The organism is Chloroflexota bacterium, from assembly GCA_020850535.1.
Lineage (GTDB): Bacteria > Chloroflexota > UBA6077 > UBA6077 > JACCZL01 > JADZEM01.
The window spans coordinates 1-57671 of sequence record JADZEM010000086.1; the positions used below are offsets into that span (position 1 = coordinate 1).

General features: G+C 69.1%; 47 protein-coding genes and 1 riboswitch. Of the genes, 23 read left to right on the top strand and 24 right to left on the bottom strand.

All coding sequences use genetic code 11. The features are described from left to right. Positions 1-564 precede the first annotated feature (564 nt). Entirely contained in the window at positions 565-2157 is a 1593-nt protein-coding gene (locus IT306_12395; protein MCC7369219.1) for an FAD-dependent thymidylate synthase, read from the top strand. A gap of 376 nt (positions 2158-2533) precedes the next feature. Here IT306_12395 and ilvD read toward each other — a convergent pair whose 3' ends face one another. From ilvD to IT306_12410, 3 genes are all read right to left on the bottom strand, one after another. After that, positions 2534-4357, bottom strand: a complete 1824-nt coding sequence (ilvD, locus tag IT306_12400) for a dihydroxy-acid dehydratase (protein MCC7369220.1) — start codon at positions 4355-4357, stop codon at positions 2534-2536. Positions 4358-4440: 83 nt separating this feature from the next. After that, positions 4441-6978 (bottom strand): PBP1A family penicillin-binding protein, encoded by a 2538-nt coding sequence (locus IT306_12405; protein ID MCC7369221.1) that lies wholly within the window; start codon positions 6976-6978, stop codon positions 4441-4443. A 74-nt stretch (positions 6979-7052) separates the two neighbouring features. After that, positions 7053-8825: an NFACT family protein gene (locus IT306_12410; protein MCC7369222.1), complete on the bottom strand. Its 1773-nt coding sequence runs from the start codon at positions 8823-8825 to the stop codon at positions 7053-7055. 56 nt (positions 8826-8881) lie between these two features. Between IT306_12410 and gmk the strand changes: the two genes are divergently transcribed. The 6 genes from gmk to dgoD all read left to right on the top strand — a co-directional run bounded on the left by gmk (position 8882) and on the right by dgoD (position 15840). Further along, positions 8882-9556: a guanylate kinase gene (gmk, locus tag IT306_12415; GenBank protein ID MCC7369223.1), complete on the top strand. Its 675-nt coding sequence runs from the start codon at positions 8882-8884 to the stop codon at positions 9554-9556. 311 nt (positions 9557-9867) lie between these two features. Beyond that, positions 9868-11007: a hypothetical protein gene (locus IT306_12420; protein MCC7369224.1), complete on the top strand. Its 1140-nt coding sequence runs from the start codon at positions 9868-9870 to the stop codon at positions 11005-11007. Positions 11008-11165: 158 nt separating this feature from the next. Then, positions 11166-13196: a primosomal protein N' gene (gene priA, locus IT306_12425; protein MCC7369225.1), complete on the top strand. Its 2031-nt coding sequence runs from the start codon at positions 11166-11168 to the stop codon at positions 13194-13196. Beyond that, on the top strand, positions 13193-13822 hold the full coding sequence (locus IT306_12430) for a bifunctional adenosylcobinamide kinase/adenosylcobinamide-phosphate guanylyltransferase (GenBank protein ID MCC7369226.1): 630 nt from the start codon (positions 13193-13195) through the stop codon (positions 13820-13822). The genes priA and IT306_12430 overlap by 4 nt, the downstream gene beginning before the upstream one ends. A 129-nt stretch (positions 13823-13951) precedes the next feature. Further along, positions 13952-14512 carry an HNH endonuclease gene (locus IT306_12435; protein MCC7369227.1) on the top strand — a complete coding sequence of 187 codons (561 nt, stop codon included), beginning with the start codon at positions 13952-13954 and terminating at the stop codon, positions 14510-14512. Between the two features lie 194 nt (positions 14513-14706). Continuing rightward, complete coding sequence (dgoD, locus tag IT306_12440) at positions 14707-15840, top strand: galactonate dehydratase (GenBank protein MCC7369228.1); 1134 nt, start codon at positions 14707-14709, stop codon at positions 15838-15840. A 7-nt stretch (positions 15841-15847) separates the two neighbouring features. Here dgoD and IT306_12445 read toward each other — a convergent pair whose 3' ends face one another. After that, positions 15848-16897 (bottom strand): flippase-like domain-containing protein, encoded by a 1050-nt coding sequence (locus tag IT306_12445; protein ID MCC7369229.1) that lies wholly within the window; start codon positions 16895-16897, stop codon positions 15848-15850. Positions 16898-17065: 168 nt separating this feature from the next. Between IT306_12445 and IT306_12450 the strand changes: the two genes are divergently transcribed. From IT306_12450 to IT306_12485, 8 genes are all read left to right on the top strand, one after another. Further along, positions 17066-17614 (top strand): cyclic nucleotide-binding domain-containing protein, encoded by a 549-nt coding sequence (locus IT306_12450; protein MCC7369230.1) that lies wholly within the window; start codon positions 17066-17068, stop codon positions 17612-17614. A gap of 193 nt (positions 17615-17807) precedes the next feature. Further along, a complete protein-coding gene (locus tag IT306_12455; GenBank protein ID MCC7369231.1) occupies positions 17808-18608 on the top strand; it encodes an SGNH/GDSL hydrolase family protein in 801 nt (266 codons plus the stop codon). 133 nt (positions 18609-18741) lie between these two features. Next, complete coding sequence (locus tag IT306_12460; protein ID MCC7369232.1) at positions 18742-20124, top strand: hypothetical protein; 1383 nt, start codon at positions 18742-18744, stop codon at positions 20122-20124. 169 nt (positions 20125-20293) lie between these two features. Next, on the top strand, positions 20294-22150 hold the full coding sequence (gene cadA / locus IT306_12465; GenBank protein ID MCC7369233.1) for a cadmium-translocating P-type ATPase: 1857 nt from the start codon (positions 20294-20296) through the stop codon (positions 22148-22150). A 160-nt stretch (positions 22151-22310) separates the two neighbouring features. Further along, entirely contained in the window at positions 22311-23228 is a 918-nt protein-coding gene (locus tag IT306_12470; GenBank protein ID MCC7369234.1) for a hypothetical protein, read from the top strand. A gap of 55 nt (positions 23229-23283) precedes the next feature. Then, complete coding sequence (locus IT306_12475) at positions 23284-23904, top strand: hypothetical protein (GenBank protein ID MCC7369235.1); 621 nt, start codon at positions 23284-23286, stop codon at positions 23902-23904. A 7-nt stretch (positions 23905-23911) separates the two neighbouring features. Next, positions 23912-25030 (top strand): FAD:protein FMN transferase, encoded by a 1119-nt coding sequence (locus IT306_12480; protein MCC7369236.1) that lies wholly within the window; start codon positions 23912-23914, stop codon positions 25028-25030. Positions 25031-25112: 82 nt separating this feature from the next. Beyond that, positions 25113-25847, top strand: a complete 735-nt coding sequence (locus IT306_12485; GenBank protein ID MCC7369237.1) for a ferric reductase-like transmembrane domain-containing protein — start codon at positions 25113-25115, stop codon at positions 25845-25847. On the opposite strand, the gene IT306_12490 is transcribed toward IT306_12485, so the two are convergent. Continuing rightward, positions 25844-26281 (bottom strand): heme-binding domain-containing protein, encoded by a 438-nt coding sequence (locus IT306_12490; GenBank protein ID MCC7369238.1) that lies wholly within the window; start codon positions 26279-26281, stop codon positions 25844-25846. The two genes, IT306_12485 and IT306_12490, sit on opposite strands and share 4 nt — an antisense overlap. 184 nt (positions 26282-26465) lie before the next feature. Here IT306_12490 and IT306_12495 point away from each other — a divergent pair, with 184 nt between their 5' ends. Beyond that, the gene (locus IT306_12495; protein MCC7369239.1) at positions 26466-27134 is read left to right on the top strand and encodes a response regulator transcription factor; all 669 of its coding nucleotides are present in this window, start codon (positions 26466-26468) and stop codon (positions 27132-27134) included. Next, positions 27131-28690, top strand: a complete 1560-nt coding sequence (locus tag IT306_12500; protein MCC7369240.1) for a HAMP domain-containing protein — start codon at positions 27131-27133, stop codon at positions 28688-28690. The genes IT306_12495 and IT306_12500 overlap by 4 nt, the downstream gene beginning before the upstream one ends. Here IT306_12500 and IT306_12505 read toward each other — a convergent pair. The 12 genes from IT306_12505 to IT306_12560 all read right to left on the bottom strand — a co-directional run bounded on the left by IT306_12505 (position 28585) and on the right by IT306_12560 (position 45953). Continuing rightward, positions 28585-30825, bottom strand: a complete 2241-nt coding sequence (locus IT306_12505; GenBank protein ID MCC7369241.1) for a carbohydrate binding domain-containing protein — start codon at positions 30823-30825, stop codon at positions 28585-28587. The two genes, IT306_12500 and IT306_12505, sit on opposite strands and share 106 nt — an antisense overlap. 72 nt (positions 30826-30897) lie before the next feature. After that, a riboswitch (cyclic di-GMP riboswitch) is annotated at positions 30898-30982 on the bottom strand. A gap of 475 nt (positions 30983-31457) precedes the next feature. Then, positions 31458-31610 (bottom strand): hypothetical protein, encoded by a 153-nt coding sequence (locus IT306_12510; GenBank protein ID MCC7369242.1) that lies wholly within the window; start codon positions 31608-31610, stop codon positions 31458-31460. Positions 31611-32285: 675 nt separating this feature from the next. Continuing rightward, the gene (locus IT306_12515) at positions 32286-34622 is read right to left on the bottom strand and encodes a xanthine dehydrogenase family protein molybdopterin-binding subunit (protein ID MCC7369243.1); all 2337 of its coding nucleotides are present in this window, start codon (positions 34620-34622) and stop codon (positions 32286-32288) included. 398 nt (positions 34623-35020) lie between these two features. After that, on the bottom strand, positions 35021-36007 hold the full coding sequence (locus IT306_12520; protein MCC7369244.1) for a hypothetical protein: 987 nt from the start codon (positions 36005-36007) through the stop codon (positions 35021-35023). A gap of 143 nt (positions 36008-36150) precedes the next feature. Further along, on the bottom strand, positions 36151-37101 hold the full coding sequence (locus tag IT306_12525) for a universal stress protein (GenBank protein MCC7369245.1): 951 nt from the start codon (positions 37099-37101) through the stop codon (positions 36151-36153). Between the two features lie 34 nt (positions 37102-37135). Continuing rightward, positions 37136-37621 (bottom strand): DNA starvation/stationary phase protection protein Dps, encoded by a 486-nt coding sequence (dps, locus tag IT306_12530; GenBank protein ID MCC7369246.1) that lies wholly within the window; start codon positions 37619-37621, stop codon positions 37136-37138. A gap of 26 nt (positions 37622-37647) precedes the next feature. Continuing rightward, entirely contained in the window at positions 37648-38808 is a 1161-nt protein-coding gene (locus IT306_12535) for a universal stress protein (protein MCC7369247.1), read from the bottom strand. A 97-nt stretch (positions 38809-38905) separates the two neighbouring features. Further along, positions 38906-39613, bottom strand: coding sequence for a response regulator transcription factor (locus IT306_12540; protein ID MCC7369248.1), 708 nt, complete (start codon positions 39611-39613; stop codon positions 38906-38908). Further along, on the bottom strand, positions 39610-42279 hold the full coding sequence (locus IT306_12545) for a PAS domain S-box protein (GenBank protein ID MCC7369249.1): 2670 nt from the start codon (positions 42277-42279) through the stop codon (positions 39610-39612). Before IT306_12545 ends, IT306_12540 begins: the two co-directional genes overlap by 4 nt. A gap of 149 nt (positions 42280-42428) precedes the next feature. Further along, positions 42429-43298: a universal stress protein gene (locus IT306_12550; GenBank protein MCC7369250.1), complete on the bottom strand. Its 870-nt coding sequence runs from the start codon at positions 43296-43298 to the stop codon at positions 42429-42431. 1100 nt (positions 43299-44398) lie between these two features. Further along, a complete protein-coding gene (locus IT306_12555) occupies positions 44399-45334 on the bottom strand; it encodes an adenylate/guanylate cyclase domain-containing protein (GenBank protein MCC7369251.1) in 936 nt (311 codons plus the stop codon). Then, the gene (locus IT306_12560) at positions 45312-45953 is read right to left on the bottom strand and encodes a helix-turn-helix domain-containing protein (protein MCC7369252.1); all 642 of its coding nucleotides are present in this window, start codon (positions 45951-45953) and stop codon (positions 45312-45314) included. The genes IT306_12555 and IT306_12560 overlap by 23 nt, the downstream gene beginning before the upstream one ends. Before the next feature lie 238 nt (positions 45954-46191). On the opposite strand from IT306_12560, the gene IT306_12565 reads away from it, so the two are divergent. Next, positions 46192-46629: a hypothetical protein gene (locus tag IT306_12565; GenBank protein MCC7369253.1), complete on the top strand. Its 438-nt coding sequence runs from the start codon at positions 46192-46194 to the stop codon at positions 46627-46629. A gap of 106 nt (positions 46630-46735) precedes the next feature. Here the strand turns inward: IT306_12565 and IT306_12570 are convergent, their stop codons facing one another. From IT306_12570 to IT306_12580, 3 genes are all read right to left on the bottom strand, one after another. Further along, complete coding sequence (locus tag IT306_12570) at positions 46736-47476, bottom strand: response regulator transcription factor (protein MCC7369254.1); 741 nt, start codon at positions 47474-47476, stop codon at positions 46736-46738. After that, positions 47473-48477 (bottom strand): HAMP domain-containing histidine kinase, encoded by a 1005-nt coding sequence (locus IT306_12575; GenBank protein ID MCC7369255.1) that lies wholly within the window; start codon positions 48475-48477, stop codon positions 47473-47475. The genes IT306_12570 and IT306_12575 overlap by 4 nt, the downstream gene beginning before the upstream one ends. A gap of 212 nt (positions 48478-48689) precedes the next feature. Continuing rightward, complete coding sequence (locus tag IT306_12580) at positions 48690-49175, bottom strand: GreA/GreB family elongation factor (GenBank protein ID MCC7369256.1); 486 nt, start codon at positions 49173-49175, stop codon at positions 48690-48692. A gap of 525 nt (positions 49176-49700) precedes the next feature. Here IT306_12580 and IT306_12585 point away from each other — a divergent pair. The 3 genes from IT306_12585 (at position 49701) to IT306_12595 (ending at position 52960) form a co-directional block, all read left to right on the top strand. Then, positions 49701-50954: a Glu/Leu/Phe/Val dehydrogenase gene (locus IT306_12585; protein ID MCC7369257.1), complete on the top strand. Its 1254-nt coding sequence runs from the start codon at positions 49701-49703 to the stop codon at positions 50952-50954. Positions 50955-51035: 81 nt separating this feature from the next. After that, positions 51036-51482 carry a hypothetical protein gene (locus tag IT306_12590; GenBank protein MCC7369258.1) on the top strand — a complete coding sequence of 149 codons (447 nt, stop codon included), beginning with the start codon at positions 51036-51038 and terminating at the stop codon, positions 51480-51482. A 14-nt stretch (positions 51483-51496) separates the two neighbouring features. Further along, complete coding sequence (locus IT306_12595; GenBank protein MCC7369259.1) at positions 51497-52960, top strand: NnrS family protein; 1464 nt, start codon at positions 51497-51499, stop codon at positions 52958-52960. 159 nt (positions 52961-53119) lie between these two features. On the opposite strand, the gene IT306_12600 is transcribed toward IT306_12595, so the two are convergent. Continuing rightward, on the bottom strand, positions 53120-53617 hold the full coding sequence (locus IT306_12600; GenBank protein ID MCC7369260.1) for a molybdopterin-dependent oxidoreductase: 498 nt from the start codon (positions 53615-53617) through the stop codon (positions 53120-53122). 272 nt (positions 53618-53889) lie between these two features. On the opposite strand from IT306_12600, the gene IT306_12605 reads away from it, so the two are divergent. Further along, complete coding sequence (locus IT306_12605; protein ID MCC7369261.1) at positions 53890-54576, top strand: Crp/Fnr family transcriptional regulator; 687 nt, start codon at positions 53890-53892, stop codon at positions 54574-54576. Positions 54577-54691: 115 nt separating this feature from the next. Continuing rightward, entirely contained in the window at positions 54692-54961 is a 270-nt protein-coding gene (locus IT306_12610) for a hypothetical protein (GenBank protein ID MCC7369262.1), read from the top strand. 379 nt (positions 54962-55340) lie between these two features. Here the strand turns inward: IT306_12610 and IT306_12615 are convergent, their stop codons facing one another. The 3 genes from IT306_12615 to IT306_12625 all read right to left on the bottom strand — a co-directional run bounded on the left by IT306_12615 (position 55341) and on the right by IT306_12625 (position 57603). Then, complete coding sequence (locus IT306_12615) at positions 55341-55898, bottom strand: SET domain-containing protein (GenBank protein MCC7369263.1); 558 nt, start codon at positions 55896-55898, stop codon at positions 55341-55343. 877 nt (positions 55899-56775) lie between these two features. Further along, the gene (locus IT306_12620) at positions 56776-57009 is read right to left on the bottom strand and encodes a hypothetical protein (protein MCC7369264.1); all 234 of its coding nucleotides are present in this window, start codon (positions 57007-57009) and stop codon (positions 56776-56778) included. A gap of 144 nt (positions 57010-57153) precedes the next feature. Further along, entirely contained in the window at positions 57154-57603 is a 450-nt protein-coding gene (locus IT306_12625; GenBank protein MCC7369265.1) for a hypothetical protein, read from the bottom strand. Positions 57604-57671 lie beyond the last annotated feature (68 nt).

The window sequence follows — 57671 nt, forward strand, 5'->3', positions numbered from 1 at the left end:
CCCGGCACCCGCGAGCCAGCGCGCCACCGTGCGCTCGTCGGGCCCGAACGCCGCCACAATCGCTTGCGTTGGGCAGCCATGACTCAGCAGCGTCAGCACCAGCACCGCCAGCTCGGCCGGCGTCTGCCGCCGAGAGAACGGCGTCCCGACCGTCTCAGCGAAAGGTCCGCCTGCACCGCCGACACTGATACCGTCGCGCTGCCCGACTGTGGATCCGGATGTTCCCACCCCCGACGACACCCCGCTCCGGACAATCGACGTTGTGGCAGACTTGCGCTCGCGGGTCCATCGGTGCCTCGAGGTGATGGGATGTAGGAGTTGCATCACCTGCAATGCCCGATGGACCCGCTTTTTGTCAAGCCCGCCCCCGTCCAGCGCGCGGTTCCACGGTTGACTGGGGTGCTACCATCTGTTGCAAATTCACGCCAAAATGCTCTTGAGGAGCCGTTCGCAGATCGGCGTTCCTCATGAAGCGTCGGTCCTGCCGCCGTCATGTATTGCAGACGTAGCGAAAAACCACCTCCCTGTGCGCCGCTCCGGGGGATCATGGTCTGAGCACGTTTCATGCGCCTGGGAGGTTCCGTGAAGGTCTATGCGGTCATCGGCGTGCCGCCAGAGGTCCAGGCGTACGCCATGGCGAAGTACAGCCGCTCGTCGCAGTCGATGCTGGAGAGCATCGGCGAGCTGTCGCTGCAGCGCGCCGAGCAGTTCCTGAACACGTTCTACTTTCAGTACGGGCACCGCTCGATTGCCGACCTTGCCCACCTGGTCATGGGCGTGGAGCACGTCTCGATCCTGGCCGCCATCAAGGTGGTTGACGAGCAGCTGTGGGACGGCCAGGAGCGCTCGACCCGGTACCAGCCCTTCAAGAAGACGGGGTACTACACGCCGCCTGGCCTGACCGGGGCGGCCCGCGAGACGTACACCCGCGCCGCCGACGCGCTCTTCGCCGCCTACGATGACCTGACGACGCGGCTCCTGGCGCTGCTGGTGCAGGAGGTCGAGCGGCCGGCCGACCTCGACCCGAAGGCGTTCGAGCGGACGCTGCGGGCGCGGGCGTTCGACGTGTCGCGCAGCGTCCTGCCGCTGGCGACGATCACCAGCCTGGGGCAGGTGGTCAGCGCCCGGGTGCTCGAACGGCAGATCAGCCGCCTGCTCTCCGATCCTCTGGCCGAGGTCCGCGAGATCGGGGAGGAGCTGCGCGCAGCCTGCCTGCGGCCTGCCGAGCAGCCGCTGTCGGCCGAGGCGCGGGCGCTGGCCGGCACCCGCGCACATGGCAACGGGAACGGCAGCGGGGCTGCCAACGGCTCGGCCGGGCACGATCCTCATCAGACCGCCGATCTGGAGGTGCGGGCTGCGCCGACGCTCGTCAAATACACCGCGCCGAGCAGCTACCAGATCGAGACGGCGCGGCTGATGGCCTCGCTGGCGCGCGATCTGCTGGCCCCACTCGGGGAGCCTGACCGCTCGATGGCCGTCGAGCTTGGCGACGCGGTGTCGGCCGAAGACGAGATCGTGGCGACGCTGCTGTACCGCTACGACGAGGCCGGCCACAGCTACCGGCAGATTCAGGCCCGCGTGCGGGAGTTGTCCCCCGAGCAGAAGTCGCTGGCCATAGCGGCTTCCGCCGAGCACCGGGGTCGGCACGACGACCTGCCGCGCGAGCTGCAGTCTGGCTACGGGTACGCCTTCGACCTGCTGATGGACGTCGGGTCGTTCAGAGACCTGCACCGGCACCGTCGGTGCGTCCAGATCGTGCAGGAGCCGACGGCGGCCCACGGCGCTGAGCCGGCCGCCGAGGTCTTTCCGCGCGCGTTCGGGTCGAAGATCGGGGCGGCGGCGCTGGCGGCCGGCCTCGGGGCCGCCTACGACCGCGCCCTGGATATCGGCCTGCAAGCCGCGCGGGATCTGGAGGCCGATGAGCTGCTGGCGGCTCCCTACCTGCTCCCAATGGCGACGCGCATCCGCGCTCTGTTCAAGATGGACGCCGCGCAGGCGGTCTACATCAGTGAGCTGCGGACCGGCGAGGGTGGCCACTTCTCGTACCGGCGCATCGCCTGGGAGATGTACGAGGTGTTGCAGGCGCACAGCCCGGCCGTCGCCGCGCTCGCCCGCCCGACCCCGATCCTCGATCCGCCGGACCTCCTGCGCCGCTAGGAGGCGAGCCGGGAAGTGTCGAACCCGCCCCCACCCCCAATCGGGGTGGGGTGCAGGCTGCCAATGCTGCGCCCACTGGTCCGCGCCAACGAGAGTGGCTCGGCAGGCGTCAATCTCAGGGGCGCTCAGTGCCCGTCGTCATCCCGACTGGAGCGAGGAACGAGCGGAATAGAGGGATCTTCCTCGTGTAGCCACCAAGGGGAAGATCCCTTGACTGCGTTCGCAAGCTCACTCCGCTCGGGATGACGGCGTGGGGAGTCGCAAGGCCTGCCCTGCGCCCGCCGAATGGACCTGCCCTGCGCCTGCCGAATGGGTCGCTTCGGTCGGGATGACAAACCCGTCATATCCAGCATGGCGCGTTCTGGCCTGTGGTACGTCAGTCGGTGACGGCCCCGAGGCTCGCGTTGGACACGGTCTTCGCGTACTTTGCGAGCGCGCCAGACGTGTACCTTGGCGGGGGCGGCGTCCAGGCGGCCAGCCGCCGCTGGATCTCCTCGCCCGGCAGGTTCACGTTGATCTCGCGCTTGTTGATGTCCACCGTGATCGTGTCGCCGTCTTCGAGGATCGCGATGGCGCCGCCCTCCAGCGCTTCGGGGACGACGTGTCCGATGCTGAACCCGCGGCTCGCGCCGCTGAAGCGCCCGTCGGTGATGAGTACGACGTCCTCGCTGTGGCCCTGCCCGGCCAGGGCGCTGGTCACGCCGAGCATCTCGCGCATGCCAGGGCCGCCCTTCGGACCCTCGTAGCGGATCACCACCACGTCGCCGGAGTTGATCTCGCCGCGCATCACCGCCTGCATGGCTGGCTCTTCCTGGTCGAAGACCTTGACCGGGCCGGTGAACGTCTCGGACTTGACGCCCGCCACCTTGACGACCGCGCCGCCCGGCGCGAGGTTCCCGCGCAGGATCGCCAATCCACCCTGCTGGTAGCGCGGATTCGAGATCTCGCGGACCACATCCTGTCCCTCGGACTCGGGGAAGCGGTCGAGGTGGTGGGCCCAGATCCCGCCCGCGATGGTCTTCTGGTTGGTGTCGAACATGCCGGCCTCGGCCAGCCGCTTGATGACGATGGGCAGGCCGCCCGCTTCGCCGAGGTCGGGCATCGAGTAGCGGCCACCGGGCAGCATGTCGCCGATGACGGGCGTGCGCCGGCTCAGCACGTCGAAATCGTCGATGCTCAGCTCGATCTTCGCATCGTGGGCGATGGCCAGGAAGTGGAGCACGGCGTTCGTCGAGCCGCCCGTCGCCAGCACCACGGCGATGGCGTTCAGGAACGCCTCGCGGGTCATGATGTCGCGCGGGCGGATGTTCTGCGCCAGCAGCTCAACGACGCGCTTGCCGGCCTCGTGGGCCTCCTGCATCTTGCGGCCGTCGACGGCCGGCAGCGTCGAGCCGCCAGGCAGCATCATGCCGAGCGCCTCGATGGACGAGGACATCGTGTTGGCCGTGAAAAGGCCGCCGCACGCGCCCGCGCCCGGGCTGGCGACGTTCTCGATGTCGCGGACCTCGTCAAACGTCATGTCGCCCTTCGAGTACTGGCCGACCGCCTCGAAGACTGCCTGAATGGTGACCTTCTTGCCGCGATAGGTGCCCGGCAGGATGCTGCCGCCGTAGATGAAGACGGACGGCAGGTTCAGGCGAGCAATCGCCATCAGGCAGCCGGGCAGGGTCTTGTCGCAGCCGGCCAGCGTGACCAGCCCGTCCAGGCGATGCCCGAACACGGCCAGCTCGATGGAGTCGGCGATGATGTCGCGGCTGATCAGCGAGGCCTTCATGCCCTCGGTGCCCATCGCGATGCCGTCCGTCACCGAGATCGTGGTGAACTCGATGGGGACGCCGCCGGCCTCGCGGATGCCCTGCTTGACGTGGTCGGCCACCTGTTTGAGGTTCGCCTGACACGGCGAGAATTCGTTCCAGGTGCTGGCGATGCCGATCAGCGGTTTGTTGTCAAGGTCGTCGTTGGTGATACCGACGGCGTGAAGGTAGGAGCGGGCGGGCGCGCGCGATGCGCCCTCGGTCAGCTCGCGGCTGACGATCTTCAAGTCGACGCGCTTGCCAGCGCCATTGCTGCCAGCGCCATTGCTGCCAGCGCCATTGCTGCCTGAGCCGTTGCCCGACTGCGTCACGTGCGCGGTCCCCTTTCCCGATGCAAAGCCAGCCGCACGCGACGCGCAGGAGCGCGCGCCGCGCCTCGCAAGCATAGCGGGCAACAGCAGACCGAGGGAAGGCAGCGGCGACGCGGCGTCGGGGCGGCCTGCGGCCTGGGGGCCGCGCTTCAGGGCCGTCAGCGGCGACGTGGCGTCGGGGTGGCCTGCGGCTTGGGGGCCGGGGTCGGCTGCGGACGCGTGTTCGGCTGCTGCGGCTTCGAGGCGGCCGTCGGCTGCGCTGGCGCCGCGGTCGGTTGGAACCGGTTGGCCGGCGCGGTGTCGGCCGGGCGTGGCGTCGCCTGGGGCGGCGGCCCGGGCGTGCGCCGCGGCTGGAGGATCGGCAGCCCGGGGATCAGGCCCGGCGCTGTGGGTGTGGGCTGGGCGCCCTCGCCCGGCTCGCCCTCGGCGGCCTCAGCGGCCTCTGGAGTCGTCGTCGTGGATGGCGCCACCGTGACCGTCACCGCTGGAGCGGGCGCGGCCGGTGCGGGCGCCGGCGCGGCGGTCGAGGATGGCGTTGCGCCCGGCTGCACGACCCGGCCGCCGCGCGGCACCGACTCGGCGGGGTAGAGGTCGGTCACGCAGGCCGTGTTGTTGGTGCAGATCTGGACGTCGACCAGCCCCGGCGGGCGGGTGAACTCGTCCGGTGGTAGCTGCAAGTAGTCCAGCGACGTATCCATCGCCTCGCGCCAGATCTTGCCCGCGCTCATCGAGCTGAGGACTTCCTTCATCGGGCGGTTGTCGGTGTTGCCGACCCACACGCCCACCGTCAGATTCGGGGTATAGCCCATCGTCCAGGTGTCGCGGTAGCTGTCGGTGGTGCCCGTCTTGGCCGCGCCCGGACGGGTCAGCTTCAGCATGCTGTTCGGGCCGTAGGTGATGAGGCGGGCGTTGTTGTCCGAGAGAATGCTGGTGACCATGTAGGCGTAACGCGGATCGACGATCTGCTCGCCCTGGGGCACCTTGTACTCTTCGAGCGTGTTCCCCTCCGCGTCCACGATCTTGGTGATCGAGACCTGGGGAATCCGCAGCCCGTTGTTGGCGAGGACGGTGTACGCCGCCGTCATGTCGAGCGGCCGGACCTCCGCGCCGCCCAGCGACATCGCCAGCCCGAGGCGGCGATTGTCCGTCCAGGTCGTGATGCCCATGCGCCGCGCCAGCTCGGCCACGCTCTCGACGCCCGCGAACTGGATCGTCTTGACGGCCGGGATGTTCAGCGAGTTGCCCAGGGCGATGCGGGCCGTCACGTTGCCGTGGAACCGCTTGTCGTAATTCTCAGGCTCCCAGGTCCGGCCCAGCTCGTCCTTGATGGACAGCTTCTCGTCCACGATCATCTGGCCTGGCGTCCAGCCCTTGGTGAACGCCGAGAGGTAGACCAGCGGCTTGATGGTGGACCCCGGCTGCCGCTCGGAGACGGCGACGTTCACCTGCCCCTCGATGTCGGTGTTCCAGTAGTCCATGCTGCCGACCATCGCCAGGACTTCGCCGGTCTTCGGGTTCATCACCACGATGGACGTGTTCTCGGCGTCACGCTGGTCGAGGTTCGGCTTGTTCGCCAGGGCGACCTCTTCCATCCTGGTCTGCAGGTCGAAGTCGAGCGATGTGTAGATCTTCAAGCCGCCCTGGTAGAGCATCCGCGTGCCGTACTTCTCCTCGATCTGGCTTCGGATGTAGACGGCCCAATGGGGGGCCAGGAACGGCTGCTTCTGCGGCTGGTACCGCAGCTCGGCCTGGCTGGCGGCGTTCGCCTCGGCCTCGGTGATGAAGCCGTGGCGGACCATCTGTTCCAGCACGTAGGCCTGCCGGGCCTTGGCCGCCACCGCGTTCCGAAGCGGGTTGTAGACGGCAGGCGACTGCGGCAGGCCCGCCAGCATCGACGCCTCGGCCAGCGTCAGGTCGCGAGCGTGCTTCCCGAAATACCCCTGGCTGGCGGCCTCGATGCCGTAGGTCTGGTTTCCGTAGAAGATCTCGTTCAGGTAGAGCGTCAGGATCTGGGACTTCGAGACCTTCTGGGTGAGCTGATACGCCAACAGCGCCTCGCGGATCTTCCGCATCGGCGTCTGCTGGTAGCGCTCGTCCTCGGGGATCAGCACGTTCTTGACCAGCTGCTGGGTGATCGTGCTGGCCCCTGAGACGATGTCCTGCTCGGCCAGGTTCTGGTAGAAGGCGCGCGCGATGCCCTTCGGCTCGATGCCCGGGTTCGAGTAGAAGTTGGCGTCCTCGGCGGCGAGCGTCGCGTCGATCAGGTACTGCGAGATCTCGCTGATCGGGACCACGGTCCGGCGGCCGGCGTCAGGGTCGAAGAACTCCCACAGCAGCCGGCCCTTGCGATCGTACAACTGGGCCGTCTTGAAGGTCTCGCGGCCGGCGATCTGGTTCAGCGACGGCAGATCGCGGTTGATGCTGGCGTAGGCCGACGACGCCATGTGCATGCCGCCGAGGATCGCCATGACGCCCAGGCCTGCGAACCCCAAGCCGATGACGATCATCGTCAGGAAAGCGGCGCGGAGTGCGCTGCGCGGCTTCTGGCGCTGGCGGCGGCTGCGCGAACGAGCGCGCTGCTGAAGGGCCTTCAACTCCTCGCGCCAGGAGTCGGAGCCGTTGACCGGCTGCGTGAAACGCTGAGCCGCCCGTGAGGAGCGCCCATTCCGACCGTTGCCGCCAGATCCGTAGGCCATGCCGAAGGCATTGTGCCAGACCGGGCAGGCGGGCGGGCATTACGTCACCGTCGCAGTCCGTGGAGGCGTGCGCCTCACCCGGGTCCGCGCGGGGGCACGTCCACCGTCTGCTCGTTGATGTACGAGACCAGCCCGGGCGGGCCGCCCCTGATCCGCCGCACGAACTTGCGAGGCGTCCAGTCCACCGCGACCCGGCTGTCCGTCCGACCCTGGCTGTAGAACGCTGCCAGCTCGGCAGCGCGCTGGAGGACCCGCTCGGGCACCTTCTGCCCGGAGGTCCGCACGATCACGTGCGAGCCGGGGCGCTGCCGGGCGTGCAGCCAGAGATCGTCCTGGCCGGCCACGTCAAAGGTGATGTGCTCGTTGGCCTTCGCGCTGGTGCCGACGTACGCCAGGAAACCGTCTGGCAGCGGCACGGTGATCGGGCGGGGGCCGTCATCGGCCGGCTTCGGCGCGAACTTCCCGCGCTTGCGGGCGGCCTGCGGCTCGCGGTCGCGCAGGATACCGGCCACCCGCAGCTCTTCGCGCAGCGCGCGGATGCGGCTCGGATCGTCCGCGATCCGTACCAGGGTGTCCATCTCGGCGAGGTGGCTCAGCTCGCGGTCGGCCTGGGCCACCAGCAGCGGCACGCGGCGGCTGGCGTCACGCGCCCGCTTGTAGTCGCGGAAGTAGCGCTGGGCGTTCTCGCTGGCCGACTCGCGCGGCTCGAGCTTGATCTCCAGCCCGTCGACGGCCAGAAGCTCCTGGCCCGGCCGGATCGCGTGGGCGTAGGCGAGAATGGTCTGCCCGATCTGGCGCAGGGCGTCAGGGTCGCCGGCCGCCTCCTGCGAGCGTGCCAGGGCGTTCCGCCGCCGCAGCACCACCTTCTCGCGGGCCGCGATGGCATCCAGGAGCGGGCGCGACATCTGGTTTGCCGTCTCGGGCTTGCTGCCGTTGGCCTCTGCCGCCTCGCGCCCAGCGTACGCCTCCTCGACCGCCTCGCCGATCGAGTCCACGCTGACGATCTCGCACTGATCCGCAAGGTGCGTCAGGTGGTACGGCGCGAACGCGACGATGTGGCCCTCGAAGCGGGCCACGCAGGGCGACCATCCGCCCTCGCCCCGGATTGGCCCGAGTAGCTCGACAACCGCATCATGCACCCGATCCAGGTCGGCGTCGCCGGCCGGACTGGCGATGCTGCCCGTCGCCCGGTAGGCGGCCTCGCGGGCAACCAGCCGCGAGAACCCGGCCAGCTCGCTCCCGAGCAGCTCCGCAACGTGACCCTGCGGATGCTGGCGGGCCAGCGTCCGCAGGTGATCCCAGGTGTCCAGTGCGAACGGCGACCGCCGATCCTGGGCCGGCGGCGCGTCGTAGCGGCGACGCGGGAGGATCGGCCGGATCGGGTTCTTCTCGGCCGATGCGCGTCGCAGCGCGTCCATGATCGTGCCGTCCGGACTGACCAGCACCGCGTTGCTCCGCCGACCCATCACTTCTATAATCAGCCCAACTTCGCCGCGGCTCCCTTCGTCGTCTCGCTTGGAGATCTGAAGCTCGAGCACGCGCTCCAGGGTGGGCTGGCTCAGGGTGTCGAGTCGGCCATCCCGGACGTACTTCCGAAGCAGGAGCAAGAACGGTGTTACCAACTCGGCCGCCCGGTCATGTCGGCGTCGCGTCACCACAACGCGGGCGGCATGAGGGTCGGCCGAGATGAGCAGCGTGGCCCGCTCGCCGTTGCCGTACAGCTCCAGCGCCAACGTCCACTCGTCCAGCAGCCCGACCTTCTGGATGCGCGCACCCGCGAAGCCGGCGCGCAGCTCGTCCACCACGGCATGCAGGGTCAGGGCGTCGAAGCTCAGCGACGGTTTCATCGGCTCTCACGCAGAGACTCGGCGGCGCTCGACGCCATCGGTCCGGGTCTGATCTCGTGGCAAGTATACCGGTCGATCCGGCCCCAGGAGACGATACCAATCCGCAGCGCAGCGTGCTGACGGCCGACGCCAAACGCGCGATGGGGCTGGTGTTCGTGGTGTCGGGGCCGAGCGGCGTCGGCAAGGACACGATCAAGAAGTGCCTCCAGGATTCTGACTTCCCCATCGGCTACTGCGTCACGGCGACCACTCGGCAGGCTCGTGATGGTGAGGTCGAAGGCGTTCACTACTTCTTCGTGAGCGACGCACGCTTTCAGGAGATGCTGTACCAGGGTGAGCTGATCGAGCATGCCGTGGTCCACGGGAAGCACTCCTACGGCATCCCGATTGAGGGGTTGCGAGCCGGTATGCGCGGCGGCCACGACGTCCTGGTCACGCCGGACGTGCAGGGTGCGGCCACTCTCCGCGCCATCATCCCCAACGCCATCTCGATCTTCGTCGCGCCGACCAGCCTCGAAGAGCTGAAGCTGCGGATCGCCGATCCGAAGTCCGGCCGGCTCGAGGAGATGGAGACGCGCCTCAAGACGGCGGCCATCGAGATGCGACGGATCGGCGAGTTCGACTACCTCGTCGTGAACGAGGAAGGGAAGCTCGACGAGACCATCGAGATGGTCAAATCCATCGTGATCGCCGAGCGGCTGCGCGTAAAGCCCCGCCGCGTGGTGCTGTAGCCGACCGCGCCCGGCCGCTCGACGTCGGCGGGCGGTCTGGCGGGATCCCAGGGAAGCGGCATCTCGTCCAGGTCCGGGCGAACCTCGGCAGGCGCGTCCGCGAGTCCCACGGCGGCACGTTGGAACCGATACGCGATGTTCACGCGTGGTAACCAGACGAGCAACCTCCTCGGTGCACGCTGTGTTTGCGAAGGTGCATCGATCACTCCGAAACCCAAACCCTGCTGATGCCATGTTGACGTCCGCCGCCTGACACCGGCTCGCATTCGACGGGACGGCGACGGCCGCGGGCGCCGCCTGGAGGCTGTGCCATGCGGCGAGCACTCTCGGCGCTCTTGCTTGTGCTGCTCCTCAGCAGCGTGTGTCTCCCACCCGCGCAGGCCCGGGCCGACCGGCGGCGTGAGTACCTTGAGCGGACGCAGATCGCCTACGACGCGATGGATGCGGCGTTCTTCGACGGACGCCTGTACGTCGAGTACGACACCAGCCTCGGCACCGATGACTACGCCGACCTCTGGAACTACTCCCGCGCGATGTCGGCGGTTATGGACGTCTACGCGCTGGGGCTGATCGACATCGAGGAGGTGCGGAGCCGGATCGGCGTCATCCACGCCTATCATCGCCGCGACCGACCGATCTTCCAGGCGCTGGTGATGCCGCCGGACGGCCGGATGGACGACATCTACTACGACGACAACGCCTGGGTCGGGCTGAACCTGCTCCGCTACTACCAGCTCACCGGCGACGAGTGGGCGCTGGCCGCGTCGATCGACATCTTCAATACCGACATCCAGCAGCGCGGCGACGCCTACGGCTGTCAGACCGGCGGCCTCTACTGGAAGGAGCAGAAGGACGGCGAGACGAACCACGACCGCGCCACCATCACCACGTCGGCTATCGCGCTGCTGGGCGTTCGCCTGTACGCGCAGACCGGCGATCCGCACTTCTGGGAGTGGTCCAAGGGGGCGCGTACCTGGCTTGAGCTGTACATGACCGATCCAGAGAGCACGCTCCACTGGGACCGGATCGAGCACGACTGCACCGTGGACAAGACGATCTGGAGCTACAGCCAGGGCATGATGATCGGCACCTACGCCACGGTGTATAGCTTGACGACCGATCCGGCCTTCCTGGCGCGCGCCGAGCAGATGGCCGAGAAGATGCTGCGCGAGGATTGGTACTCGGACCAGTCCTTTGAGGGGAACGCGATCTACTTCAAGAACCTGCTGGTGCTGAAGTCGGTCTCGGACAACCAGCCGCTGAAGCGCAAGATCGACGGCGTCATCAGGCGGTACGCGCGCGACCTCTGGGAGAATCAGAACCGCCATCGCGTGCCCGGGCTGTTCTACGTGGACGAGGAGCACGAGTACGCGCTGCTGCTGCACGAGGCGTCCATCGTCGAGATCTTCGCGCTGGTGGCGCTCGACGAGTCGTGGTACTTCGACCTGTAGCGGCCGGATTGCCCGATGGTTCTGTCTGCGAACGTGACTGTACAGAAGCAGGGCCGTGTTCGGATCGAGACGCAGGCGCCGCGCTGCCGGCCCACCCGGCCGGCCACAATGACGCCCGAGGGCTGCCACAGTCAGGCTGGCAGCCGTGAGGGCAGGACGTGCGGCATGCGGAAGTAGCGCTGAGTCTGGGCGGCACGCGCGGCGCCGGCAGCCTCACTTACCGCGTGCCCGACGAGATGCCGATCCGGCCTGGCGACCTGGTCCTGGTGCCGCTGCAGAGCAGGGTGTTGCCGGGGGTCGTCGTCAGCATCGTGGGGGAGACGCCGGGCTTCCCGACGAAGCCTGTCGAGGAGCGAGTGGCCGACGATGCGTTCGTCGGGCCGCTGCAACTGACGCTGGCACGCTGGATGGCCGCGCACTACCGCGCGTCCCTGTTCGACTGTCTGGCGCTGTTTCTGCCGCCAGGGCTCGCGACGCGTCTCGCAACGGCCGCCAGGAATGGCAGCTGGAAGGCCCCAACCGCCGATCCGCTCCCCGCCGATCCGCCGAGCCTGCCGCCGACGCTGCCCGGCCCGCCGTTGACGATGCAGCAGGCCGGGGCCGCTCGGCGCATCGTGGCGGCCATCGAGGGCCGCCAGCCGAAGGCGTTCCTGCTGCACGGCGTCACCGGCAGCGGCAAGACGCACGTCTACCTGGAGGCTGTCGCGCGGACCGTCGAGCTGGGCCGGCAGGCGATTGTGCTGGTACCCGAGATCGGCCTCACGCCGGCCTTGCTGGCGCGCTTCGAGGAGCGCTTCCCTGGCCGCGTCTCGCTGCTGCACAGTCAGTTGTCGCCGGGCCAGCATCGTCGCAACTGGGAACGGGTCCGCACCGGCGACGCCGACATCGTGGTCGGGTCGCGGTCCGCGCTGTTCGCGCCGGTGCGCCGGCCCGGACTGGTGATCCTGGACGAGGAGCAGGAGCCGAGCTACCACCAGGATCACAGCCCACGGTACCACGCCCGGGAGGTGGCCCTCTGGTGGGGACAGCTGGCGAAGGCGCCGGTGGTGCTGGGCAGCGCCACGCCCGATGTCGAGTCGCACTTTCGGGCCGACCGAGGCCGGTACACGCTGCTGACGCTGCCGTCGCGGTTCCGTGAGGGCCTCCCTGCCACGCCGACTGGCCTGCCGCACGTCACCATCGTCGATCTGCGCGAGGAGCTGAAGGCTGGCAATACCGGACTCTTCAGCCGCGCGCTCGCGGCGGCGCTCGGGGAGGTTCTGGCGCGCGGCGAGCAGGCGCTCCTCTACCTGAACCGGCGGGGCGCCGCGACCTGCGTCTCCTGCCGAGATTGCGGGCACGTGCTGCTCTGCCAGCGCTGCGACATCCCGGTGGTGCTGCACAAGGCGGCGAACACCCTGGTCTGCCACCGCTGCAATCGGCGGCGCGCGATGCCAGATCGCTGCCCGAGCTGCACAGGCACACGGATTCGCTACTTCGGCGGCGGTACGCAGCGGGTCGAGCACGAGCTGGCGGCCAGATTTCCCGACGCACGCGTCGTGCGCTGGGATCGCGACTCGACCAGCCGGCGCGGCCAGGCCGAGGCGATCTGGAAGGCCTTTGGCGATGGCGAGGCTGACATCATGGTCGGCACCCAGATGATCGCCAAGGCCCTGGACTTTCCCCGCGTCACGCTGGTCGGCATGGTGCTGGCCGACGTCGGCCTGTTCCTGCCCGACTTCCGGGCCGGCGAGCGGGTCTTTCAGCTACTCTCGCAGATGGCCGGCCGCAGCGGTCGCGGGACGCTCGGCGGCCGGGCCATCGTTCAGACCTACGTCCCCGAGCACTACGTGATCCAGGCCGCCGCCGCCCACGACTACGCCGGTTTCTACGCCCAGGAGATCGAGTTTCGGCGGGCGCACGGTTATCCGCCGCTCGGCCGGCTGGTGCGGCTGCTCTTCAGCGCCTCACGTGAGGACAAGTGCCTGCGCGAGACGCGCCGGGTGCGTGAGCTGGTGGATGCGGAGATCGCCCGGCAGGGCATCGGCGACATCCAGGTGATCGGGCCGGCCCCCTGCTTTGCCGAGCGGGCGCGCGGCAAGTTCCGCTGGGCGCTGCTGTTGCGCGGCGACCGTTTCGCGCGGGTGCTCGACCGGCTGGAGCTGCCGCCCGGCTGGGCGGTGGACGTGGATCCGGTGAGCCTGCTGTGAGTGAGACCGGCCGCGTCGTGCTGGTGCTGGGCGGCGCTCGCAGCGGCAAGAGCGCGTTTGGCGAAAAGCTGGCGGCGCGTGTGGCCGGGCCGGTCTGGTACGTGGCGACGGCCGGCCCGCCCCGCCCAGACGACCCGGCGATGCAGGCGAGGATCGCCGAGCACCGGCAGCGGCGGCCGGCCGGCTGGCACACGGTCGAGGTCGTGATGACCATCGCGACGGTTCTCGAAGAGCGGACAGCCGCCACCGGCGGCGCTCTCGGTGCGGTGCTGGTGGACGATCTGGGCCTGCTGGCGACGCATCACCTGCTGGCGCTGTCCGGGGACGCCGACCCGACTCGCGAGACCGTCCGCCTGCTGGACGACATCCTCGCCGTCGAGATCGACGCCCTGATCGCGTCGCAGCGGCGCGGCGGCTGGCTGCTGATCGTCGTCTCGCCGGAGGTCGGGTCCGGCGTGATCCCGCCGACGCCGCTCGGGCGGGCATTTCAGGACGGCATCGGGCGGGCCAACCAGCGGCTCGCGGCGTACGCCGACGAGGCGTTTCTGGTGACGGCCGGGCTGCCGCTGCGCCTCAAGCCGCCCTGCGAACATCTTCGAGGACAGGATGGCTCGGCGACCCCGTAACGTGGCCGGATCAGACGCCACCACGGTTGTTGTGCAATCGCTATCCACAGTGAAAAGGCTCTGCTACAATGCCGACGGTGGACAGCGCTGTACCACTGTGATGGTCATCAGGTCGACCCGCCGCCCTTGATGGGCTGGCGGGTCTCTACGTGGAGGCTGGCGGAGGGTCGAGTGAGCTCGGTCCTGGTTCTCAATCAGAACTACGAACCGCTGAACGTCTGCAATACCCGTCGCGCGCTGGTGCTGATCGACGGCGGGAAGGCAGAAGTGCTGGAGCATGCGTTTGGCGATATTCGTACGCCGTCGCGCGCCATTCAGCGGCCGTCCGTCATCCGCCTGGTGTACATGATCAAGCGTCCGCGTCCGCGCGTGCGCCTGACCCGCCGCGAGATCTTCATGCGGGATGGATACACCTGCCAGTACTGCGGCCTGAAGTCCCGCGAGCTGACGCTCGATCACGTGATCCCGCGTCACCGGGGCGGCGCGCACACCTGGGAGAACCTCGTCAGCGCGTGCCGGTCGTGCAACCACCGCAAGGGCGGGAAGGCCCTCGAAGAGGCCCGGATGCCACTCAAGCGCCCGCCCTTCGAGCCAAAGGCGAACGCCTCGTACCTGTTCGCGCAGTACCTGGATGTCCAACGGGACTGGCAGAAGTTCATCCCGGAATGGGAGCGCGAGAAGGTCGGCTGACCTCGGGCGGCGGACGAGTCCTCGCGCCATGTCGTCGGCCTCTGGTGATGGCCTGAACATGGTGCACCGGGGACTCTACCGGGCGCTGTGTCGGTCCCAGGTGGCTCCCCGAGGCCGGCCTGACGTTGACGCGGCCGAGGCGCCGGGCTACCGTCTTCCTGGCGCGCTGATGCGTGCGGAAGGGGTGCCTGACGGTGAAGTCAACCAAGATCGAGAAGGTCGAGACGATCCTCTGGGATCGCTGGCTGCTGGTGCGGGTCTACTGCGAGGATGGGACGGTCGGGATCGGTGAGGGCGGCGTCCACGGCTGGCAGCGCCCGACTGAGACGATGGTGAAAACGTTCGAGCCGTACCTGCTCGGCAAGGATCCGTCCAAAATCGAGCACCACTATCAGTACCTGTACCGGTCGTCCCACTTCATGGGATCGGTCGTGCAGGGGGCGCTCTCGGCCGTGGATATCGCCCTCTGGGACATCAAGGGCAAGCGGCTCGGCGTCCCGATCTACGACTTGATGGGCGGCAAGACGCGGGACCGCGTCCGCTGCTACATCCACGTCAACGGCGATACGCCAGAGGCGTTGGCGAAGGACGCCAAGAAGCAGGCCGACGACGGCTTCACGGCGGTGCGGTTCGCCGCGTTCGGGCCGCGATTCTACCTGCACACGTCGTACTCGGAGTGGGCCAACAGCGCCGTCGAGCGGGTGGCCGCCGTGCGCGAGGCCGTCGGCCCGGATGTGGATATCTGCGTCGAGATTCACCGCCAGATGAACCCGGCTGAGTCCATCGCGCTGGGACGCCGGCTGGAGCAGTTCAACCCGTTCTTCTACGAAGATCCGATGCTGCCCGACAGTCCGGCCCGCATGGGCGACGTCCAGGCCCAGTGCAACATCCCGATTGCGACCGGCGAGCGGTTCACCACGATCTTCGAGTATCAGCAGCTGCTGGAGAACAAGGGCTGCTCCTACGTGCGGCCGGACCTCTGCCTCTGTGGCGGGCTGTCAGGCTCGAAGAAGGTGGCCGCGATGGCCGAGGCCCAGCACGTCAAGGTGATCCCGCACAACCCGCTCTCGCCGGTCAGCACGGCGGCCTGCGTGCAGCTTGACGCCTGTATCCCAAACTTCGCCCTTCAGGAGTACACCGGCGAGTCTGAGCCGCCGAAGAGCGATCTCCTGGTGACGCCGCTCAAGCTGGAGCGCGGCTACCTCGTCGTGCCGGAGGGGCCGGGCCTCGGCATCGAGCTGAACGAGGCCGCGCTGACCTCGCATCCGGTCAAGGACAAGGTGCTAGACACGCCCATCGGCTTCGACGGGTCGGTGCAGGACCGCTAGCTCGCAGCTACCGTGCGCCGCCGCTTCCGCGTGCCGGGAGCGGCGGCTGCGACACCGACGCCCGCACGGCCCGCACCGCCAGCGTCAGGCCGGCTGACGCCAGCTCGGCGGCGACGGATGCGAGCCGGTAGAGGACCGCGACGATGGCGGCGGCCGGGGCCGGCATCATCGTGGAGAGCAGCAGGGTCATCAGGCCCTCGCGCGCGCCCAGGCCAGCGGGTGCAAACGGTACGGCGAGGCCGGCGACGTAGCTGGCCGCCGCGATGCCGCCCATCGCCGGCAGCCAGGCGATGTCGAGGTCGTAGACGCTGCGGGCGGCCGCGTACAGCGCGCAGGCGCCGACGATCCAGACGAGCGCGTACAGGGCGACCAGCCCCAGGATGCGGCGGTAGGTGGGCAACTGGTGCGCGAGCGGCCCGCCGCCAGCGGGAGCCTTGCGAGCTACGAGCTTCAAGACGATGCCGAGCACCTTCGGGTGCAGCACCGTCAGCCCGACCGGCACCGAGAGCAGCGCGCCGACGCTCACCAGCGTCGCATACTGTTCGAGTCCCTGGCTTCGCAGGAGCAGCGGGATGCTCATGACGCTGACCAGCCCGGCCGCCAGCAGGGAGACCAGCAGCTCAAGCAGGATGCTGGTGACGCCGGCCGAGGTCGATTCGCCGCGCTCGCGCAGGAGCGCGACCCGTCCGGCCGCGTGCATCACCTTGCCCGGCAGATACTTGCCGAGATTGGTCAGCAAGTAGATGCGGAAGCCGTCGCTTGCGTCGATCGAGCCGCCCAGCCCCCAGAACAGGCCAAGCCAGACGAAGACCGTGAGGAGCGTCGCGGCGATTCGCAGCGCGATGCTGAGCGCCAGCGACGCGGGATGGAGGTCCGAGGGCAGGCTGGTGACCGAGGCGTCCCGCCAGATGGTCCACAACGCGAACGCCGCGCCAACGCCGATCGCCAGCCAGAGGAGGGTGGTCAGCAGCCGCCGGGCAACGCTCCTGGGGCGTCCCGACGACGACGTGTGCGCGGGTGGGAGCTCAACGGTGGCGGCCAGTGGCCCATCCTCCAATCGCAGTGAAGCCCGAGGGAGCCTATGGGATTCGGTCCTGTCGGTGCAACTCTGCCTACAACCAGCGGTCTGTGTGGTGTTCGCCCGCCGACGTTGCATGTCCTCCGGCGGGCGTCGGGCTGTAAGATGTCTGGGACAGAATACACAGCGGGGCCGTAGGATCGACGTATGACCGAACCGTCCGCTCCAGGCGCCGAGCATGCGCCGAACCGACCGGCGTTTCGTGCCCATCCGACGCATCGGATTCTGCCGGACGACTTGCGGCTGCGAGCGCTGTCGCTCCTTGAAGGTATCCCGCTGTTTCGCGAGGTGCCCGCGCACCATCTCCGTGAGTTGGCGCGCTTCGCGCGTTCCGAATCGTTCTCAGCCGGCGAGGTCATCGTCAAGATGGGTGACCCCGGCTCCACGCTGTACATCGTGCGGTCCGGCATGGTCAGCGTCGTGCGGGAGCAGCCCGGAGGCGGCGAGATGCCGCTGGCGAAGCTCGGGCCGGGCGAGTTCTTCGGCGAGCTCTCGATCTTCGACGGGCACACGCGCTCTGCCACCGTCACGGCTGTCGAGGAGACGGCCACCGTGACGCTTGGCCGCTACGACCTTGTACGGCTGGTGAGCGGGAACCCCCAGATCGCTCTCTCGCTGTTGAAGTCGCTGAGCATTCGCCTGCGCGACACTGACGACCGCCTGGCCCGGACCGAGGCCGTGCACCCGGCCGTGTAGGGGCACGACAAGCGCCCCCGTTCATAAAGATCGCTCCAGGACGGTCAGTGGCGATTGTTCGCCCATCAGCACCGGCCGCGACTGCGTGCGCTTCGCCGTAACCTCTCTGTGATGCTCACTGCACTGCGAACGCGGAGTTGACCTGATGTGGCAGCCAGGCTACCGCACCGCTGTTCATCCATGCGGAGACTCGGTGGTGGGTGGCTACGCGCTCGGGGCCGCCGCGCCGCCGGCCACCCACCCGCTGTTCGCGATCCGCTCGCCGAGCTCGACACTCCGCTTTCTGTTGGCGAGCGCCGGCGTCTCGGACGTGGGCGTTGGCGGGGGAACTACCTTGATCGGCAGTGAGCCGTTCGCGGAAGAGGCCGAGCTGGCCGTCTACCCTGAGCGGCTCCAAACGATGTTTGACCAGCACATCATCCGCGACGGTGACACGCTGATGCTCGAAGACGCCGGTCCGCATGGCAGCGATCCATCGTGGTACCGCGAAGCGCTGCGAACACTGGTCGCCGTCGCGGCGACCCGACCAGCGCTGACGGTGCTGCTGCTGACCACGCCGAGCGTGCCGCCGGCTCCGCTCGGCTGCCAGTGGGATGCCGTCTTCGGGGGGCAGAGCCACAACGATGCCATCCGGGCCGTCGCGGCCGAGCCGTGGTCGTGTGACGTCGTGCTGGTCGATTGGGCGGTCGCCTTCACGCCACACCATGCCTACGCTCTGGGGCAGTGGGGCATCCCGCTCGTGCATGCGGATGGCATCCATCCCAACGTCTGGGGGCAACTCCTGATGGTGCGACTGATCCTTGAGTACGGATCGTTGCTGCCTCGGATCACGACGACAGCGCCCCTCAGGGCGCTGCTCAAGGCCAACAAGCCGCTTGTCGCGTATGGCTCGCCGAACTGTACAGACCAGTGCGTAGATGACCTCGTCACGCGGATCGTGGGGGTGCCAGCACGATCGACGACGCCAAGACGACATCGCTCGGCCTGTAGCTGACGATCCAGCAACGGCCGCGCGACGCGCGCATCTGACAGCCCGTGAAACCGCTCCTATCTGGTCACAGAACCGCCGAGTGATGCCCACGTTACAGAAACGAGGTCTCATCCGGGGCTGCGTGAGGGGGCATCAGATGAACGCTCGACCGACGTCTTCGCAGGTTCTGGCGCTGGTTCTGGCGCTGCTGGTGCTTGCCGCCGGCACCGTACCGTTGGCGACGCCGGCTGCCGCCGCTGCGCCCGACGCGCAGGATGAGGCCGCCGATCTGCTCCGGGGGGCCCAGCGGGTGCAGCGCACCACCAGAGACACCCTCCGTGTGTTTGGCGGCGGCAACTCGTGCGACGGCGCGCGCTTCGTGGCGTACAAGCGCAGCAACCGCGAGCCGGACACCGTTGACCAGTGGTACGTCGTGTCGCAGCTGTGGGCGGATGCGACCCTGCTCTCGGCGGACCCGAGCCGGGTCAAGGGCGCCACCGTCCGCCAGAACAGCCGTGGCCAGCGCATCCCGGCCTGGGACGAGGACGACGCTCGCTGCCACGTGGACAAGGGCTTCGTCTTCCTGGATCGGCTGTGGGACCAGGACGATGGCGGCTACTATCCGCGCTCGAACGCCAGCGGCAACAAGGTCACGCGGCAGTCGCAGTTCGCCGACGACAACGCGCTGGCCGGGCTGGCGCTGCTGGCGGCTGCGGACGCCGCCGACGACAACTTCTCCCGCGACTACTACGTCTACGCCGCGATCCAGGAAGCCGAGTACCTGACTGAGAGCGGCCTCTGGGACGACACCTTCGGCGGTGGCTTCTGGTGGAGCACCGGCCGTGGCGACTCGGATGAAGGGAAGCCGGCCCAGAGCAACGCCCTGGCGGCCCTGTTCTTCGCACGGCTGTACGCCGTGACGGGCGACCCGACCTATCGCGATCGGGCGTTCGTGACGATCACCTGGCTCGACGGCCACCTCTTCGACAACAGCCGCAACCTCTACCGCTGGAGCGTCCGCTACCAGCGGCCCTCTGAGCGGGCCGGCGGCGAGGTCCGCAGCGACCGCTACTTCAACTACGACCAGAGCATCGCCATCGAGGCGCAGTTGCTGATCGGCACGATGGACGGCAACCCCGAGCGGGCGGCCCGCGCGAAGGCGATGGGCGAGGCGATCCACGCGGCGTTCTGGAATCGCGAGAAGGGTGGCTACAACCTTGAGGCCGGCGTCGAGCAGGTGTACACCTCGTACGCGGCCTGGACGAGCTTCGGGCACCTGGCGCTGCACGCCGTCGATGGACAGAGCAAATGGCTCCAGATGGTGCGGGCGAACGGGCTGGCCCTGGCGACGACGGCGGTGGAGGCCGACGGCGGCTACGCGCTGCGCTACTTCCGCTGCCTGGACCCGAATCTGGCGGCCTGTGCCGGCGGGAATCGCGGCAAGACCGTCGTGGACCGCACCCGCGACACGGCGGCGCAGGCCTGGGCGCAGCATCTCCAGACGGCCCTGGCCCGGCGGCTGGTAGCGCGCCGCCCCTGACCCGGCCCGTTCCAGCCCACACACTCCTGCCGCCGTTCCCTCGCACGCCTGAGGGGTGAGCCGCCGCGAACCGCATGCAGCGGGCGCGCCGAATGCCTCTTGCACATGGCGCCGATCCGTCGTAGACTGACGGAGGACTCATGTTGCATAAGTGCGATGGAAAGGCGCGGTGCAGACGATGCAAAGCGAGTCCGTGAGCCCAGGCTCACGCTGGTGGTTTGCCCTCGTTCGCGAGTTCTGGGTTCCTGGCACGGTCCTCCTGGGCATCGTCGCGTACCTCGGGCTGGACTGGGCCGGGCAGCGCACGCCGGCCGTCGCCATCGCCGTGGCGGTGACCTTGCTCGGGAGCTGGGGGCTGGTCACCGAGACGGTCACGCTGCTGCTCAAGCGCCAGTACGCGCTCGACTACATCGCCATCCTGGCCATCGCCGTGGGCATCATTGCCGGCGAGTACGTGGTGTCGGCCATCATCGCGCTGATGGTCTCTAGCGGCCGAACGCTGGAGGAGTACGGCGTCTCGCGGGCGAAGCGCTCGCTGACGGCGCTGATCTCGCGTCTGCCAGCAGACGTGCTGCTCTGGGACGGTCCCTCGCCGGAGCAGGGTGAGCCGGGCGCATCCGTCCCGATCGCCGAGGTCCAGGTTGGGCGCCTGATCTACCTGCGGAAGGGCGAGGTCATCCCGCTGGACGGCGTCCTGGAGTCGGCCTCGGGGTTGACCGACGAGTCGTCGTTGACGGGTGAGCCGTATGAGATCGAGAAGGTGGACGGCGATCCGGTCCGCAGCGGCACCGTGAACATCGGCGATCCGATCGTGGTGCGGGTGACGCGGCCTGCGGGCGACTCCATCTATGCCAGGATCGTCGAGATGGTGCAGGCGGCGCAGGACGAGAAAGCGCCGATGGTCCGGCTTGCGGATCGGTACAGCGGCGCGTTCACGGTGGTGAGCCTGTTGATCGCCGCCTTCGCTTACGTCTTTGCCGAGCAGGTCCGAGGCGTGGACGGCGTCCATGCCATGCTCTCGGTGCTGGTGGTCGCGACGCCCTGCCCGCTGATCCTGGCGACGCCCATCGCGTTGCTCGGCGGGGTCAACGCCGCCGCCCGCCGCAAGATCATCGTCAAGAACCTGAGCGCCCTGGAGACGCTGTCGAGGATCGACGCGATCATCTTCGACAAGACCGGCACCATCACGCTCGGTCGGCCACAGGTCAGCGAGGTCGTCAACCTGTCGGACCAGCCGATGCCGCGCCTGCTCGGCATCGTCGAGGCCATCGAGCGCAGCTCGCTGCATCCACTGGCGAAGGCGCTGGTGCAGTATGCGCGCGACCACGACGCGACGCCCGTCCACGCCGCCGAGGTCCGCGAGGTGATCGGGCAGGGCATCGGCGGGGTGGTCGACGGTCGCCGCTACACGATCAGCCGGGTGGTCGATCGCGGCGGCATGGCGGTCGAGTTGACGTCCGATGGCGAACGGCTGGCAGCCTTCGCCTTCGAAGATCAGTTGAAGGGCGATTCGGGCGTCACCATCGCGCGCCTGCGGCAACTCGGCATGCAGCTGCACATCTTCACGGGTGACCGTCGTGAGGCCGCCATGAAGGTGGCCGGCCAGCTTGGCAGCGACGTCGTCGTCAAGGCCGAGTGCTCGCCGGCCGACAAGCAGGCCGGTATCGAGGCGTTGCGCCGGCAGGGCAAGGTCACCGCGATGGTGGGCGACGGCATCAACGACGCGCCAGCGCTGGCGCTGGCGGATGTCGGCCTCGTGTTCAGCAATGAGGAGCAGACGGCGGCGTCGGAGGCGGCCGACATCGTCTTCCTGGGCGGCGACTTCGGCCTGGTTGGCGAGGCCGTCGCCGTCTCGAAGCGGACCGTGCACATCGCCGTACAGAGCATCCTGTGGGGTATCGGCCTGTCCATCGTCGGCATGGGGTTCGCGGCGTTCGGCTTCGTGCCGCCGATCTTCGGCGCGGCGCTGCAGGAGGCCATCGATGTCGGCGTGATCGTCAACGCCCTGCGCGCGAGTCAGGAGTAGTCCTCAACAGCCTGGACGGCGGCAGATCGGACCGGTGTTCGCAGGCGAACACCGATTTCGGTTCCGCGCTGACATTCAGGTCTGATTTACTTTTCGTGGCCAGACTGGTCTCAGCGGCGGCGTTGCAGCACGCGGCGTCGCCAGTCAGAGGGAGCAGTCCATGTCACAGCGTGCGGCCCTGCTGATCTCGCTCGCCTTGACCGTCGTGGCGCTGCTGGGCGCCGTCGGCGTGGTCGTGCGGGTCATGGGAGCCGATCCGGCAGCGGTCGAGTCGGCGGCAATGGACAATGGCGATGGCGCGGATGGCGATCTGGGGGCGCTCGTCGCCGAGGAGCTGGAGCAGCTTCAGCTCTCCAACTCAGCCCTGGCGGTGAGCTACGAGCGGATCGCCTCGCTGCTCCAGATGGTCGAGCAGCTCCAGGGGCAGAACGCCGAGCTGCGCGAGCGCGAGCGGGTCTACCAGGAACGGCTGGCCGAGGCGAATCGCCGGCTGTCCGAGGGTGGGCAGGTGGCGGTGGCCGTGCCCGCGACATCCGAGACGGCGGCCGCCGCCCCCGTCACGTCCGAAGCAGCGGTCGCCGTTGCGCCCGCCGACACTGCTCCCGCCGTTGAGGATGCAGCGGCCGGCATCAGTGCTGATGCCGAGGCCGCTGCGCCTGTGCGGGAAGCTCCGAGCGTCGTGGCGGAGCTTCCCGCGCCTCAGGTCATCGGCCCGGCCGCCCAGCCTGCGCCGTCCCGACCGGTGGTCGTGGCATCTCAGCCGCAGCCACGGCCTCAGTCACAGCCCACTGCTGCCCAGCCAGCGCCGTTCTTCGTCGCGGCAGTCGCAGCCACCGCCATGCCGGCGCCGGCTGTCCCACGGAACGTAGCCCCGACGGCCACGCCAACGCCCCGTGGCCTGACGTCCCAGGCCCGCCCGCCAGCTCAGCCCCAGCCGACCCCGCGCCCGCGCCAGAGCATCCAGTCGCTCGCGACGCAGACGACGGCCATCGTGCAGTCGGCGATCCAGTCTCGGAACAGCCGCGAGTCCTCGGAAGGACGGCGAAAGGGACGCGATGGCGACCGGGATCGCGACTAGGCCCCCACAGGCCCCACGTCGGCCTCGCCGTGCGGACGTTGCCTCGAAAGCGCTGATGCTGGCCGTCGCCGTCTCGTCCACGCTCGGCGGATGGGCGCTGCTGGCGGTGCGCGAGCGGCCTGCGCCGCCAATTGACCTCGTGACGGCTGCGCCGACGCGGGTACTGCTGCCGACCCTGGTACCGGAACCGTCGTCGCTCCTGGCGGCGTCGGTGGCGGCCGCCGAGCAGGCCCCGTCCACGCTCGACCTGCCGGCGATCCCTGAGGTTGTCGACCCGCCGACGCCCACCCTGATCCCTGAGGCCACGGCGACTCCCACGCCGACGCTCGTCCCGACCCTCGCACCGACGCAGGCTGTGCAGCCCACGGCGGCCCGTCAGGCTGCCAGCAGCGCGCCCGTCCCAAAGCCAGTGCAGCGGGCGCCGGCCACTCCGCGCGAGGCTGCCAGGCCATCAGCGCCGGTTCAGGCAGCGCCGCCGCCACTGCCGCCGGCTCCGGCTGCGCCACCACCAGCCCCGGCTGCGCCCCCGCCAACTCCGAAGCCAGCTCCACCGCCGCCCCCGCCGCCACCGCCGCCCACGCCGGTTCCGCCACCGCCAAAGCCGGCGGTAGCGCCGCCTGCGCCGAAACCCGCCCCGACGCCGAAGCCGGCCGGTCGATCGCGGTCGTCGCGCTGAGGCCGCGATGGTCAGCACCGAACGGCGCCCACTGGTGACGGCCTCGTCGGCTGGGGCGGACAGCCTCCAGGCCGAGCAACCGCCCGCCCCGATGGTCTCGGCGTTCCGCGCGATGGGCTGCGGGATGCAGCTCACCCTCGAAGCCGTAGACCAGGATCTCGGGCGGCTGCTGCTGGCCCTCGGGCGCGAGACCGTCGAGGAGATCGAGCAGTGCCTGAGCCGCTTCCGCCCCGACAGTGAGCTCTGCCGCATGAACGCGGGGGCCGGCCGCTGGCAGTCGGTCTCGCCGACGATGGCGACTATCCTGTTGGTGGCGCTCAAGGCGGCGCGGCGTACCGATGGCCTGTGTACGCCGACCGTTCTGTCAGCGCTCGAAGCGGCCGGCTACGACCGGGATTTCGCGCGGGTCAAGACCAACACAGGGCCACGGTCGGCTGGGGCAGCCGGCGATCTGGATACGGGCGATCGTGTAGGCCAGCCCGCGCCGAACAGCGCGCCCGGTCGCTCTCCGCGACCACGCGTCGTGGCGCAGCGCCGTCTGCGGCCGTCGCCGCAATGGCGAGCCAGCCGCGACTGGCAGTCAGTCCGAACTGCCGGCTTCGGTCGGCAAGTCTGGCTGCCGGCTGGCCTCCGTCTCGACCTTGCTGGCGTCGCCAAGGGCTGGACTGCCGACCGGCTTGCCGACCTCCTGGCGCTCGGCGGGCCGTGCCTTGTCGATGTGGGTGGAGACCTCGCAGCACGCGGCAGGCCGTCCGGGCAGGATGGCTGGGTGGTGGCCGTCGCGAGCCCGCACGACCCCGACGCCGACCTCGCCCTCGTCTCGCTGCGGGACGCCGGCATCGCGACCTCGGGGACGGACTACCGTCGCTGGACCCATCACGGCCGGTCACAGCACCATCTGATCGATCCGCGCACCGGCCGTCCCGCGCAAACGGACGTCGTCTCCGTCACAGTCATCGCGCCGACCACCACCGAGGCGGACGTCGAGGCGAAGGCGGCGTTGCTCCTGGGCGTTGGCGGTGGGCTGGCACGGCTGCGCGCGCAGGATCTGGCGGGCCTCGTCGTGCGGGCCGATGGGGCCGTGCTCACGACTCCCCGCTGGAGTGACTATGTCATCCCATACTGACCCAGGCCGGGTGGCGGCGTGGCCAGTCCGCGTTCCCCGCCCGTCGCTGACGCCTCGTCCTCCGCTGGCGCCACGCCCGCCATTGGCGCCACGTCCGCCGCTGGCGCCGGTCACCGATCTGGAGACGCTGGAGCCTGCCGTCACGCTCGATGCGGTGCTGCTCCTGCTCGGAGGCGCGGCGCTCGGTGGCATCCTCGCGGCGTTCATCCTGCCGGCGCTGCTGCCCGATCTCGCCGCTTCGCTGCTGGGCGAGCAGCCGAAGGCGTACTGGTATCTCAGCCGGGCGTCTGGAGTGGTGGCCTACCTGCTGCTCTGGCTGTCGTGCGTCCTCGGGCTGTCACTCACCAACCGGTTTGCGCGGCTGTGGGCGGGCGGGCCAGCCGTGGCCGATCTGCACCAGTTCGCGAGCCTCCTGGGGCTGACGCTGCTGGTGTTCCACATCGTGATCTTGCTCGGCGACCGCTACGCCAGCTACCGCGTCGATCAATTGCTCGTGCCGTTCACGGCCGTTCAGCACGAGCCGGCCTGGGTCGGTCTGGGGCAGGTGGCGGCGTACATCCTGTTCCCGCTGACGTTCAGCTTCTACGTCCGGCGGCAGATCGGCCTGCGAACCTGGCGTCTCCTGCACTTCAGCAGCTTCGCCGTGTACTGGCTGAGCGTGGCCCACGGGATCGGGGCTGGCACGGACACCGGCACGGGCGTGATGCTCGCCCTCTACATCGTGACGGCCAGCAGCATCGTGTTCCTGACTTGCTACCGGGTGCTGGTGGCGGTCGGTGGTCGGCGCGCGCAGCGGGCCGACCACCCGGCACGCTAGCGGCGGCGCGGCCGGTCGGCGGAGACGGTCGCCTGAAGTCCCCGGATCAGCGCCCGCTTCTCGTCGTCGGCAAGGCCGGCCTCGGGGTGGGTGGGGAGGTAGATCGGCATCGGCATCTTGCCCTTTTGCAGCTCCTTGGCGGCCTCGCCGGCCTCTCGCTGCGGCAGATCCCACTCCGAGAAGTTCAGCTTGGCGCGGCCCTCCGTGACGTCCCGCGCCACCAGCCAGGAGACCGGCGCAACGTAGCTATACCAGGGGTAGGTTGTCTCGTTACTATGACAGTCGAAGCAGGCCCGCGCGGCCAGTTGCCGCGTGGTTGGCGAGTCCCAGCGCGGCTCGACGCGCACGGGCGGGTTCGGCCCCGGCCGCCCGTACGGTACAAGTTGGATGGCAAGAAACACGGTGCCGAGCACGGCGATGCCGGCCAGCGACAGACGGCGAATCAGACGACCCACGTACGGAGCACTCCCCGACGGGCGGCAGTGTTGAGGAGCCACGTGGCCCCTGCCCGTCGCACGTCGCGGCGAACGGCCTGGCGTGCACCCGTCAGTCCGACCGTACGCATGCAGGCTGAATCAGACATGAATGTCGTGACGCACAGGCGGAACAGGAGCAGCCATGCGCGTGCTGGTTGCTGAGGACGAAGAGCGGCTGGCCGAGTCGCTGGGCCAGGGACTGCGGGAGCAGGGATACGCCGTGGACGTGGCGCTCACGGGCGACGATGCGCTGGCTTTTGCCGAGCTCAACCCGTACGACGCCGTGGTGCTGGACATTCAGCTGCCGGGCGTGGATGGCCTGACCATCTGCCGGCGGCTTCGTGCGCGCGGCGGGACTGCGCCCATCCTGCTGCTGACGGCTCGTGATACCACCGCCGACAAAGTGGCTGGCCTGGACAGCGGGGCCGATGACTACCTGACCAAGCCGTTCGACTTCGAGGAGCTGCTGGCCCGTATCCGGGCGCTGCTCCGGCGCGGCACGCCAGCGAAGGAGGCGCTGCTGCGGGCCGGCGACCTGACGCTCGATCCTGCCGCGCGCCTGGTTGCCCGCGCTGGCATCCCGGTCTCGGTGACACTGCGTGAGTACGCCATCCTCGAGACGCTGCTGCGGCGGCCAGGGTGGATCGTGCCACGCGATGCGATCGTCGAGAGCGTCTGGGGATACGACTTCCCGGATGAGTCGAACCTGGTCGAGGTGTACATCGGGCGGCTGCGCCGAAAGCTCGGGACGCCTTCGCCGATTCAGACGGTGCGCGGCATCGGCTACAAGATCGAGGCGAGCGGCGAATGACCTCGACTGCCGTGCCAAGACACCGGCTGCCTCGCTGGCAGCTCCATGCGCGCGCACGTCTGGCCCTCTGGTACATCGGGCTGCTGGCGGCGACGCTGCTCGGGCTGGGGCTGCTGGCGATGGTCCTGGTGGATCGGACGCTGACGGCGGCGCTGGATGCATCGTTGAATGCGCGTACGCGAACCGTCGAGCAGGCGGTTCTGCACGAGCTGGAGGAGGAGGGTCGCGAGAACGAGCGTCGGGGCAGCCACCTGATCGACGAGCTGGCGTCGCAGGCGATCGGGCTGGACGTTCTGCGCATCTGGGACGCACGCGGACGCCTGCTCGGCGGCTGGGAGGACGGCGCGCGCATCGACGCGTCTGCCGCGCGGTCACTGTCCGCGCCGACTGTCACCGGCAGCGGAGACGAGCGGCTCACGTCGGGCATGAGGGTCCGGTTGATGACGCGCCAGCTGACCTATCGGGGGCGCGCCTCGGGAACAGTACAGGTTGGCCGTTCGACAGCCGAGAACGAGCGGGTGCTTGGACAGCTCCAACTGTACGGCGTCGCTGGCACGCTCCTGGCGTTGGCGCTGGCTGGGATTGGCGGAATCTTCCTGGCGGGGCGAGCGCTCGCGCCCATCGCGCGGATGACCCGAGAGGCCGAGGCCATCGGCGCGGATGACCTCTCGCGCCGACTCGCGTTGAATCTGCCAGACGACGAGATCGGGCGGCTGGCGCGAGCATTCGACAGCATGATCGCGCGGTTGGAGGTGGCGTTTGAGCGGCAGCGTCAGTTCACGGCCGACGCATCGCACGAGCTGCGCTCGCCGCTCGGCATCATCCGCACCCAGCTCGACGTGGCGCTCTCCCGGCCGCGTACCCCGGACGAGTATGCCGATGTCCTCCGGGGTGTGCGGACCGAGCATGAGCGGCTGGCCCACCTGCTCGACCGCCTCCTGACGCTCGCCCGTGCAGATGGCCCGGGCGCGGTGACGCTGGTCCCGACTGACGTGCAGGAGCTGGTTGCCGACCTGGGCGTGAGCGTCGCACCGCAGGCCCGGGTACAGGGCGTGCGGCTCGAGGTCACCCTGGACGACGTGCCCGAGGTCAACGGCGACCCGATCTGGCTGACTCAGCTGCTGCTGAATCTGCTGGAGAACGCCCTGCGGTACACGCCGGCCGGCGGGAGCATCAGGCTGCGACTGGGCTGCGCCGGCGACGGCGTTGCGATCGAGGTTGCCGACTCCGGCGTCGGGATCTCACCGGAGCACCTGCCGCGCCTGTTCGAGCGGTTCTACCGGGCAGCGTCGTCGCGAGAGCGGGCCAGCGGTGGGGCTGGCCTCGGGCTGGCCATCTGCGCCTGGGTGGCGCGGGTCCACGGCGGCCGGCTGACAGCCGAGAGCACGGTCGGCAAGGGAACCACGATGCGGTTGTGGCTACCTGCCGCTGCCGCGCCGCGAGGCGCGCATCAGAACGCCGAGCTGCCGCCTCCGACGAGGGTGGGCCACTCGCCGCAGGCGTCGGTTGCCACCAGGCTGACGGTCGCTGGCCCGCCGCCGGACCGGCGCACGTAGAATGACGCACTGGTTGCGCCAGCGGATACGCTGACAGTGAACTGGCCGCTGCGTCCGGTCAGCCCGGTGGCGTCCACCAGCGCGTTCTGGGTCTGCGACACGCGCAGCCCGAGCAGCCGGTTGCCGGGTCCGCTGACCGAGATCGTCGCGAGGAGCCGCCCGCCGGATGCGAGGCTGGTCTGCACCTGAACCGGCGGCCTGGGCGAGCAGGACATCGGAGGAGGCGTCGGCGTCAGGGTGGAGGTGGGCAGCGGCGTCTGGCTCACGAGCGGCGTCCGGGTAGCGGTGGCCGTGCGCGTCAGGGTCGCCGTCGGCGTGGAGGTGGCGGCACTCGTCGTCGGGCTGGCAATCACCGTGCCGGTTGGCGTCGCGGTAGCGGTCGGGACGGACACGCCGAGCTGTGCCAGCACCATGTCGTCGATCCAGGCCGAGCCACCGGAGATGTCCCAGATCACGTCGAGTCGCCCGTTGACGTAATCGGCCGGGACGGTGAACGTGGTGACGACGCTGGTCCAGCCGGTCGTGCCGGTGACGTGCGGCGGCAGCTTCAGAATGGCCGTTGACGGGTTGAGCTGGGCGTAGCGCATCGTCACGCCCTGCCCCGTGACGCTGTCGGTCTTGATCCAGTACTTGAGGAGATAGGTTGCGCCGGGCGTCAGGGTGATCGCCTGCTGCGAGTAGGAGCTGCTGCTGCCGCTGACCTTGAACGAGCCGGCTCCGTCGTGGCCGGTCGTGGCGTCCCACGAGGCGTTCGGGCGGGTCTGCCAACTGGCGATGTTGCTGTCGAAGCTGTTGTTGACCACCAGGTTCGGGCCGAGGCCGGCCGGCGTCGGCGTCGGGCCGGGGACGACGGGCAGCGGCACCAGCTCGAAGATGCGGCCGTCGCCGGGGCCGAACGGGATCGGTGCGCCCAGGTCGAACAGCTCGTTGGATTCAACGTCCTTCAGGCGGCCGGAGAGCAGCGGTGAGAGCACCGAGATGTTCGTGGTGCCCGTGCAGCTTGCCGTGTTCACGACGGTTACGAACTTCCGCGAGCTGTCCGCCGAGGCCAGCGTGCTGACATATGCGCCGGCCGCGCCGGACAGGATGAACTGATCGTCGATGCGGTGCAGGCCGAGCAGGAGCGAGCGCAGCGGCGCGGTCCGTTGTGCCTGCACGCCGATCTCGTTGAACAGGGTCGGATTGTCCTTCAGGCCCGTCCAGCCCTGCTGGCTGCTGTAGATGTACCAGAAGATGCCTGTCGCGCCCTCGCCGATGGCCATCCAGTGCTGGGCGCGGACCTCGGCGGCGGTGGGCTGGCGCAGTGAATAGGCGCCGCCGCTGCCGACATTGTGGGTCTGGAGGATCAGCCAGAGCGGCTTGTTGGCCGGCCGGCTCTGGCTGAAGCGCCGAACGTAGTCCGCGAATGTGAACGTCGGGTAGCCGAAGCCGCTCATCAAGAAGTTACAGGACGGGTTGTCCGCCCCCACGGGGTAGACGTCGGAGATCATCATGTCGGGGTTGGCGGCGTCGAAGATCTGATCGCCGCGATTGATGCCGATGAGGACAGGGGCGACCGCGCGCGATGGGTCTCGCTCCTTGAACGCCTGCGTGGCGAGGGTGACCTTATCGGTATCTGCCAGGTGCGGCTCGTCCGCCGTGTTGTAGCCGACGATGCTCGAATGGGCCTTGACGGCGTCCACCAGCGGGTACACCACTGACCGCGCCTGCTCGATGGTGACGGGGACCGAGGCCGCGTACCAGTCGTCGTGCAGTTCGTGGTGCGGACCGAAGACGACCTGGAACCCCAGGCGGTCGGACACGTCGAGCATCGCGACATCGCGGATGGCCGAGTTGTTGTTGAAGAGCACCGTGTCGAGGCCGCGTGCCTGCGCCGCCAGGATCATGGTCTCGAAGGCGGTGGAGTTCCCAAAGATCATGTTGCCGTCTTCGAAGATGCCGAGCGGGAACGACGACGTGACGCTCCCGAGCGGCGCGGCCAGCGAGGCATCGCTCGGGGCCGCGAGCGCGGTGTCGGGACGGATCGGCTCGGGGGCGGCGACCGCCTGCCAGATCAGGAGGACCACCAGGAGCGCCGGCATCAGCCTGAGGGCGGCGCGACGCGCGCGGGACCACGCAGCAGTCTGACGACACATGGTGCTCTGGCTCCTGTTCGAGGACAGGCAGCGGCTACCGTGGTGGGTCGGCTGCGGCGTTGAGGCGACCACGTCGGTAGCCCGGCTGTCGTGCCCTTGCGGGGGTAGACCCGTGGCTTTGCGTCCCAGTCTTTCGGCTGGTTTGCCCTTGTCGGATGGCGTACGGGTGTGCGATGCCTGGCGAGCGGTGGAGCGTGCGTATGCTGAATAGTCGACTGGCGTGCGCCCGCACGGACAGCGATCGGCGCGCCACGAGCGGGGTCGTCGGGCCGTCGATGGAAGCGCCCGACACTAGCAACAACGCCAGGTGTGGGGTGAGAGTGACGCGCATTCTTCGAACATCAGCGCGTATGTCTGCCGAGGGCGCTTCCAAGCGTACCGTCAAACCGATCTGACGACGCTCATCGTATATCTGTACTCATCGATATGGTGATACGAGTTTATTCGGGCTACTATATATTGAGTAGTGTTCTAACTATGCCCGAGAGCAGCTCGACCCTTCGACCGACTGCCCACGCTGTGAGCCGTGCCCCGCCCGTGCCGCCCGAGGACATGGAACAGTCCCACCGAAGCGCGGTCGTGGGCAGCGCGACAGGGAGCCATCGTCGGCCATCGTCGGCGAGGGCGGCGCCTCAACTGTACGGGCCGTCTCCCAGCGTTGCTTCGATCATCGCGATGTCACGGGCGGCGTCGGCCAACGCATCAACCAACCGCATGACATCCTGGGGCAGCCGCGCCCGCAGCTCCGCGTCGATGGTCTGGTACTTCGTGATCAAGGCGAGCACGTCATGCTGGAGGTCGAGCGCCTCGGCGGGCGGGAGCGCCCGCGCGTGTGACGACGGCGAACTGGAAGACCGGCCTCCTTCGAGGAGGACGAGGCGGCGACCGGTCCGACCGTCGCTCCTGCGTCGAGCTGAGGAGCCGCCAGCGGCGTGGCTCACCATGATAGTCCCTTTCCTTGCTGCCAGGAGACGGAGTTAGCCCACGGCATTGTGGGACCGAGCCGATTGTACGATGGACGTGCGTCGGCGTCGATAGGAAAAGTCACCGGCAGAGATCGCGTTTGATGTTGCAAAACGATGTGCGTCGGCGGCACGTGATGCCGTCCGCGAGATTGATACGTTTGTGGCAGCAGGAATTCGCAGAGGTAGGGGATCTCGACCGTTCAGGTTGCGTACCCTGACGGACTACGATGTCCAATGAGCGCGCCACGGCGATGTGAGGCGAGGGCATCATGCAGCATGCCCGAGTAGAGGATACATGGTACCGGCGCGAAGACAACAGGAGTGCTCAGCCGCCCGGGCAGTTTGGATGCTGGTCGAGCCTTGCGAGATCGTCCATTGCGGACCGGGCACGCGAACAGCGCCCGCGCCGGTCAAGATGGCGCAACAGCAGCGGGGCGAGGCCGAAGCCCCGCCCCGCTGAAAGCCGAAACCGGCAACGCTGGTCTTACGCCTGGGCTATGCCTGGGCCTCCTGGATCGCGCGCCAGACTCGTGCCGAGGATGCGGGCATGTCGAAGCTCTTGACGCCGACCTGCTTGAGGGCGTCCATCACGGCGCTGCGGACGGCCGGGGTGCTGCCGATGGTTCCGGCCTCACCGATACCCTTGGCGCCGATCGGGTTGCGCGGTGAGAGCGTCTCGGTGCGGTCCAGCTCGAACATTGGCAGGGAGTGCGCCGTCGGGATGGCGTAGTCGCCAAAGGTGCTGGTGATCAACTGGCCGTCGTCGTCGTAGACGACCTCCTCGCAGAGCGCCTGCGCGGCCCCCTGTGCGATGCCGCCGTGCCGCTGGCCGTCGAGTAGGAGCGGGTTGACGACCGTGCCGCAGTCGTCCACGCAGATCATGCGGCGGAGCGTCGTGCGGCCCGTCTCCTTGTCGATGTCCACGACGGCGATGTGGACGCCGAACGGGAACGTCTCGCCGGGGGCGGTGAAGAAGCGGGTTGCCTCCAGGCCCGGCTCGTCGCCGGCCGGCACGTTGCCGCCGTAGGCTGCCGACGCAATCTCGCCGATGGTCTTCTTGCGATCCTCAGCGCCCTTGACGGCGTACCCGCCGCCAACCACTTCGATGTCGTCCGGGGAGACCTCCATCAGGTGCGCGGCGATGCGAACAGCTTTGTCGCGCACCTGATTCGACGCCAGCAACATGGCGCTGCCGCCTTGCACGACGCCACGGCTGCCACCGGTGCCGTTGCCCGCTGCGACCTGCGCGGTGTCGCCATGGATCACGATGATGTCGTCGATGTCGACGCCCATATCCTCGGAGATGATCTGCGCGAGGGTGGTCGCCGTGCCCTGGCCGTGCGGCGAGGTGCCGGTATACGCCCGGATCTTGCCGCTCGGGTCGACCCGGACGGTCGCCTGCTCCCACGGGCCAAACCCGCAGATCTCGACGTACGCCGACAGGCCGACGCCCATCAGCTTGCCCTCAGCCGCGGCCTGCTTCTGCTCGGCGCGGAGGGCCTTGTACCCACCGAACTCCAGCGCCCGGTCGAGCGCCAGCTCGTAGTCGCCGGTGTCGTAGTTTGTGCCGAACGGGGTCTTGTGAGGGAAGGCGTCCTTGCTGATGAAGTTCTTGCGGCGCACTTCGGCCGGGTCCAGTCCCAGTTGGAACGCGATCTCGTCCATCGCGCACTCGAGCAGGTAGGTCGCCTCGGGGCGGCCCGCTCCGCGATACGCACCGACGGGAGTCTTGTTGGTGTAGACGCCCTTCAGATGGTAGTAGAGGTTCGGGATGTCGTAGTTGCCGGGGATCATCACACCGGTCAGCATGCCCATGATCGGCGAGAGAAACTGGTTGTAGGCCCCGATGTCGCAGATCGCCGTGACCTTGAGTCCGAGCACCTTGCCGTCGTTCTTGACGGCCGCCTCGACGATGTCGAGCTGACCGCGGCCATGCATGGCGGCCTGGTTGCTTTCGGTTCTGGTCTCCTGGTACTTGACCGGGCGGTTGAGCTTCTTCGCCGCGATACAGGTCAGGACGGTCTCGGGCGCGCAGTCCGAGCGGTTGCCGAAGCCGCCGCCCATGTCGGGCACGATGACGCGGACCTTGTTCTCGGGGTAGCCGAGCAGCGGGGCGAGCGCACGCCGCAGACCGTGCACGCCCTGGGTGGTCTCGTAGACGGTCAGCTCGCCGGGCGTGTCTGCGCCGTCTGGACGCCAGAGCGCGATGGTGCCGCGCATCTCCATCGGCGCGGGGATCACGCGCTGGTTGTTGACGCGGATCGTCACGATCTTGTCAGCCTGGGCGAACGCCGTGTCCACATCGCCGGCGGTCTTGGTCTGGGTGTGGCCGAGGTTGGTGCCCGACGCCTCGAAGAGGAGCGGCGCGCCTGCCTCCAGGGCCTTCTCGGGGTCCACGATGGCCGGCAGCGGCTCGTAGTCGACCTCGACCAGCGCGGCAGCATCCTTGGCGGCGTAGCGCGTCTCGGCGACGACGACGGCGACGGGATCGCCGACGTAGCGAACCTTGTCGGTTGCCAGCGGGCCTCGTGCGAAATCGTTGACGTCTTCGAAAGGCTGCCAGCCGAACTCGTACGGCATCGGGCCGGTCGTCGCGCCCTCGATGTCCCTGGCCGTCAGGACGGCAACCACGCCGGGGAGCTTCAGCGCCTCGGAGGCATCGATGCCGTTGACGCGGGCATGGCCGTACGGGCTGCGCACCGCGACCATGTGCAGCATGCCAGGGAACGAGAGGTCGTCGAGGTACTGGCCGGCGCCGGTGATGAGCCGGGGATCTTCGCGCCGCTTGATTGGCTGGCCGAGCATCCGTGGGGTCTTGATCGACGTCGCCATTGAGGTTCCTTCCTCCACAGGTACGAGCCGGTCTCCGGGGGCGTGGTCAGCACGCGCGCACGGGGCAGCGGCTGAATCGGGGCGCCACACGCGAAGAGGCGGATCGGACTGGGATCGTAGCACAGCGCGGCGGGCGCGCTCGAAAGTCGTGTGACAAGTAAGCAGGAGGCCAGAAATGGCGGTGTGGCGCGCGGGGGATACCCCCTCCGACAGCATTGGCAATCTGACACAATGGGGCTTGTCGGGGCTTGAAAGCCCAATGCCGTTCAGATAGGACGCCATCCGTACCACGAGTGTCAGCGAGTTGGGCTCTGACTTCCTGACGCACGAGTCCGGCTCGCCGACGCTCGCGGTACGGAGGCGCGCTCGCCCACGCCGGGCAGGTATGTGGACGGGCGTCAGGCGAGCTTCGTCATCCGCTCCCAGTAGGAGGGGTGGCCGGGGTCGTCGAGAAAGGGCTGTGACGGGTCGTACATGCCCTCGTGGAAGCCGGTCTTCTTCGAGTCCAGCGTGATGACAAGGTCCGGCTCGCGGCTTGGGACGAAGCGACCAGCCACCAGATCGCGCAGGCGGCCCTTGCCGGCGTCGTGCGCCCAGAGGCGGCCGTCGAAGATGGCAAGCTGCCCCGACTCGACGATGATCTGCTCGACCGGCTCGTCATAACGGGCGCGGAACGTCTCAAGAATGGTGCGGATCTTCGTGGTCCGCGCGGCCTCGCGGGCGAGGTGCCCGTCCTGCACCAGCCGCTCGATCATCTCGGGCAGCGTGACTGGCAGGATGCGGAACTGGCGCGGGAGCGTCGCCACGTTCGCGAAGTACTGGTGGATGACGCCGCTCCACTGATCGAGCGTCGCCTCCTGGGCGTCGAAGTGGTAGTTCTCGCCGCCGAGGTTGTCGGTCTGGTGCGTCGACGAGTACCGCGCGTCGTCGTACTTGACGGTGCGCAGGAAGAGGTCTCCGTCGACCAGCGCCGCCTCGATCCGCCGGATCACGTCGATCAGATTCGGGGCGTGTGTGCGCACGTGGGCACGCTGCTCAGGCGAGAGCGGGCGGGCGAGATCGGTGCGCCGACCGCCGCGCAGCACGGTCAGCACCTCAGCCTGCCGCAGCGCCGCCATCTCGCGGATCACAGCCTGGCTGAGCGCACGCGGGATGCGCAGCGGCAGCGGCACGACCTTGACCATGTGGTCAAGTCCGTCCGCGTTGGCGTGCGCCAGGAACGCCGACCGATCCACCGCCCCGAGCCCCCTGTTGAGGCGTCGCCGCATTCCGGTCGCCGCGTCGTCCTCCGTCGGGAGCGCGAAGCGCTCCCCGTTCAGCTTCCGGTAGTACGGCGGGGGCTGCTCGCCCAGGTAGGCGGCGCGAGGCCGCCGCTTGTCAGTCATTCCTGTTCGTCCACGACATCACCTGGGACCAAGTGTGCCGCATAACGGGATGCTCCGGCACCCGCTGAGGGTCGAGCATCGAGACAGCACACTGCGCGTCACTCGTCGGGCGTTATCTGCAGACGTGACCCCTCCGGCCGCGGTCACGGCACGACCTCTTCGGATGCCGAACCACCAGTTTTGGCGCTGTCCTGGAGATCCATCTCCGGCGAGATGTCCCGCTGTGGGCTGGGCCGCACCAGGAGGAGGGGGACGCGGGCCTGCCTCAGTGTCTCGGTTGTGACGCTCCCCAGGAGGACTCGCCGAAGGCCTCCACGACCACGGGTCGCCATCGCGATCATGTCGACTTCACGGTCATCTGCGACTCTGACGATTATTGACGCCGGCGGGCCGAGATGCGTCTCGACCTCGACGTTCATCCCAGCCGCCCGAAGATCGCTGGCTCTGCTTTCCAGGTAGCGCTTGAGCCTGACCGGCTCGATGTCCGGCTCCGTACCGCGTGCGCGAGCTGCCCGGCAGGCGTCGCATTCATCCCCATGCGGCTTGATGAAGTCGATTGCCTCGGCTACCCGCAGCATTGTCAACTCCGGTCGGGCTGCTCCCAGCAGCTCGCGAAGTGGCTGGAGGACTTCCTCCGACAGTTCGGAGCCATCAAGCGTGACGAGCACGCGCAGGGGACGGTCGCTTGACCACGAGCGCTCGCAGAGCGGCGACATCACGATCACGGGCAACGTCGAATGGCGAAGGATGTAGTCGGTTACGCTGCCGTACAGCAGCCGCCCCAGTCCCCCACGACCGTGCGTTGCCATGATGACGGCGTCGGCCCCCTGGTCGGCGGCGGCTTCGAGGATGGTCCGGCCGGTCTCACCCGGGCTCGGGAGATGGCATCGGCGAGCATCGACGGCGATGCCCTCGTTCCTCAGTCGCGCGGCGATGCCGTCGAGGTCAGGGCTGTCGCTCTCAGGGACGACGGGCCACCGGGCGTAGAGCAAGGTCAACCGAGCGCCGAGTGCGCGCGCCAACGCAGCAGCGTACGGGAGGGCGTGCTCGGCGAGCGGCGAGCCGTCGAGTGGAACGAGCAGGTGCTTGAGCATAGTGTCTTCCTCTCGAACCGGAGCGGCTGCCGATCTACGCGAGATGTTCCCGCAAGATCCAGTGCTGCTTCTCGATGCCGCGCAGCACTTCGATGAAGACATCCTCGGTGGCGGCCTCGTCGGCGCTGGCGTCCATCGCCTGGCGGAGCTCGGCGCCAACATGCTCCAGACGATGGACGAGTTCCTCGACCAACCGCCACTGGCTCCGCTCGGCCACTGGAAAAGCGGTCAGATGGCTGCCCTCGGCCGCCGCCTGGATCGTTCCGTGAGCGGCGCCGCCCAGCGTCACGGCCCGTTCGGCGACCATGTCCATGTACTCGCGGGTCTGGCTGGCGAAGCGGTCGAACAGCTCGTGGAGCTGGGAGAAGTTGGCGCCCGTCACGTTCCAGTGAGCCTGGTCGTACGCCGAGGCGAGATCGGTCAGATTCGCCAGGCTCTGGTTCAAGCGCACCACGAGGTGGTCCCGAAGGTCGTCGTCGAGCCCGAGCAGGCCCGAACGCATCGCGATTCCTGTGCACATGAGAGGTTCCTCCTACGTCGTCGAGCTCACTGCTTCGACGTGAGCGCGGGCGCCCGCGCCGGCTCGGCCGTCTCCAGACCGTGACCGGCGCCTTCCAGGCGACCGACGAGCTCGCGTATCCTCGGAGCCAGGTGGTAGTCGTACCCGGGCGTGTATGCCAGCGTCCTGAGGCCACGCTCGATCAGCTCAAGGTCAGTCAGGCTCAGCGCGACGTCAACCCGTGGGCAGGAGCGCGCGGTCGCCGTGGCGACCGTCGCCGCGCCGTCTGGCCGCTCGTGGGCATCGCTCGGCGCCTCGTCGGACCGTGGCAGCGCGCCCGGCCGCACCAGCAGGACCGGTACGTCGACCTGTTGCAGGACCGAGGTGGCGACACTCCCCAGGACCAGTCGGACGAGGCCGCTGCGTCCGTGCGTGGCCATCATGACGATGTCAGGCTCGACGTCGCGCACGACCTGGGCGACCACCCACGTTGGCTTGCCGGTCGCGGCCTGGGCGCTGACCATGATGCCCTGTGCCTGCAGACGATCGACGTGCGCCTGGAGATACTGTCGGGCCGACGAGAGTTCGGCGTCCTGGTCCCACGGCACGTAGGCGTAGCCCTCGCCGTGGAGTGGATAGTCGGGCGGCTCGACGACGTGCAGCAAGGTCAACTCCGCGTCGAGCAACTGAGCCAGCAGTTCGGCGGTGGCAATCGCCTCTTCCGCCCGCTCTGAGCCATCGAGGGGCACGAGCAGACGAAGGCGTCGATCCGCTGGCAGTGACCGCTCGGCGCGGGGCGGCACCAGCAGCACGGGGGTCGGCGACTGGCGTAGGACGCTGTCGGCCACGCTGCCGTAGACCCAGCGCCCGAGCCCGCCTCGTCCGTGCGTCGACATGACGATCAGCCCGGCCCGTTGCTCGTCCGCGAATCTGGAGATCGTACGCGCCACGTCCTGAGCCTGGACGGGTCGGATGCGGCGCACGATGGCGTCTACCTGCAGGCCGTCGGCTCGCGCGGTGTTGGCATCCATCTCCAGCGTCGCCTGGATGGCCTGCAACTCGTCGACAGCGTTGCCGGGGGCACGATGCGGCAAGACGCGCAGGAAGGCCAGCTTCGCACCCGCCGACCTCGCCAGCCCGGTGGCGTAGGGGATGGCACGTGCTGAGAAGTCGGATCCATCCAGCGGGACCACGATGGTAGCGAGCATCGTCGGCGTCTCCTCGGAAATCGGGTGTCGTCCGCGTGCGCATCACCATCGTGGCATCAGATCCTTGCTCCGGTCGTCGCCGCGCATCAATGCCGTGTCAACGGCGCGGCGCCGGCTCGGTCGGGCGCTCGAAACGATAGCCGCGACCGCGCTCGGTCTGGATGTAGCGCGGGCCGCCCGGTCGCTCGATCTTGGCGCGGAGCCGGCTGATGAACACTCGGAGGTAGTGCTCGGTGGCGCCGTAGTCGCCGCCCCAGACGCGGTCCAGCAGTGCCTGGTGTGGCATGAGCCGATTCACGTTGCGCACGAGGTGGTACAGCAGCTTGTACTCCACCGGCGTCAGCTCGACGGGCACGCCGCCCACCGCCACCTGCTGGCCCTCGAAGTTGACGGTCAGGTCGCCGGCCACGAAGTCCGGCACGGCCCGCGTGGGCGGCGGCAGCTCGGCTCGCCGCAACACCGCCTTGATGTGCGCCATCAGCGCGATCCGGCTGAACGGCTTGACGAGGTAGTCGTCCGCGCCAAGCTCGAGGCCGCGCACGTGATCCATCTCGTCGGCGGCCGCGGTCAGCATGACGACCGGCACGTCGGAGGTCTGCCGGATCCTGCGCAGCACCTCGAAGCCGCTGATGCCCGGCAGGCCGACGTCCAGCACCACGACGTCGGGACTGTGCTCGAAGAACAACTCCAGGCCCTGCTCGCCGTCGGGGGCCGCCAGGACCGTGGCATCTTGCCATTGGAACTGGAAGCCGACCGTCAAGGCGTCCAGCAGGCGCTGCTCGTCGTCCACGACCAGGATCTTCATGGCGTTGCCTCCGGAGCCCCGCCCGTCGGCAGAGCGATGTGGAACGCGGCGCCCTCGCCGGGCCGGCTCTCCAGCCAGATGCGCCCGCCGTGCAACTCGACCATCGCCCTGGCAATCGGCAGACCCAGGCCGCTGCCCTGGCTGCGGCGGGCAGCCTCCGTCTTCGGGCGGTAGAACCGCTCGAAGATGCGGGGCTGGTCCTCCTCGGCGATGCCCGGCCCGTCATCGGCGACCGTGACCAGGATCTCGCGGCGTCGCCGCTTCAGGGCCAGCCGGATCATCCCGCCATCCCGCCCGTACCGATGAGCGTTGATGAGCAGGTTGAGCAGCGCCCGCTCGAGTCGCTCGGCATCGACCGTCGCCACGACCGCGCGCCTGGGCAGCTCGACGACCAGCCGCTGGCCGCGCCGCCCGGCGAGCGGCTCGATGGTGCGCGCCAGCCGCCCGACCAGCGCTCGGAGGTCGGTCTGAGCGGCCCTGAGGCGCAGGCGGCCGGCCTGCAGCCGCGTCAAATCCAGCAGGTCGTCGACCAGCGTCGTCATCCGCTCGGATTCGCGGTGGATGTTCTCCAGCAGGCGATGGAACGGCTCGGCCAGCTCGGGCGGCTCGTTTTCGAGCACGACCTCGATCGAGGCCTTGATCGTCGCAATCGGCGTCCGCAGGTCGTGGGAGACGTTGGCGAACAGCTCCTCCTTGAGGCGATCCAGCTCGCGGCGGGCGGTCACATCGCGAATGGTGAGGACGGCCCCGATGCGGGAGCCGTCCTCGGCCAGCACCGGCGTCGCGCTGCCCTCAGCCAGGGCAGTCGTGCCGTCTGGTCGCAGCACCCGCAGCTCGACGTTGTCGATGCGCTCGCCCAGGAGGGCGGCCCGCGCCAGCGGCATCAGCTCGGGGCGGTCCGACTGGCCGGCCCGATCCTTCACGCCGGTGAGGCGGCCCAGGTCGACGCCGACCAGCGCTTCGTCCGCGCGGCCGAGCAGCGTACAGGCGGCCACGTTCGCGAAGGCGATCCGCCCGCCCTGGTCGGCAACCACCACGCCGTCCGCGACCTGGCTGAGCATCGCGGCCCGCTCCGCCGCGAGCTGTTCGGCGCGCGCATGGGCACGCTGCTCGGCCTCGTACAGACGCGCCCGCTCGATCGCCTCGGAGCACTCCTCAGCCAGCGTTCGGGCGAACGAACGGTCGTCGTCGTCCAGCACGCGATCCCTCGGGAACCGGAACGCCAGCCCGCCTATCGGCCGTGCGCCGGCCAGCAGCGGCAGCGCGGCGAACCCCCCGGCGGCCTGGGCCGACGCGAGTGAAGGGAACCGGACCGGGGCGTCATCTGCGTCCACCCAGATGTCCTGGCCGGTTCGGACCGCCTCGGCCAACGGGAGCGGTTCGGTGATGGCGAACCGCTGCCACTGTTCTCGAACAGCCGGCGTGAGACCGGAGCTGTGGACGAGGTCCAGGTCGAGACCATCCTCGGTCAGGAGGGCGATGGCGCCGGCCTGTGCGCCGAGCGCCGCCACGCCCTGATCCAGGATGACCTCGGCCACCTGATCGTGGGTGAGCGCCCCGGACAGCGCGGCGGTGGCGGCCTGGAGGTGCGCCATCCGGTCGGCGGCTCGCTCGGCGGCGGCACGAGCGGCCTGCTCGGCGGCGTACAGGCGGGCATTCTCCACCGCCACGGCACAGTGGCGGGCCAGCTCCTCGGCCAGGAGGATCTCGCCCCGCGCGAAGCGGCGCTCGGCGCTGGCGCGGATGAGCGTCATGGCGCCGAGGATGCGGCCGCGGGTCGCCAGCGGTACGACCAGCATCGCGCCGACCCCCAGACTGCGGAGCCGGCGCACGTGCTCCTCGTCGTGAGCGATCATCGATACGAGCGCATCCCCGGTCTCGATCGTCGACGTGCCTGTTCGCAGCGCCCGCCAGACCGGGTGCGGCCGGGCAGGATGCGGCGGATACCGCCGGGCAAGCTCCTGCACCTCGGCCTCGTGGTAAGGATCAGCATGCGCTGCAGCGACGCGCCGGATCCCCCCTGACGGATTGACGAGATCGACGGCGCACCAGTCCGCCAGCCAGGTGGTGGCGAGATGCGCCACCCGGCCGAGCGTGGCCTCGAGATCGAGCGAGAAGGCGAGGGCAGCTCCGGCTTCCGCGAGGAAGGCCAACCGCTGTTCTTTCTCCTTGAGGTCGGCGATGTCGGCCAGGACGCCGACGTACCGCGCGGTCCCGTCGCCGTCGCCCGCCGCGAGTGTGGCCCGCCCTTCGACCCACCCGGCTTCGCCCGTGGGCAACACGATCCGGTACTCGGCCCTGAATCGCTCGTCCGAGCGGACCAGCCGGCTCCAGGCTGTGACAACCCGCTCACGATCGTCCGGATGGATCGCGGCTATCCAGCCATTGCCGAGCGCCTGGTCTGGAGCCAGGCCAGACATGTCAGACCAGCGCCGGTTTACGTAGGTGTACCGTCCCCGGGCATCGGCCTCGAACAGGCCGACCGGAGCGGCATCAGCCAGTCGCTCGGAGCACGGCTGGCGTGTCCAGGACGCCTCGCCACGCTCGCCGGCGACCGGACTTGCCGCCACGCCAACCGCCACGTCAGGACCCTCGCCGCCGGCAACGATGTCCGCTGTTGGCGCGCGTCGTTCCGCCTGACTCTTGAGGCCGGCTGTCTCGTCCATGAGCTCCGGGATCCTCTCCATCCGTGGGTACCATACCGCTCTGAACCCGTCGATATCACACGTCGCGGTCGGATATCCGGACGTGGCGGATGATCCCTCGCCGTGCGGATGCGCGAAGTCTCCCACATTCCCCGACCGCGAGGCACCGCTCACCCGTTCGAGACAGAGGCCCGTGGCCGAGCCGCCCGCTCGACGGGGACATCGGGTGGGACGAGCAGAAGTGGCAGCGTCGCCGACCGGAGACTGCTCGCGGCGATGCCGCCCAGCTCGGAGGAGCTGAGCGGGGCCTTCCCGCGCGTGGTCATGGCGAGCAGGCTCGCTCGCTGCGTCCGGCTCACCGCCGCGATCATCGTGCCGGGCTCGCCGACCACGGCAAGCGCGGAGACCCACATCTGGGCGGTCTGCAGCCCTCTGGCGAGCTTCTCTACGTACCGACGCGCGGCGGCCAGATCGAGGACATCACGGGGCGCCTGTCCGTTGAATCCGCCCACCTTCGGAGTCACGACTCGGAGGAGCAGCATGTCGGCGTCGAGCGCTTCGGCGAGCATCCTGGCCAGTGTCAGCGCCTGCTCAGCCTGCTCTGACCCGTCGAGGGCAACCAGAACACGTCGTACGTCGAAGTCGCGACGCGGTGACGCCACGCCGGTCGGTATCACGAGGATGGGCGACGAGGAGCGGCGCGCGACGTGATGCGTGACATCGACGCTGAGGCCGCCCGGCGACCAGCACTCGGATGCGATCACGACGAGGTCAGGGCGGCGACGTTCGATCGCGTCGAGGATGAGCGCCGCCGGATCGCTGAGGTCCGCGCCAGGGTCGGCCCTGGACCATTCGTGCCAGTTGCGTGCGTCCCCGATTGACACCTCGGGCTGTGCTCGCGCCTCGGGTACGACGTCAGGCGCCATGCTGAGCACGTCCAGCCGGGCTCCGGTCGCGCCTTGCAGGATCGTGGCGTAGTCCAGGGCGCAATCGGCCATCCACGAGCCGTCGTGTGGAACGAGCAGTGTGGTGATCTGCACCCTTACCTCACATGGCGACTGCCAGCCAGTCATCCCGATCCACGCGTGATGACACACCGGGCCGGCGATTCGTCGCGCCAGGACGAGCGGCCGATGGGATCGTACCCAGGGTGTGTCTCGGTTCCACTCACGCTCCGTCAACAGCGCGTCAACGGGCGCCGAGCAGGCCGAGCCGAGGCGATGAGCGCCGCCTGCTTTCCGGCTGTTTGCCGGCTGTTGATGGAGCGTTGATGCGCCGAGACACCACGGGCAACAGGCGCGCCCGATCATCCGCCCTGCATCGGCATCGGCATCGGCATCGGCATCGGCATCGGCATCGGCAGCGGATCGGGAATGCCGCGTCAGACCATCTCGCTCGTGAGGAGGGACCGAAGGATGACGGGCGCAACCATCCACAAGCCCAGGCCCACGCAGATCCAAGAGGCCAGCGAGGCACGCACGGCGGGCGGCGTCCGGGCGCCCGTTGCGGGAGACGTCCTTCCACCTCGAGCTTCCACTCGCCGACGACTACACGGGAGAGGCTGATGTCCAGGACCACCATGCCGCCGCCATGATGGCGGGCATCCCGCCCGTGAGCTCGCCGTGGTGACGTTGGGCAGGGAGGTGCGCCGCCGAAGGGCATTGTCGGAGTAGGGCGATGAAGTGTACGCAGGCCATCGTCGGACTGACGCTCGTCGTGCTTGGAGGAGTGTTCCTGGTCGGGGGGCACGGGGACGTGTGGGCCCAGGAGCTGATCCGAACCGTCTGGCCGCTGTTGATTCTCGTCGTCGGCACCGGCATCGTCGTGCTCGTGACCGAGCGTCGAACCATCGGCGGCGCGGTCCTGGTGGTGGCTGGCGTCGTCGTGCTTCTGGCAAGGCGACTCGACGTCGTGCCCGAGACGGTATTTGCCGCCCTCTGGCCCTGGGGCGCGATCGCCGTTGGCATCTGGATCATGCTCCAGGTGCGGGACGCGAAGACGGCGCCGGGTCACTACACCTGGGAACGCTCACAATCGGCCGTCTCGCGTGAACGGTTGCGCCGCTGGTGGCGAGATCCCCCTGGCAGGCCCAGGAGCATCACGGCCGGGCGGTCCACGTCGACGACGCACTCCGACAGCATCAGCAAGCGCCGCGCAGGTCCGGAGCGAACACGGCAAGCCTGCCCTTCCGCCCACGGATCTGAACCGTCCGAGCATCAGTTGCCGGACGAAGCTCGTCGCACACGCGGGACCAGACATCGTCGCTGACCAGGATCGGCGCCCTCAGCCGCTTCGTCAGCGATTCCAGGCGGGCAGCGGTGTTGACGACATCTCCAATCGCCGTGAGCGATTGACGGTCGTCGACGCCGATTCGCCCGACGATGGTCGTTCCGTAGTGAATGCCAACGCCGATCCGAAACGCCACGCCGAAGTTTGGACGGAGGTACTGATTGAAGGCAGCCAGGTTTCGGTGCATCTGGATCGCCGCGCGCACCGCGTCGAGGCAGGCCTGACGGCCGTCGTCCGAGGACGCCGCCTCAAGCCCGAAGAGCGCCATCAGCCCGTCGCCCATGATCTTGTCGACGTAGCCGCCCTGCTCGACGACCGCGCCGCCCACGCTCTCGTAGTAGCGGTTGAGGACGTGGACGACGTCATAGGCCAGTCGGGTGTGCGTGAAGCGCGTGAAGTCACGGATGTCGGCGAAGAGCACGGCGAGCGCCCGCTCGTCGCCAACGGTGCCGAGCGACCCGGGCCGGATCTGGCTCAGTGCGAGGCGTAGATCGTCCTCGTCGCGGACCAGGCGTCTGACCCGGATCGTCCCGTCGCCGACGAGCCGGGTCTGGCAGGCCAGCCGGATCGTGCGCGGGAAGTGCCGGGTGGTCGTCAAGGCCTGTTCGGCCGGGGTCGGCTGCGCCAGAAGGTTCTGGCCGTCCAGGACGGCCACGCGGCAGGTGCTGCATCGGGCGTTGCCGCCGCAGGCGTGGGCATGCGCGATGCCATGCCGGAGTGAGGCGCTCAGCAGCGTCTCGCCCGGGTCTGCGTCGACCGGGCCATCACCCTCGAACAGAACGCGCATCGTGCGGCACCTCGAAGCAGCAGCGGGGTGGGGCGCCCCGCTCGCACCGTTCTCGAACGGCCGCTCCGATGACGCGACTCAACAGCAGCTCGGCGAGGTGACAGGCTCCGGGGCTCCGGGACACGACAGCGCCGACCGGGCAACTGTAGCCCCGAATCAGGAACGCGTCGTCGCGCTCCTCGACCTCCGGCAGGCCGCCCATGTCCCGCAGGACCGCCGCCCCGCACGCCACGCGGCTCCGCAGGTCGCCGGGTGGCGCGACGCGGCCGCTCGACAGGCGGTCGCTCAGGTCGTCGAGAACCTGAGCCAACTGCTCCGGCGCCAGGCGCTCGGCGAGGGTCTCCAGGAGCGCGGCCAGGATCTCGTCGTACGCCTTCGGGAAGAGGGTGTCTGCCTCCGGGGTGAGTTCGTAGGTGTAGGCGGGCTTGCCAACCCCGCGCCGCGTGCCGTGCTGGCGAACCAGGCCGTCCCGTTCGAGCGTCGCCAGGTGGCTCCGGACGCCGTTGTCGGTGAGCCCAAGGGCCTGGGCGAGCTCGTCGACGGTGCGACCGGCCCGGCGGAGCAGCACGACGATCTGGCCGCGGGTCGTGGCGAAGAATCGGGTGGTCCAGCCGCTCATGACGTCTCCCAACATTGCGTTCACCATAGCAGAAACTGTGCGGAAAACAAAGAAAGTCCAGAAACTCATTGACATACTGGCTGTGTGGAGCTATGCTGGCTCTAGCGACCGGTTGTCCTCGGCATGTCGCGGCGCGGCGCCGTGCTCCGGAGCTTGGCGGCTGGTCACAGCCGGCCGTGCCTCCTGAGCTGAGCGTTCGCATCGCGCCTCTCACGGTCAGCACTATGGAGGTGAGCACATGGCTCGCGCAGTGGCCCCCGGCACCATCGACGCCGCCGGACAGGCGGAGATCCACGACCGGAGCGACCCGACCTATCAGGCGTGGCAGATCCTGCACGTCGGGTTCACGGTCACCCCTATTGTGGCCGGACTCGACAAGTTCTTTGGCCTCCTCGTGAACTGGGACCAGTACCTCGCCCCGGCAATCGCCAACCTCGCACCGCTCGGGACGTACCTGATGGTCGTGGTCGGCGTGGTCGAGGTCGTGGCTGGTGTGGTGGTCTTCCTGCGCCCCCGCTTCGGCGGCTACCTGGTCGCCGCCTGGCTCTTGGGGATCATCGTGAACCTGCTCTTGATTCCCGGCTACTACGACGTCGCCCTGCGCGACTTCGGCCTCCTGCTTGGGGCGCTCGCGCTCGGGCGGCTCAGCGAGCGCTTCGCCCCACGTCTCTGGTAGCCCGTCGTGTGGCCGGCGCCTCGGCATCGCCGCCGCTGTCGATGCCGAGGCGCCAGCCTCCCGGGCATCGCCGACCGGCCATCGTTCGCCGTGCGGGTCGAGCGCGCTACCGGGGCGTTGAGTCGCCGCCCGGGCGCGGGGGCTGAGGAAGCTGGTCCGTGGGGCGGATGAAGCGGTAGCCGAGGCCCCGCTCAGTGCGGATGTAGCGGGGCCGCTCCGGGTCGTCGCCCAGCTTGTCACGTAGGCGCCGGACGTAGACGCGGATGTAGTCCACCTCGTCGACGTATTCGCGGCCCCAGACCTTGGCGAGCAGCGTGCCGTGGGGCAGGACGCGGCCGGCGTTGCGGACCAGGTGGTAGAGCAGCTTGTACTCGGTCGGCGTCAGCTCGATCCGCTCGCCGCGCAGGCGCGCCTCCTGGGCCGCGAAGTCCACCTCCAGCTCGCCGGACTGGAAGGACGAGGCGCGGCTCGTCGGCGCCGGCATGTCGAGCCGGCGCAGGACCGCCCTGACTCGGGCCAGCAGCTCCAGGTGGTCGAACGGCTTGGTGACGTAGTCGTCGGCGCCGAGCTCGAGGCCCCGGACCTTGTCGATGGTGTCGTCGCGGGCGGTCAGCATCACAATCGGCACGTCGGAGAACTCGCGGATCCGCTGGAGCACCCGGTAGCCGTCCAGGTCGGGCAGGCCGACATCCAGCAGCACCAGGTCGGGGCTCTCCTCCTCGACGAGGTCGATGGCGCGCTCACCTTCGCCGGTCCCGAGCACGTCTACGTCGCGCCACTGCAGCGTGAAGCCGAGGCGGACCGACTCGACCACGTCCGGGTCGTCGTCCACGATCAGGATCTTCACAGCTCTCCCAGCTCGGCGGGGCCATGGGCCGGCACGCGCAGCGCGAACGAGCTGCCCCGAGCCACCTCGGTTTCGACCTGTATGGTGCCGCCGTGGGCCTCGGCGATTGCCAGCGAGATCGGGAGCCCGAGCCCCGCGCCGGGACCGCTGGAGTCGCTCGCCGAGGTGAAGAAGCGTTCGAAGAGACGCGCCCGGTGCTCGGGCGCGATGCCCGGCCCTCGGTCTTCGACGGTCCAGATGACGTCGCCGCCGTCCACGGCCACGCTCAGTCCGATCGTGGCGCCCGGCGGTGAGAACTTCTGCGCGTTCGACAACAGGTTCAGCAAGGCCTGTTCGAGGCGTCGGCGGTCGCCGTACACCCAGACCGGACCGTCGGGCAGGTGAAGGTCGACGTGCTGATCCGCAGCCTGGAGCAGGCTTGCCAGCGCCGTGCCGGCCTCGCACGCCAGGGCGACCGCGTCGAAGCGGCGTGCCTGGAGCGTCAACGTTCCGGACCGGAAGCGGGCGAGGTCCAACACGTCGGACACCAGCCGCTGCATCCGCTCGGCGCTCCGCGCGATCCGGTCGAGGAGCTGGGCCTGCGCGGCCTCGTCGGGCCTGACGCGCGGGTCGCGCAGGAGACCGACCGAGGCCCGGACCGCCGTCAGCGGCGTCCGCAACTCGTGGGCGATGGTCGAGAGCAGGTCGGTCCGGAGCCGCTCTAGCGCCTCCAGCTGGGTCACCACGTCGGTCTGCCCGCCGATGGCGTCGCCGGCGTATTCCTGGCCGAGTGGTGTGAGCACGTAGCTGGTCCGATCACCCTCGCCGGACGCCACCCGGACCAGACCGAGGCTCGCCAGACGGGCCATGAGCGCGGCGGCCCCGTCCGCCCGCCCGGCCGCCGCGAGCGCGCCGAAGCGCTCGGCAAGCTGCGCCGGCGTGGCGCCCTCGCCGACCAGGATCAGCGCGGCGGTGTCCAGGGTGTGCGCGGGCGCGGTGAACGAGCCGGATGACGACGCCATAGCAGAAGGATACTCAACAACGAGGATCTCACCCGTGGCGCGGCCGACCCCGCCGGCCGCGTGCCACAACGGCGACCGCCGGATCGGCCCGCTCCAGGCGCCTGACCGGCGAGGAGCTCAGCGCGACATCCGCGACTCCCCTCGCTCCGGGCATCATCGACGGTTCCTCCAGACGGCCATCTGTGCCCTGTGACCTGGGCGTCAGTAGTCAGTCAGTCGACCGTCAGGATCGTCGCGCGCCAGGCGCCGGCCGGCGCCTCGACGCTCACGGCGTCGCCCGCGCGGCGTCCCAGCAGCGCCAGGCCCAGCGGCGACTCCGGCGAGATCCGACCGGACCGGGGATCGCCGGTGCCGGGTGGAACGACGACGTAGCTGTCCGTGTCGCCCTCGGGGTCACGAACGGTGACCCGGCTGCCAACCACGACCGTGCCGTCGTCGTCGGCCACCACAGCCGCGCCGAGCGCGGCACGCAGGGCGTCCCGCCGCTGGGTCAGGACGTGAATCTCCCCCGACACCGCGAAGGTCGGGGCTTTCTGGTCGCCCCCGCTCGTCGCTTCGAGCGCCGCGGTGCGCGCAGCAAACAGGCTCGCGGTAAGCTGGGTGATCTCGGCTTCCAGCTCGCGGTACGCCGCGATTGTCATCGGGATGCGCCCGGCGGGCGTCGCGGTACCACTCCTGGGGGACAGTTGTACGGGCATGACAGGCTCCGAATCGGTGATTTCATCGTAGGTGCACGTGCAGGGGCCACCGGCGGCGCAGCCATCGCAACAGAATCGGTGCTGGCCCTGCGTGACGGGTGGCCACCTGATCTCCAGCTCGCACGTGGCGCACGAGATGGGACTGGCAACTGACATAGGTGGGCTCTCCAACGACCGATGCGATAGACGGCGGCCAGCCGTCCTCGCTCCAACCGTAAGCTCCGACCATGGCAAAGCCGCCGGAAACGGCGTGAACGTTGCATGAACACGTGCGGCCGGCCGCCTCGTCGTGATCCGGCCTCGCTGCCGGCCGAGACCATCCGGCTGTGCCACGACCGCGAAGGGCCGGGCTTGGAGCCTTGCCGGCCGGCCGGCGCAGGCATCGTTCACGTGACGTTTATGCGCGTTCCTCCGATTCTTTCGCCTGGCGGGCGATGCTGAGATCGGGCGGGCGACAGGCCGGCCCCGAGCATCGCCGTTTGGAGGAGTAGCGTGTCCCAAAGACGTGTCACGCCTACGATCGACCTGTCGCCAACGCCGTCATCCCCGCTGGCGGCGGCCCTCGAACAGTTCGAGCGCGCGGCCGAGTACCTGCATCTCGAGCCGGCGCTCCGCGAGCTGCTGCGCGTGCCGCAACGCGAGTGGACGGTCCGGTTTCCGGTCGAGCTGGACGACGGCTCGACCGAAATGTTCACTGGCTACCGGGTCCACCACAACGTCAGTCGTGGACCGGCCAAGGGCGGCATCCGGTACTTCCCGTCCACCGACCTGGACGAGGTCCGCGCCCTGGCGATGCTGATGACCTGGAAGTGTGCCCTGCTGAACCTCCCGTTCGGGGGCGCCAAGGGCGGCGTCGCCTGCGACCCTCGGACCCTCAGCACCCGCGAGCTGGAGCGCCTGACGCGCCGGTTCACCGTCGAGCTGGCGGGGGTGATCGGCCCGGATCGCGACATCCCGGCCCCGGACGTCGGCACCAACGCCCGGGTGATGGCCTGGATGATGGACACGTACTCGACCCTGGTCGGCCACTCGGTGCCGGGCGTGGTCACCGGCAAGCCGGTCCTGATGGGCGGGTCCGAAGGCCGAGCCGAGGCGACCGGGCGGGGTGCCGGGCACTGCGTCGAGGAGGCCGCCCGGCGGATCGGGCTGGATCTGGAGGGGGCGCGGGTGGCGATCCAGGGCTTCGGCAACGTCGGCGGCGCTACGGCCCGCTACCTCCACAGCCGGGGCGCCCGAATCGTGGCCGTCGCCGATATCGACGGCGGCGTATTCCGTGGCGAGGGGCTGGACCTCGACCATCTCGTGCGCTACGCCCAGGAAACCGGGTCCGTGGCCGGTGCGCCGCGCACCGAGCCGATCGCGAATCAGGAGCTGTTCCGCCTGGACTGTGATGTGCTGGCGCCAGCGGCGCTGGAGGGCCAGATCACGGCGGCGAACGCGGGCGAGATCCGAGCGAAGATCCTGGCCGAGGCGGCCAACGGGCCGACGCTGCCCGACGCCGACCCGATCCTGCGTGAACGGGGCGTCACGGTCATCCCTGACATCCTCTGCAACGCCGGCGGGGTGACGGTCAGCTACTTCGAGTGGGCCCAGAATCGGGGGGCGCTGGCGTGGACCGCGGAGGAGGTCAACGTCCGCTTGCGCCAGGTGATGGCCAGGGCGTTCGACGAGGTGTGGCGTCTCGCGGGCGAGCAGATGATCGAGCCCCGCCTGGCGGCGCACACCCTGGCAATCGACCGGGTCGCCGAGGCGATCCGCACACGCGGGCGCTTTCCCTGACGGGCCGTCGCCGCACCCGGGTCGCGGCACGCGGTCTGCAGCGGCGCACTGCGCGAGCTGAGATTGGCCGACGAGGATGAGATGCAAGGCGTACCGGCCGGGCGGGAGCGCCCGGCCGGGCAGACGAGCGGGACCGAGCAGCGCCCACCCCACGAACTCCAGGAGCCGACCACCGTCCTGGACCTCCTTGACGAGGCTGCCACGCCGCGGCGGGAGCCGGCCTGGCTGCAGGGCGACCGCAACGCCAAGACGTTCGTCAAGGCCGGCGACCTGCGGCTGGTCTTGACAACGCTGAAGCAGGGTGCCATCGTCAAGCAGCACCGCGCGCCCGGCAGCGCTGTCGTCCAGACGCTCAGCGGGCGCATCCGTCTCAGGCTGTCCGAACGGCAGGCCGTGGATCTGCCGGCGGGACGGCTCGTGGCGCTGGAGGCGAACCTGTTGCACGATGTCGAGGCCCTGGATGAGAGCGCGTTCACCATCACCATCGCCTGGCCCCCGGGCGCACGAGCCGACGAGAGCCGAGGATAGGACGTACATCGAGAATGCGCGAGGCCGCCGGTCGGATGATGACGCTCGACGTGGTGCAGCCGGTCACGACGTCGAGTCGCGGGCTGCGAGAGCGGTTCCCATCGCTCCCCTTCCTCTGGTGGGCGATCGGCCTGGCCCTGACGGCCGGCTTCGGCCTGGGGATGCTTCTGTTCCTCCACCTGGCGGCCGGCCAGCCGTCCGGGCCCTGGTGGCTCGCGGCCGTCCAGGCGCACGGTCACGTCCAGCTCTTCGGCTGGGGCGGGATGTTCGCCCTGGGCATCGGGCTGTACTTTCTGCCACGCTTGCGGGGTTGCCCGGACCCTTCGCCCTCGGCGATTGGCCTGGCAGCCTGGCTGCTCGGCGGCGGGCTGGCGCTGCGCGCCCTCACTCAGCCGGCGGTCGCCGCGCTGGAGCCGGGCGGACTCCGTGTGGCCGTGGGTGGGGCGCTGGCTCTGTCGGGAGTGTTGGAGCTGACAGGCGCTGCCCTGGCCGTCGGGGCGCTCGTCGTCGCGGCGCGACGGGGACCGCCGCTCGCCAGCCGGACCGGCCTCGTGGCCGTGATCCCGTTCGCGCTCACCTTCTTCGTGTCCCTGCTGCTGGCGCTCGCCGTCAACGCGGTCGTCCTCGCGACCGACGCCCGGTCGACCGGACTGGTCCCCGGCGCGGCGGAGTGGACGATCGTCCACCTGGGCCTGGTTGGGATGCTGGTGGCGATCTCGGGGGCGGTCTCGGCGCGCACATTCCCGCTCTACCTCCGGTTGCGCGTGCCACCGCGCCGCGAGCTCCACGCCGTATTCGGCCTCTTCGCGATCGGACTCGTGCTGCGCGCGGCCACACCGTTCGATCTGCCGCCGGCTCTCCAGTCTCTGCCGTCTCTCGGCGCGGTCTTCCTCGGGCTGGCGCTCGTCGGGCTGGTGGTGGTTGTGGACGTGCCGTTCAGGCGCACGCTGCGGACGCGGGCGGGCCAGGCGTGGCCGTCGATCTCGGAGTACCGTGCCTCGGACTGTCTGATCGTGGCGGCCTACAGCTGGCTCGGCGCGGCGGGCGTGCTGATGCTCCTGGAGGGGCTGGCCGGGTGGGGACTCGCGCCGAGCCCGCCGCTCGACGCCGAGCGTCACGCTCTGGGCGCCGGCCTGGTGACGTTGTTGATCCTCGGGATGGCGATCAGGATGGTGCCGGGCTTCACCGGTCGGAAGCTATACTCGGCCCGCCTGGTCTGGGCCACCGTCTGGCTCGGCAACGCGGCGGCGCTGCTGCGCGTCGTACCCCTCTTCCTCCCAGCCGGCCGGCTGACTATGACCCTGCTCGGCCTGGCCGGGCTGCTCGGCCTGGTGGCCGTCGCCTGCCTGGGCTGGAACCTCTGGCGAACGGTCCGTGGGCCGGCCGGGGCCGGAGGGGATGCCGGGGCCGAGCGTGCACCCCGCTGTGCGCGTGCGCGCTCCCGATCCGGTGGCACGTCCCGGGAGTTGCAGGAATGAGAGCATGACCGCGCGCCCGACGGTCGTCCATCACGACCGTGCTGCTGCACGACGCCTTCTGGTACGGCGGAGCGGTCTCCTCCGTGTGCCTGGGCTTCGTGTGCTCGACGGTGCTCGGGCACGCGTCGACGCTCGCGGCTGGCCGTGCGAGTGACGCGATCAGCGGAGGCGAGCGCGGGCGATCTGCTCGCCGGTGTTGCTGCCCGGCTCGGCCGTCAACTCCAGGTGGGTCACCCACTTCACGCCCATGAAGCACTGTGCGCCAGACAGCACCAGGCGCCAGGGGGCGCCGTGTTCGAGCCGCAGCGGCTCACCGTTGAGCCAGTCGGCGAGCAGGCCATGCGCTGCCTGGTCGAGCGGGACGGGTACGGTGTACTCGCCCGAGCGGACGCGCACGTAGCGCGCGTTCGGCAGGGGGGCGGCGAGCGCCAGAACCGCCGACAGCCGCACGCCCTGCCAGCGCAGCCCGGGCACCGACCAGCCCTCCTCGCAGGCAAAGGGCTCGGCCAGGTCGGCGCGGGCCAGCGCGGCCAGGTCGGCGGGCGTCAGCGTGCGCGGCTGGGCCACGAGGCCGTCGATCTGGAGCGTGGGTTGCGCCACCTGCTCTGCCGCCGCCGGGGGCACTGGAAACACAGGGAGCCGTTCGCGGGTCTCCATCGTGACCTCCTGCTGTTGTGCCGTGCTCACCTGGCCCCGGCTGACGTGCACTCCGCCGCCAGCCCAACCCGCGCGCCGACCAGGCAGTGCGTGGTTCGGCGGATGAGGTGTTCCGCGCTCGTGCAAGACGTCGCCAGAGGATGGCGTCAGGCTGGGCGGCCGAAACCGTCGACGCGGGAATGGTACCACGGGCGGTCGGCTGCTATCCGTTGGTGGGGCAAGTGGTGGGCAAGCCGACGGGCGGTCCGATGCTCGCGGCGTGAGGCGATAGGGTGGTAGACGTCCCTGCCTGCGCGGCCGGCGTCCCATTCTTGCGTGCGCTCCCGGACGATGCACTGGCGGAGCTGGGACGGTCGATGCGCCATCGCCACGTGGCGAGCGGTCAGGCGCTGGCCCTGGCCGGTGAGCCGGTCGAGCACCTGATCGTCGTGGCTCAGGGGCGGCTCCGACTGGCGCAGGCAACGCCTGGCGGGCGCGAGCAAGTTCTGCGCACGCTCGGACCCGGCGAGTTTCTGGGAGAGCTGGCGCTGTTCTCGCCGGTCGTGCACGAAGGCGATCTGACGGCGATTGAGCCATCCGACGTGTGTCTCGTCAGCCGTCAGGCCGTTCAGGATCTGATGCGGCAGCATCCTGAGGTCGCCGTGCGGCTCGTGGAGACGCTCGCGCGCCGCCTGATCCAGGCCGAGCGCGCCATCGCCGATCTCGGGCTGCATGATGTCGGTCAGCGGCTGGCCGGAGAGCTCCTGCGGGAAGCGGCGAGCGGCGGACCGGTGCGCGAGGGGACACGCGTTCGAGTCACGGTTCCGTGGCTCGAGATCGCCATGCGCATCGGCACGACGCCTGAGACGCTGAGCCGTCGGCTTCGCGCCCTGGAGACAGCCGGCATCGTCCGTCAAGAACGCGCTCGGACGGTGGTCATCCTTGATCCCGTGCGTCTGCACGAGCTGGCCGACGGCTGACCTGCCGTTCCGTCGGCTGTCCTCTCACGCCGCACTGGAACTTGACGCACGTCAAGGCGCACGGTCATACGACCGCCGGACAATGGTGGCGAACCATGCTCGACAGGAGGCTGTGATGGATGAGAGCGCTGAGGAGCGGTACCAGGTCAGGCTGGAGACCACGGTCGGCGAGGCGTTGTTCGTGGTTCTCGGCGCGGCGGACATCTTCGAGCGGCACGGCTGCGCGCCGACGATCGAGTGTACCGAGGAGCATCACGCCGAGTACATGCTCGGCGACCTCGAGCTTGTCTGTCATATCGACGACAGCGTAGCGCTCGTCGCCGACCTCAACGCGGAGCTCGACGCGGAAGAAGCTGCCCGCGAGGCCGCGGCAACGGCAGCGTGAGCGCGCACGGCGCACCAGTCTGAGGCCCGAAAGCAGGTGTCCCGCTACGCGCCGCTCTGGACGTGAGCCGAGATCGAAAGAAGAACTCCTGACCAGGGGCTTTCAGCCCTGACCGGGAGTGACGGTGGCGAGGGGGAGATTCGAACTCCCGACCAAGGGCTTATGAGTCCCGGTCCGAACCTCCGGCCCCTTGCGATTGCCGGTGGTCTCCTCTGGTAGCGTGTGGTCCGATTGCGGTCGTGGGTGGTCCCTTCTGGCCAATATCGGATGCCGTTCCCCCACTGGTTCCCCCACCTCTACCAGGAGTAAGTGGCGTCCAATTCCCCATCGAGACTGAATTGCTCAGCGTCTTCTGGACGGCGGCGTGATGGTGATCCAGTCACTGGCTAGAGCCACTCGCAGCCTTGATGCGCGCGTTGATGAACGGGGAGAAGTGGCCCTGGTACCGCGCCTGCAGCTCCGGGAGTCGCCAATCTCGGCCAGTGTGCGTCCGCCGGCACAGTGGGGAGCCGCAGTTGCATTCCCACGGCCTCACATAGGCCTCGTCGGCCTCCCACATGACGTAGTCGCCGGTCAGCTCCTCTCCTGGCCGGATGTCGCGCCGGGCGACCAGGGTCACCTCGTCCTGCATCCAGCAGTTCGGGTCGCACGAATGGTTCATGAAATCCCCGAGATCGTCCCGCTCGCGATCGTACTGGCCCACCGGGCTCCCCAGATAGCGCCCCTCGCCGATCGCGACCGTACTGCGCTCAGCGGCATTTCCAGCATCCACCTCGGCCTGAGTAAAGACCACCCCACCCCAGATCACGACGATCTCGCCCGCCCGGATAAATGAGCAGGAAAACATGCCTCGCCCGCCGATCGGGGAAGCGCGGATCTCGATGCGCGGATCGATCCATTCGTGCGAGCGGTATGCCGTTCGTACTTGATCAGCCATCGGCAAACGACTCCCGCATCCGCATGTCGAACAGGTTTGGCGTGTATTGCCCAGACTGGCGCGACCGGTGGGTCACTTGGCATGAACGAAGCCATTGGTCGAGCGCAGTAGGTGGGCGGCGGACCAAACGACGAGTGCAGGCACCGGCTTGTTTGGCGGCGCGGACTGCCCTCTCGCCTCGCGCCATGTTCACAGACACGATGGGCGCCCCGCGTCGTGCCACCGGCCGGTTCAAGAACGACCACGCTCGATCGAATGCCTCGGCGCTGGAGGCGCGTGACGCGGCATGCGCAGTTGACGGCGGCGTGGTTTCCTCCGGCCAGACGCCGACAAGCTCCGCGTCCCCAAGCGCGTCCTCCAGAAGCCGTCGCTGTGCCCAGGTGAGGGCGCCGCGAATCGTGCGTTCTCCGCCCGGCCGCCACTCCTGTCCCAACAATGCGAGCGCCTGCGGTAACGGTAGGTGACCCCACTTGCGCGCCAGCCGATCGGACTCGCGCTCTTCGGATGGGCGTAGCACCGCGATGGGCTCGGCCCGCCACGTGGCGAGCCATTCTCCGAGCGTCGCTCCGGAAGCGTCGGACGGTAGCGCCTGGAGGGACGGCGCAGGGAGCGCACTACGCCGAACTCGGGGTGGCCGTGATGGGGGTATGCCGTCCATGTGGGTCGGCTCTCCTAACCGTGGGCGAATCTTGCCGATGGGCTAGCGCAACCCGCCACGTCCGGGGCAACATTGCTTTTCGGGGACCAGCCATCTCTTGTGGGATCCGCTCTCAGCGGGCATCCTGATTCGGCGAACCTGGAATAGACAAGCATTCCCATCGCCTCATCGGGAGTCGGGGGAGGGATGCCGCCAGAATTCAGGGGCTCTCCAGCATGCTTAAAGCCAGAGCAACTCGGCATCATCCAGGATCAATTCGGTCTGCCTACCGTCGATGACCTCCACAGGCTCCCAGTCGTTGTCTCCGTGGTACAACGTCGCGGCAGCGTCGCCGCGGTCGTAGACGAACACAAGTTGTTCGCCATGACGATTCTCGAAGTAGCCTACATAGCGACCAGAACGGGTCTCCACCTCTGGTCCGCATTGTTTGTGGTGGTTCGGCACGCGGAGCAGTTCGTCAGCGCCTGCCATGTCAGACCCCCTATGGAAAAACTGGCGACATCCGGCTCATGACTATAGCACAATTGTTCTACGGCATGATCCGAGCACTCGCCGGCCCCATTCGCGCACCAGCCATCCCGCCCATCCGCCTGGCTCTTACGATTCGTCCTCTACGGGATGCGCAGATCGCTGTGCGTCGATGGATTGCAGAAAGACGTCGATCACCGCTGCGGCGTCCTGCCTGTGGCGTGCATCCATGTCGCGCCGGCCCGGATCGGCCAGGAAGCGGGCGTAGCTGATCGGCCCGTCCTTGCGTGCGCCGGGCGTGCGCTCGTCGGAGGCGAAGCGGGCACGCAGGATCTCCAAAGCGCGGCTCAAGAGTGGCTCGTCTGACCAACGCGCGAGACGTTCGGCGAACCGCGCGGCGACGTCCGTGGGGCCGTCATCGTAGTGCATCAGGCAGTAGATGAGATCGTAGGCGTCCTTCTCCTCGAACCGATCCTCGTAGGCCAGTGCCTTGAGGACCACGAACGGGACCACGTTCGCGACGCGAATGGTCTCAGTCGCGATCCCGCGCTCGTCCAGCAGTGCGACGGTGATGTCCACTGTGACATGATCTCTCGCCACAAGGTGGGCCCGGGATCTTGACCGCCGACAATCGTCGCTCACCGGGT

Excerpts from the sequence above, each read along its gene's own strand:
- IT306_12405 (MCC7369221.1), bottom strand. The coding sequence starts at position 6,978 with ATGGCCTACGGATCTGGCGGCAACGGTCGGAATGGGCGCTCCTCACGG.
- IT306_12580 (MCC7369256.1), bottom strand. The coding sequence starts at position 49,175 with ATGCCCGTACAACTGTCCCCCAGGAGTGGTACCGCGACGCCCGCCGGG.
- IT306_12540 (MCC7369248.1), bottom strand. The coding sequence starts at position 39,613 with ATGAAGATCCTGGTCGTGGACGACGAGCAGCGCCTGCTGGACGCCTTG.
- IT306_12520 (MCC7369244.1), bottom strand. The coding sequence starts at position 36,007 with ATGACTGACAAGCGGCGGCCTCGCGCCGCCTACCTGGGCGAGCAGCCC.
- ilvD (MCC7369220.1), bottom strand. The coding sequence starts at position 4,357 with ATGCTTGCGAGGCGCGGCGCGCGCTCCTGCGCGTCGCGTGCGGCTGGC.
- IT306_12460 (MCC7369232.1), top strand. The coding sequence starts at position 18,742 with ATGAACGCTCGACCGACGTCTTCGCAGGTTCTGGCGCTGGTTCTGGCG.
- IT306_12565 (MCC7369253.1), top strand. The coding sequence starts at position 46,192 with ATGGCTCGCGCAGTGGCCCCCGGCACCATCGACGCCGCCGGACAGGCG.
- IT306_12475 (MCC7369235.1), top strand. The coding sequence starts at position 23,284 with ATGCTGGCCGTCGCCGTCTCGTCCACGCTCGGCGGATGGGCGCTGCTG.
- IT306_12615 (MCC7369263.1), bottom strand. The coding sequence starts at position 55,898 with ATGGCTGATCAAGTACGAACGGCATACCGCTCGCACGAATGGATCGAT.
- IT306_12545 (MCC7369249.1), bottom strand. The coding sequence starts at position 42,279 with ATGGACGAGACAGCCGGCCTCAAGAGTCAGGCGGAACGACGCGCGCCA.
- IT306_12500 (MCC7369240.1), top strand. The coding sequence starts at position 27,131 with ATGACCTCGACTGCCGTGCCAAGACACCGGCTGCCTCGCTGGCAGCTC.
- IT306_12525 (MCC7369245.1), bottom strand. The coding sequence starts at position 37,101 with ATGCTCAAGCACCTGCTCGTTCCACTCGACGGCTCGCCGCTCGCCGAG.
- IT306_12480 (MCC7369236.1), top strand. The coding sequence starts at position 23,912 with ATGGTCAGCACCGAACGGCGCCCACTGGTGACGGCCTCGTCGGCTGGG.
- IT306_12420 (MCC7369224.1), top strand. The coding sequence starts at position 9,868 with ATGCGGCGAGCACTCTCGGCGCTCTTGCTTGTGCTGCTCCTCAGCAGC.
- IT306_12575 (MCC7369255.1), bottom strand. The coding sequence starts at position 48,477 with ATGGCGTCGTCATCCGGCTCGTTCACCGCGCCCGCGCACACCCTGGAC.
- dps (MCC7369246.1), bottom strand. The coding sequence starts at position 37,621 with ATGTGCACAGGAATCGCGATGCGTTCGGGCCTGCTCGGGCTCGACGAC.
- IT306_12495 (MCC7369239.1), top strand. The coding sequence starts at position 26,466 with ATGCGCGTGCTGGTTGCTGAGGACGAAGAGCGGCTGGCCGAGTCGCTG.
- IT306_12595 (MCC7369259.1), top strand. The coding sequence starts at position 51,497 with ATGCGCGAGGCCGCCGGTCGGATGATGACGCTCGACGTGGTGCAGCCG.
- IT306_12410 (MCC7369222.1), bottom strand. The coding sequence starts at position 8,825 with ATGAAACCGTCGCTGAGCTTCGACGCCCTGACCCTGCATGCCGTGGTG.
- IT306_12505 (MCC7369241.1), bottom strand. The coding sequence starts at position 30,825 with ATGTGTCGTCAGACTGCTGCGTGGTCCCGCGCGCGTCGCGCCGCCCTC.
- IT306_12535 (MCC7369247.1), bottom strand. The coding sequence starts at position 38,808 with ATGCTCGCTACCATCGTGGTCCCGCTGGATGGATCCGACTTCTCAGCA.
- IT306_12450 (MCC7369230.1), top strand. The coding sequence starts at position 17,066 with ATGACCGAACCGTCCGCTCCAGGCGCCGAGCATGCGCCGAACCGACCG.
- IT306_12435 (MCC7369227.1), top strand. The coding sequence starts at position 13,952 with ATGGGCTGGCGGGTCTCTACGTGGAGGCTGGCGGAGGGTCGAGTGAGC.
- IT306_12395 (MCC7369219.1), top strand. The coding sequence starts at position 565 with ATGCGCCTGGGAGGTTCCGTGAAGGTCTATGCGGTCATCGGCGTGCCG.
- IT306_12555 (MCC7369251.1), bottom strand. The coding sequence starts at position 45,334 with ATGCGCGTTCTGTTCGAGGGTGATGGCCCGGTCGACGCAGACCCGGGC.
- IT306_12470 (MCC7369234.1), top strand. The coding sequence starts at position 22,311 with ATGTCACAGCGTGCGGCCCTGCTGATCTCGCTCGCCTTGACCGTCGTG.
- IT306_12590 (MCC7369258.1), top strand. The coding sequence starts at position 51,036 with ATGCAAGGCGTACCGGCCGGGCGGGAGCGCCCGGCCGGGCAGACGAGC.
- IT306_12560 (MCC7369252.1), bottom strand. The coding sequence starts at position 45,953 with ATGAGCGGCTGGACCACCCGATTCTTCGCCACGACCCGCGGCCAGATC.
- IT306_12610 (MCC7369262.1), top strand. The coding sequence starts at position 54,692 with ATGGATGAGAGCGCTGAGGAGCGGTACCAGGTCAGGCTGGAGACCACG.
- IT306_12515 (MCC7369243.1), bottom strand. The coding sequence starts at position 34,622 with ATGGCGACGTCGATCAAGACCCCACGGATGCTCGGCCAGCCAATCAAG.
- IT306_12600 (MCC7369260.1), bottom strand. The coding sequence starts at position 53,617 with ATGGAGACCCGCGAACGGCTCCCTGTGTTTCCAGTGCCCCCGGCGGCG.